This window comes from Pseudomonas quercus, assembly GCF_012033695.1.
Taxonomy (GTDB): domain Bacteria; phylum Pseudomonadota; class Gammaproteobacteria; order Pseudomonadales; family Pseudomonadaceae; genus Aquipseudomonas; species Aquipseudomonas quercus.
In genome coordinates this window covers 115,343-173,013 of the sequence record NZ_JAAVJI010000008.1, presented here as the reverse complement: position 1 = coordinate 173,013, position 57,671 = coordinate 115,343, and the positions used below count along the sequence as shown (strand labels likewise).

At 60.3% G+C, this 57,671-nt stretch carries 46 protein-coding genes and 1 riboswitch (2 of these 47 running past the window's edge); of the genes, 26 read left to right on the top strand and 20 right to left on the bottom strand.

From position 1 onward, the window contains the following. The 6 genes from HBH25_RS14600 to HBH25_RS14575 form a co-directional block, all read right to left on the bottom strand. A protein-coding gene (locus HBH25_RS14600) for a DNA polymerase II (protein WP_168084643.1) crosses the window boundary here: on the bottom strand, positions 1-1,990 show its 5' portion. 362 nt of this gene lie to the left of the window's left edge; 1,990 of the gene's 2,352 nt are visible here — the first part of the coding sequence; it begins with the start codon at positions 1,988-1,990; its stop codon lies beyond the left edge, outside the window. 58 nt (positions 1,991-2,048) lie between these two features. Continuing rightward, positions 2,049-2,300, bottom strand: coding sequence for a metallothionein (locus HBH25_RS14595; protein WP_168084642.1), 252 nt, complete (start codon positions 2,298-2,300; stop codon positions 2,049-2,051). A gap of 160 nt (positions 2,301-2,460) precedes the next feature. Next, complete coding sequence (locus tag HBH25_RS14590; RefSeq protein ID WP_168084641.1) at positions 2,461-2,670, bottom strand: hypothetical protein; 210 nt, start codon at positions 2,668-2,670, stop codon at positions 2,461-2,463. 111 nt (positions 2,671-2,781) lie between these two features. Next, on the bottom strand, positions 2,782-3,099 hold the full coding sequence (locus HBH25_RS14585) for an RcnB family protein (protein ID WP_168084640.1): 318 nt from the start codon (positions 3,097-3,099) through the stop codon (positions 2,782-2,784). Between the two features lie 111 nt (positions 3,100-3,210). After that, positions 3,211-4,338, bottom strand: coding sequence for an HlyD family secretion protein (locus HBH25_RS14580; RefSeq protein WP_168084639.1), 1,128 nt, complete (start codon positions 4,336-4,338; stop codon positions 3,211-3,213). Continuing rightward, positions 4,335-5,984, bottom strand: a complete 1,650-nt coding sequence (locus tag HBH25_RS14575) for an MFS transporter (RefSeq protein ID WP_168084638.1) — start codon at positions 5,982-5,984, stop codon at positions 4,335-4,337. The genes HBH25_RS14580 and HBH25_RS14575 overlap by 4 nt, the downstream gene beginning before the upstream one ends. Positions 5,985-6,230: 246 nt before the next feature. On the opposite strand from HBH25_RS14575, the gene HBH25_RS14570 reads away from it, so the two are divergent. The 9 genes from HBH25_RS14570 to cobM all read left to right on the top strand — a co-directional run bounded on the left by HBH25_RS14570 (position 6,231) and on the right by cobM (position 13,973). Then, positions 6,231-7,463 (top strand): 3-methyl-2-oxobutanoate dehydrogenase (2-methylpropanoyl-transferring) subunit alpha, encoded by a 1,233-nt coding sequence (locus tag HBH25_RS14570; protein ID WP_168084637.1) that lies wholly within the window; start codon positions 6,231-6,233, stop codon positions 7,461-7,463. Positions 7,464-7,467: 4 nt separating this feature from the next. Then, positions 7,468-8,529 carry an alpha-ketoacid dehydrogenase subunit beta gene (locus tag HBH25_RS14565; protein ID WP_218585495.1) on the top strand — a complete coding sequence of 354 codons (1,062 nt, stop codon included), beginning with the start codon at positions 7,468-7,470 and terminating at the stop codon, positions 8,527-8,529. Further along, positions 8,529-9,758: a dihydrolipoamide acetyltransferase family protein gene (locus HBH25_RS14560; protein ID WP_168084636.1), complete on the top strand. Its 1,230-nt coding sequence runs from the start codon at positions 8,529-8,531 to the stop codon at positions 9,756-9,758. Before HBH25_RS14565 ends, HBH25_RS14560 begins: the two co-directional genes overlap by 1 nt. A gap of 9 nt (positions 9,759-9,767) precedes the next feature. Further along, complete coding sequence (gene lpdA, locus HBH25_RS14555) at positions 9,768-11,132, top strand: dihydrolipoyl dehydrogenase (RefSeq protein ID WP_168084635.1); 1,365 nt, start codon at positions 9,768-9,770, stop codon at positions 11,130-11,132. Positions 11,133-11,253: 121 nt separating this feature from the next. Further along, entirely contained in the window at positions 11,254-11,529 is a 276-nt protein-coding gene (locus tag HBH25_RS14550) for a DUF2790 domain-containing protein (RefSeq protein ID WP_168084634.1), read from the top strand. 79 nt (positions 11,530-11,608) lie between these two features. Continuing rightward, a riboswitch (cobalamin riboswitch) is annotated at positions 11,609-11,811 on the top strand. Between the two features lie 81 nt (positions 11,812-11,892). Further along, a complete protein-coding gene (locus HBH25_RS14545; RefSeq protein WP_168084633.1) occupies positions 11,893-12,081 on the top strand; it encodes a CbtB domain-containing protein in 189 nt (62 codons plus the stop codon). A gap of 10 nt (positions 12,082-12,091) precedes the next feature. Further along, positions 12,092-12,778 (top strand): CbtA family protein, encoded by a 687-nt coding sequence (locus HBH25_RS14540; RefSeq protein ID WP_168084632.1) that lies wholly within the window; start codon positions 12,092-12,094, stop codon positions 12,776-12,778. A 9-nt stretch (positions 12,779-12,787) separates the two neighbouring features. Next, positions 12,788-13,189: a cobalamin biosynthesis protein gene (locus HBH25_RS14535; protein WP_168084631.1), complete on the top strand. Its 402-nt coding sequence runs from the start codon at positions 12,788-12,790 to the stop codon at positions 13,187-13,189. Positions 13,190-13,223: 34 nt separating this feature from the next. After that, positions 13,224-13,973, top strand: a complete 750-nt coding sequence (gene cobM, locus HBH25_RS14530) for a precorrin-4 C(11)-methyltransferase (protein WP_168084630.1) — start codon at positions 13,224-13,226, stop codon at positions 13,971-13,973. Between the two features lie 43 nt (positions 13,974-14,016). On the opposite strand, the gene nfuA is transcribed toward cobM, so the two are convergent. Then, the gene (gene nfuA, locus HBH25_RS14525) at positions 14,017-14,601 is read right to left on the bottom strand and encodes a Fe-S biogenesis protein NfuA (protein ID WP_168084629.1); all 585 of its coding nucleotides are present in this window, start codon (positions 14,599-14,601) and stop codon (positions 14,017-14,019) included. 57 nt (positions 14,602-14,658) lie between these two features. Further along, complete coding sequence (locus HBH25_RS14520) at positions 14,659-15,693, bottom strand: acyltransferase family protein (protein ID WP_168084628.1); 1,035 nt, start codon at positions 15,691-15,693, stop codon at positions 14,659-14,661. A 228-nt stretch (positions 15,694-15,921) separates the two neighbouring features. Between HBH25_RS14520 and metH the strand changes: the two genes are divergently transcribed. The 3 genes from metH (at position 15,922) to HBH25_RS14505 (ending at position 22,204) form a co-directional block, all read left to right on the top strand. After that, positions 15,922-19,605, top strand: coding sequence for a methionine synthase (gene metH / locus HBH25_RS14515; protein ID WP_168084627.1), 3,684 nt, complete (start codon positions 15,922-15,924; stop codon positions 19,603-19,605). 462 nt (positions 19,606-20,067) lie between these two features. Continuing rightward, positions 20,068-21,726 carry a nitrite/sulfite reductase gene (locus tag HBH25_RS14510; RefSeq protein WP_168084626.1) on the top strand — a complete coding sequence of 553 codons (1,659 nt, stop codon included), beginning with the start codon at positions 20,068-20,070 and terminating at the stop codon, positions 21,724-21,726. Next, positions 21,710-22,204, top strand: coding sequence for a DUF934 domain-containing protein (locus HBH25_RS14505; protein ID WP_168084625.1), 495 nt, complete (start codon positions 21,710-21,712; stop codon positions 22,202-22,204). The genes HBH25_RS14510 and HBH25_RS14505 overlap by 17 nt, the downstream gene beginning before the upstream one ends. A 28-nt stretch (positions 22,205-22,232) precedes the next feature. On the opposite strand, the gene HBH25_RS14500 is transcribed toward HBH25_RS14505, so the two are convergent. From HBH25_RS14500 to HBH25_RS14465, 8 genes are all read right to left on the bottom strand, one after another. Next, positions 22,233-27,317, bottom strand: a complete 5,085-nt coding sequence (locus tag HBH25_RS14500; protein WP_168084624.1) for a dermonecrotic toxin domain-containing protein — start codon at positions 27,315-27,317, stop codon at positions 22,233-22,235. Between the two features lie 64 nt (positions 27,318-27,381). Continuing rightward, positions 27,382-28,422: a protease SohB gene (gene sohB, locus HBH25_RS14495; protein WP_168084686.1), complete on the bottom strand. Its 1,041-nt coding sequence runs from the start codon at positions 28,420-28,422 to the stop codon at positions 27,382-27,384. A gap of 370 nt (positions 28,423-28,792) precedes the next feature. Next, complete coding sequence (locus tag HBH25_RS14490; protein ID WP_168084623.1) at positions 28,793-29,317, bottom strand: KilA-N domain-containing protein; 525 nt, start codon at positions 29,315-29,317, stop codon at positions 28,793-28,795. A gap of 523 nt (positions 29,318-29,840) precedes the next feature. Next, entirely contained in the window at positions 29,841-31,112 is a 1,272-nt protein-coding gene (locus tag HBH25_RS14485; protein ID WP_168084622.1) for an Ig-like domain-containing protein, read from the bottom strand. Positions 31,113-31,151: 39 nt separating this feature from the next. Further along, the gene (locus tag HBH25_RS14480; RefSeq protein ID WP_168084621.1) at positions 31,152-31,544 is read right to left on the bottom strand and encodes a hypothetical protein; all 393 of its coding nucleotides are present in this window, start codon (positions 31,542-31,544) and stop codon (positions 31,152-31,154) included. Positions 31,545-31,798: 254 nt separating this feature from the next. Continuing rightward, positions 31,799-32,089: a hypothetical protein gene (locus tag HBH25_RS14475; RefSeq protein WP_168084620.1), complete on the bottom strand. Its 291-nt coding sequence runs from the start codon at positions 32,087-32,089 to the stop codon at positions 31,799-31,801. Positions 32,090-32,856: 767 nt separating this feature from the next. Next, entirely contained in the window at positions 32,857-33,519 is a 663-nt protein-coding gene (locus HBH25_RS23360; protein ID WP_168084619.1) for a DUF4145 domain-containing protein, read from the bottom strand. A gap of 41 nt (positions 33,520-33,560) precedes the next feature. Continuing rightward, positions 33,561-34,844, bottom strand: a complete 1,284-nt coding sequence (locus HBH25_RS14465; protein ID WP_168084618.1) for a tyrosine-type recombinase/integrase — start codon at positions 34,842-34,844, stop codon at positions 33,561-33,563. A gap of 514 nt (positions 34,845-35,358) precedes the next feature. Here HBH25_RS14465 and HBH25_RS14460 point away from each other — a divergent pair. Further along, on the top strand, positions 35,359-35,673 hold the full coding sequence (locus HBH25_RS14460) for an SCP2 sterol-binding domain-containing protein (RefSeq protein ID WP_168084617.1): 315 nt from the start codon (positions 35,359-35,361) through the stop codon (positions 35,671-35,673). A gap of 53 nt (positions 35,674-35,726) precedes the next feature. On the opposite strand, the gene HBH25_RS14455 is transcribed toward HBH25_RS14460, so the two are convergent. Continuing rightward, complete coding sequence (locus HBH25_RS14455; protein ID WP_168084616.1) at positions 35,727-40,688, bottom strand: dermonecrotic toxin domain-containing protein; 4,962 nt, start codon at positions 40,686-40,688, stop codon at positions 35,727-35,729. Between the two features lie 99 nt (positions 40,689-40,787). Continuing rightward, on the bottom strand, positions 40,788-41,081 hold the full coding sequence (locus HBH25_RS14450) for a DUF1652 domain-containing protein (protein ID WP_168084615.1): 294 nt from the start codon (positions 41,079-41,081) through the stop codon (positions 40,788-40,790). A gap of 315 nt (positions 41,082-41,396) precedes the next feature. On the opposite strand from HBH25_RS14450, the gene HBH25_RS14445 reads away from it, so the two are divergent. The 4 genes from HBH25_RS14445 to HBH25_RS14430 all read left to right on the top strand — a co-directional run bounded on the left by HBH25_RS14445 (position 41,397) and on the right by HBH25_RS14430 (position 45,463). Further along, positions 41,397-42,299, top strand: coding sequence for an SDR family oxidoreductase (locus tag HBH25_RS14445; RefSeq protein WP_168084614.1), 903 nt, complete (start codon positions 41,397-41,399; stop codon positions 42,297-42,299). 120 nt (positions 42,300-42,419) lie between these two features. Beyond that, positions 42,420-42,845 (top strand): DUF1810 domain-containing protein, encoded by a 426-nt coding sequence (locus HBH25_RS14440; RefSeq protein WP_168084613.1) that lies wholly within the window; start codon positions 42,420-42,422, stop codon positions 42,843-42,845. 58 nt (positions 42,846-42,903) lie between these two features. Beyond that, positions 42,904-45,123 carry an ergothioneine biosynthesis protein EgtB gene (gene egtB, locus HBH25_RS14435; RefSeq protein ID WP_168084612.1) on the top strand — a complete coding sequence of 740 codons (2,220 nt, stop codon included), beginning with the start codon at positions 42,904-42,906 and terminating at the stop codon, positions 45,121-45,123. Between the two features lie 118 nt (positions 45,124-45,241). Next, positions 45,242-45,463: a DUF6555 family protein gene (locus HBH25_RS14430; protein ID WP_168084611.1), complete on the top strand. Its 222-nt coding sequence runs from the start codon at positions 45,242-45,244 to the stop codon at positions 45,461-45,463. Positions 45,464-45,508: 45 nt separating this feature from the next. Here the strand turns inward: HBH25_RS14430 and HBH25_RS14425 are convergent, their stop codons facing one another. Beyond that, a complete protein-coding gene (locus tag HBH25_RS14425; RefSeq protein WP_168084610.1) occupies positions 45,509-46,012 on the bottom strand; it encodes a hypothetical protein in 504 nt (167 codons plus the stop codon). 389 nt (positions 46,013-46,401) lie between these two features. On the opposite strand from HBH25_RS14425, the gene HBH25_RS14420 reads away from it, so the two are divergent. The 9 genes from HBH25_RS14420 (at position 46,402) to HBH25_RS14380 (ending at position 55,587) form a co-directional block, all read left to right on the top strand. Beyond that, complete coding sequence (locus HBH25_RS14420) at positions 46,402-48,108, top strand: amidase (RefSeq protein WP_168084609.1); 1,707 nt, start codon at positions 46,402-46,404, stop codon at positions 48,106-48,108. Positions 48,109-48,121: 13 nt separating this feature from the next. Continuing rightward, positions 48,122-48,742 carry a LysE family translocator gene (locus HBH25_RS14415; protein WP_168084608.1) on the top strand — a complete coding sequence of 207 codons (621 nt, stop codon included), beginning with the start codon at positions 48,122-48,124 and terminating at the stop codon, positions 48,740-48,742. Positions 48,743-49,071: 329 nt separating this feature from the next. Beyond that, entirely contained in the window at positions 49,072-50,061 is a 990-nt protein-coding gene (locus HBH25_RS14410) for a LacI family DNA-binding transcriptional regulator (protein ID WP_168084685.1), read from the top strand. Between the two features lie 91 nt (positions 50,062-50,152). Then, positions 50,153-50,935, top strand: a complete 783-nt coding sequence (locus HBH25_RS14405; RefSeq protein WP_168084684.1) for a sugar phosphate isomerase/epimerase family protein — start codon at positions 50,153-50,155, stop codon at positions 50,933-50,935. Then, positions 50,928-51,878: a sugar kinase gene (locus HBH25_RS14400; RefSeq protein WP_168084607.1), complete on the top strand. Its 951-nt coding sequence runs from the start codon at positions 50,928-50,930 to the stop codon at positions 51,876-51,878. Before HBH25_RS14405 ends, HBH25_RS14400 begins: the two co-directional genes overlap by 8 nt. Before the next feature lie 33 nt (positions 51,879-51,911). Beyond that, positions 51,912-53,201, top strand: a complete 1,290-nt coding sequence (locus HBH25_RS14395; RefSeq protein WP_168084606.1) for an MFS transporter — start codon at positions 51,912-51,914, stop codon at positions 53,199-53,201. 13 nt (positions 53,202-53,214) lie between these two features. Continuing rightward, positions 53,215-54,183, top strand: a complete 969-nt coding sequence (locus HBH25_RS14390) for an NAD(P)-dependent oxidoreductase (RefSeq protein ID WP_168084605.1) — start codon at positions 53,215-53,217, stop codon at positions 54,181-54,183. Positions 54,184-54,264: 81 nt separating this feature from the next. Then, complete coding sequence (locus HBH25_RS14385) at positions 54,265-55,110, top strand: CopD family protein (protein WP_168084604.1); 846 nt, start codon at positions 54,265-54,267, stop codon at positions 55,108-55,110. 21 nt (positions 55,111-55,131) lie between these two features. Then, a complete protein-coding gene (locus tag HBH25_RS14380) occupies positions 55,132-55,587 on the top strand; it encodes a metallophosphoesterase family protein (RefSeq protein ID WP_168084603.1) in 456 nt (151 codons plus the stop codon). Here the strand turns inward: HBH25_RS14380 and HBH25_RS14375 are convergent. Beyond that, a protein-coding gene (locus tag HBH25_RS14375; RefSeq protein ID WP_168084602.1) for an ATP-binding protein crosses the window boundary here: on the bottom strand, positions 55,511-57,671 show its 3' portion. The gene runs 1,499 nt beyond the window's last position; the window shows 2,161 of its 3,660 coding nt (coding positions 1,500-3,660); the start codon falls outside the window, past its right edge; its stop codon occupies positions 55,511-55,513. The genes HBH25_RS14380 and HBH25_RS14375 overlap by 77 nt on opposite strands.

The following is a 57,671-nucleotide window of genomic DNA, read 5'->3' as shown; positions in this document are numbered from 1 at the left end:
CCTTCCAAGGCTGGCCGGTAAATATCCGGCGGTACAGCGCCTGCTGGAACTCCCTGGCCAATGGCGACCAATCGGTGCGTACGGTTTCCAAACCTTTGAACACCATGCGTTCAGCCCCGTCTGGTTCCTGAACCAGGCCCGCATAACGCTTCTTGCTGCCCTCTTCCGTCCCGCGGGTGGTGGGCATGAGGAACCGTTTGAAGTGTGTCTCGAACTGCAGTTCCAATGCACTGCTCAACCCCAGCGTTGAGAACAGGTGCTCACGCCACCAGGCATTAATCTGCTGTACCAGGGCGTTGCCGATGACCTGCGCCTGGGCATCGGTATGCTCGCCCCCCAGCCACACAAAGGTGGAGTCCGTATCGCCGTAGATCACGGTATAGCCCTGTGCTTCGATCAAGGCACGTGTCTGGCGCATGATCTCATGGCCACGGAGGGTGATGGAGGACGTAAGACGGGGGTCGAAGAACCGGCAACCCGAGGCACCCAGCACGCCGTAGAACGCGTTCATGATGATTTTCAAGGCCTGCGCCAAGGGGGCGTTGCCCTCGCGCTTGGCCTGCTCCCGCCCTTCAGCCACCTGCGCCACAATGGCTGGCAGGGCATGGACGGTGCGGGAAAACACGGCGCCCCGGTAACCTTCCACAGCCTGCTCTGGGGAGGCCAAGCCCTCTATCAAACCTACCGGGTCAATAAGAAACGTGCGGATGATAGAGGGGTACAAACTTTTGTAATCCAACACTAGGACGGAATGATACAGCCCCGGCAGAGAATCCATTACAAAGCCGCCTGGGCTCGCAGCGGGTAGGCGCTCGCCGCGGTTAGGGGCCACGCGCCCCAACCGGTGCATGGCGGGCAAATACAGGTGGTCGAAGGCCGCAATGGACCCACCCATACGGTCAGCGGGAAGGCCAGTCACTCGCGCTCGCTCTATCAGGAAGTCCATCAGGTGCGTGTGGGCAAAGATCCGGGTCACCAGTTCGCAGTCACGCAGGTTGTACCGCGCCAAGGCAGGCTTGTCCTGAGCAAACATACGCTCGATGCTTTCCAGCCGCTGATATACGTTGTCGATTGCTTTGCCCTCACCCAGCAGGGTTTGCGCTACGTTCTCCAGGCTGAATGACGAAAACGTCCAGTGGGCCGCCCGCAATCCCTCGATCCCGTCGATGATCAGGCGCCCTGCAGCAGAGGCAAAATAGTGACCCTGGTCAGCGTGCTCACGCCAGCCCATCGGTACACCGCCCCGCCCTAGCCGCAATGGAACGCCATAGCGCTGGCTGTGCTGGTGCAGCACCCGAAGGTCGAACTGAATAACATTCCAGCCGATGATTGCGTCCGGGTCATGCTGCACGAACCAGCGGTTAAGGGCTTCCAGGAGTTCGGTTGCGTTGGAATAGTAATCCAGCTGGAAGTCCACGTGCGGTGGGGTAGCCGGCATCGCCCCCAGCATCATGACGACACGTTGGCCACACCCTTCCAGCCCTATGCAGAACAGGTTTCCGTGGCGGTCGGTTTCAATATCCAGGGAGGCTAGTTTCAACAATGGGCGGTAGGCTGGAATAGGCCTGACATCTCCACGCCACCCGTGATCGGCCGAGCCTTGGGCGGTAAACGCGACCGGGGCGGTAATGAACCGCTCCATCAGGTAGCGCTCGGGCGGGCGGATATCGGCCTCGTAAAGGTCGACCCCACCACGGCGCAAGCGCACGGCCAGCTCCTGCAGTTGACCGAACTGCTTGCAGTACAGGCCTACTACAGCGCGGTTGCGAAAGTCTTTGAGCTTGAGCGGCTTGAAGCCGACGCCGGCGGCCTGATCTATCAGTCGCTCGGCAAGTGCCTGCTGGGTAGCAGGGAGGAAGGCCACGTGGGGTTGGAGGGGTAGACGCAGCCGCAGGGGGCCGGTGTCCGTGGCGAGCCAAAGGTGGACCTCTGTACCCTCAGGCGTATCGGCCCAGTGGCGCGTTAGCACAAAGCCATGGCGTGGAGGCACCCTTGATCCTCGACAAGCAAAGGCCCCAGTGTACCGGGGCCAAGGGATTATCTACAGGTCACGGCGAAATAGGGTCACTGGCGGGAAAGGTTTCGTCCACAGCGTGGTCGACCTTGTCATGGCCCTGGCCAGCATCTCGGGTTTTCACGCCCGTGCTGCCGCAGCCACACCCCTGCATGGCGCAGGCCTCGCCGTTGAGGTGGTCCACCGAACAGGCTACACAGCAGAACCAGCGGCCCTTCACCTCTACGCCTTCGGTGTGGCCATCCGCGCAATCACAGCCAGAACAGTTGCAGGTCTTGTCTGCCATAGTTACCTCCAGGCTTGAGCCCAATAACACAGGGCGCCGTGTTGCGCCCTTTCTGATTAGGGCCTGGAGGTGGCCGTTAAGTTTCCAGAAGTTAGGCGCCCCTGTGCGGGGGCCTTGAAAGCACGGGCAAGCCCGGCGCCGACGGGAACGTAGAAATCCATCAATACCGCTGATATTGCGAGCCGAATTCCTTGCGGTTGTCAGCGACCAGCACAGCGTTGGAAGTGTTGGCCTTTACTCTGCGAGTGATGGCTGTCAACGCTTCAGCTTTGTGAATCACTGTGGGCAAAGAAGAAGGCTTAGGCAGGGCGAAGGCACTACCGGCGCTTAAGGCAGTAAGTGCAAAAGTGAAAGCCAATGCGTGTTTCATGGTATTTCTCCTTCAAAGGGGTTGGTAGCGGGTATGGAGCTACCTTAGCCACCTACCGCCCTTGAGGGAAAATCAACGCAGGCATAGTGAACATCAGCGCGAATGATGCGCTTATTTCTTCTTGTGGATTTCCTTGATCACCGAGTTTTCACGGTTGACCATCACGTAGGTACCTTTGATATCCACCCACTGGGAATTGTCTTCTGGCGCCCTCAGGCCCTTGCTTTTCCAGTCCTTGACGGCAGTTTCTTCACGGGTGTACATGTCCGGCGCTTTGTCACCCTCGATGTAGCATTTTCCGTGGCCCAGGAAGTCGGTCCAGACCGCATCTGGCTTGCAATCGGCCGGCTTCTCGTCAGTGGCGTGTGCCGCCAAGGGGCCCAGGCACAACAGGCTCGCCAGTACTACCGCAGATCGTGTATTGCGCATCTCTCACCTCATCTCTGGCGGGCGGCTGCCCGCTTCGCGACGGTTTGCCGTTAGGCACCGCTTACATACTATGAAAGCTGGCTCGCCTGGAAAGTTTCGTTTCCGCACTACTTAGGGCGCGGTATCAACGCTCACCACCACCGACATTCCCGGCCGTATCCGACGAGCGTCAGGCTGGTCAGGGTCTACCACAATGCGCACGGGAATACGCTGGGCGATCTTGACGAAGTTGCCTGTGGCATTGTCCGCCTGGAGCAGGCTGAACTCAGAACCTGTCGCCGGCGCAATCTCTTGCACATGGCCTGTAAGCCGGGCGTGGTTAAGAGCGTCTACGGTGAAGGACGCAGCCTGCCCCACTCGCACGTGCGCCATCTGAGTTTCCTTGAAGTTGGCGATCACCCAGACGGTGTCGGGCACCAGCGCCATCAGCTGTGCCCCGGAATTGACCCAGGCGCCCAGGCGCACGCCTATCTGACCCAATTGCCCATCCCGGGGGGCGACTACTCGCGTGTTGGCCAGGTCGATACGTGCCAATGCCACAGCGGCGACTGCGTTGCTCACCGCAGCTTGCAGCGAATCCTTGTTCACCTCCACGGTGCGCAGGTCTTCTTCGGCGATGCGGACCGCCGCGTTCGCCTGGGCCAGGCTGGCCCGTGCCTGTGCGGCCGCAGCGCGGCTCACATCCAGCTCGCTTCGTGAAATGGACCCGTCAGTGACGAGTGCCAGGCTGCGTTTGAGGTCCGCGCCGGCCTTATCAGCCTGAGCTTTAGCGCTGCCGATGGCCGCCTTGCGCTGGTCGATGGTGGCCTGTGCGCTGCGCGTCTGCTGGCGGTTGTTGGCCAAGGCTGCTTGTTGGGAGGCCAGGCTGGCTTCGGCCTGGGCCAGGCGTTGGGTATAGATGCGGTCGTCCAGGCGTACCAGCAGGTCCCCGGCCTTGACCTGCTGAAAGTCCTGCACCGGCACCTCAAACACATAGCCGCTGAGCTGAGGGCTAATTACCGTGACCTGGCCACGAACCAGTGCGTTTTCCGTGCTTTCGATCGCGCTGGCAAAGGGCGGCAACTGCCAGGCATAGAGCACGATCAGCACGCCCAGCAGCGCCAGCGTGCCGAACGCGAGTGCAGACAGCACACGCGTGCGCCGGGGCCGGGACTCGGCGACGTTGTCAGGGGGCGGCGCCTGCCCTTCCGGGGTGGCTGCGATGGCAGTGGTGGTAGCGGTTTGAGGCGTGTCAGTCATTGGGGTTTGCCGGCAGGTTGAACATCGGCCGCCTGTTGGGCGCGGGCATTGCTGGCAAGCCACAACACGCGAACGGACATCCAGATGAGCGTAAGGATAGCGATGATGGCGATCAGCATGAACACGTCGTTATAGGCCATCACGTTCGCCTCCCGTGTGGCGGCATTGGCCAGGGCGCGAAGGCCTTGAGCGTTGCGTGCGCTTGGGTCGGCCAGGGCCTGGGCGTAGGACGCGGCCCCGCTGCTGACCCGGGCAGCCACACGGGGGTCGGTGGCTTGTAGCTGCTCAACGATGAGGCTGGAGTGGAATTTTTCTCGGATCACTTGCCAGGTGCCCAGTAGGGCTGAACCCAGCAGGCCACCCAGGTTCTGGGCAATCCCGAAGAGCACGGAAAAGCTGACCAGGTTGCGTGGGTTGGCTATCACGTTGCGGGTGCCAATCACCATGGTGGGCCCTAGAAAATAGGTACTGCCGAAGGCCAGCAGAAACTGGCTGACGTACAGCTGGGGTGGCCGGGTCAGGTTATTGGAGAAACTGTCCATGAGTGCGCCCACCGCCATCAGGCCTACTGAGAACAGCAGCGGCCGGAACAGGTGGTCTGGGTTGATCATCAAGGCACTAATCAGCAGCCCTGATACGCTGCCGATCAACATCACCACGTACAGGCTGAACAATTGCTCGCTGCCCATGTTCAGGTACTGCATGAACCCCACTGCGCCGGTGGACTGTTCCGAGCTGACCATGCGTATGAGCACCACAGCCAACCCTAACCGCAGGATAGGCCCACTGCCCAGCCACCTTGTCATCAGCAACGGGTTGCGGCGGTTGTGCTCGATGCACAGCCCCGCCAGGATCAGTACGATGGAACAGGCCAACGCAATCCCGATCCAGCGGGCTTCGAACCACCAGTCGATACGCCCCAGTGACAGCACCGCCACCAGCAGGCCCACGCCGGGGGCCAGTAGTGCGAAGGTGAGAAAGTCCAGCGGCTCGAAGGTACGGAAGCGGTCGCCGGGGGGCAATTTGAGCCAGAATACGGCCGCCAGCGCTGTGATCGCCAGGCCCAGTTCGAACAGGTAAAGCCCGCGCCATTCGGCGATCTGCAGCAGGTCTTCGGAGACCAGCCGGGCCAGGGGTAATGCCAACTGAGCGGTGCCCAAGCCCAGCACCAGCGCCTTGAGGCGCCATTTGGCGGGCAATGCCTGGATCATGTAGTAAAGGCCCAACGAACTCAGGGCGGCGCCCACCATGCCATGGGCGGCGCGCACGGCGATGGCCGAGCCCAGGTCGTTCACGAACAGGTGGGCCAAGGTCACCAGCACGTACAGCCCCAGGAACACTTCCGTAAAGGCGCGAAGGCCGAACTGCTGCCGGAACTTGACCAGCAGCAGGTTCATGGTGACGTTGGTCATCACATAGGCCGCTGGCAACCAGGCGATTTCTGCACTGGTCACGCCCAGCGCGCCTTGCAGGTACACCAGGTTGGCTGTTACCAAGGCATTGCCTAGCCCGCCGGTAATGCCCACCAGCAGGCCCACCAGCGCATAGGCGATGCGGCGTGGCGTAGGGTGCAGCGGCGTAGAAGGTGAGCCGGGCATTGAGGGCCGCTCGTGGGGCTGCCATTCCCGGGGCGCATAGCGTTCCATACCTAGACCAATGATGAGCTGTGGCTTAGTAGCATTGAGGGTTGAAAAGTTCGACCTGCGAACGGATCGGCTGATTGTACTGCCATGGCATCTATTCCTTCCCAAGCGGGATCGCCAGGGCAATTTGCCCTGTGACAGCCCTGCTAGCTTTTTCAAAAGAGAATAACTCTCCGGCCGGGGCCGCCTAGAATTATTTACAGCCAGCTTCAGCAACTCCCCAATAAACACAAGATCGAGGGTTGTGACGTGAACGCCAGTGAACCCCTACGCCTGCATGTGCCCGAACCGTCGGGCCGGCCCGGTTGCCAGACCGACTTCAGCTTTCTGCAGTTACAGCCGGCAGGCAGCGCCCGCAAGCCGCCCCCGGACATCGACGCCCGAGACACGGCCGACCTCGCCGTCGGCCTGATACGGGTGCTGGACGAGTCTGGCCAGGCCGTAGGGCCCTGGGCGGAGCCCATCGCGGTGGAAACCTTGCATGCTGGGCTTCGCACCATGGTCAAGACGCGCGTATTCGACAGCCGCATGGTCACGGCCCAGCGGCAGAAAAAGATGTCCTTCTACGTGCAGAGCCTGGGTGAAGAAGCCATCGGCACGGCCCACGCCATGGCCCTTCGTGACGACGACATGTGCTTCCCTACGTACCGCCAGCAAAGCATTTTGCTGGCACGCCGTGTGCCGTTGTTCGAAATGATCTGCCAGTTGTTTTCAAACGAATGCGACCCGCTCAAAGGGCGCCAACTGCCTGTGATGTACTCCAACAAGGCCGCCGGGTTCTTCAGCATTTCCGGCAACCTGGCTACCCAGTTTGTGCAGGGGGTAGGCTGGGCCATGGCGTCGGCCATACGAGGCGACACGCGTATCGCCTCGGCGTGGATCGGTGATGGCTCCACAGCCGAATCTGATTTCCATACGGCACTCACCTTCGCCCATGTGTATCGCGCCCCGGTAATCCTGAACGTGGTCAACAACCAATGGGCCATCTCCAGCTTTCAGCACATTGCGGGCGGTGAAGCCACCACCTTTGCCGGGCGTGGCGTGGGCAGCGGCATCGCCTCGTTACGCGTGGACGGCAACGACTTCCTGGCCGTGCATGCCGCCTCACGCTGGGCCGCCGAGCGCGCGCGCTGCAACCTGGGGCCTACCTTGATCGAGTGGGTGACGTACCGTGCAGGGCCCCATTCCACGTCCGATGACCCTTCGAAATACCGCCCGGCGGACGACTGGGCGCATTTCCCACTGGGGGACCCTATCGCCCGCCTCAAGCAGCACCTGATCGTGCTGGGCGAATGGTCGGACGCCCGCCATGCCGAGCTGGTGGCCGAGCTGGAGCAAGAGGTCATCACCGCCACCCGCGAGGCCGAGGCCCATGGCACCCTGGGCGGCAGTGCCTATGCCAGTGCGGCGACGATTTTTGAAGACGTGTACCACGACATGCCTGCGCACCTGCAGCGCCAGCGCCAGCAGATGGGGATTTGACCTGATGACCAGTACCCAAGTGATCGACCACCCCCGCGTGACTCAGGACACTCGCCCCATGACCATGGTGCAGGCTATCCGTAGCGCACTGGATGTAATGCTGGAACGGGACCCCACCGTCGTGACCTTCGGGGAAGACGTGGGCTACTTCGGCGGCGTGTTCCGCTGTACCGAAGGCTTGCAGGCCAAGTATGGCAAAAGCCGGGTGTTCGATACGCCCATTTCCGAAAGTGGCATTGTGGGCGTGGCCGTGGGCATGGGTGCGTATGGGCTGCGACCGGTGGCCGAAATCCAGTTCGCTGACTATGTCTACCCCGCCTATGACCAGCTCACCTCCGAGGCCGCGCGGCTGCGCTTCCGCTCGGCTGGCGACTTCACTGCGCCCATCACCGTGCGCATGCCCTGTGGCGGAGGCATCTACGGTGGCCAGACCCACAGCCAGAGCCCCGAAGCGATCTTCACCCAGGTGTGTGGGCTACGCACGGTGATGCCGTCCAACCCCTACGACGCCAAGGGGCTGCTGATCTCGGCGATCGAGTGCGATGACCCGGTGATCTTCCTGGAACCCAAGCGGCTATACAACGGGCCTTTCGACGGCCATCACGACCGCCCCGTGACAGCGTGGTCTGCCCACGACGCCAGCGCGGTGCCTGAAGGCTATTACCGCGTGCCACTGGACAGCGCCGCGGTGGTACGTGAGGGCGCCGCCGTGACCGTGATCACCTACGGCACCACGGTTCACGTGGCCTTGGCCGCCGCCAGCGAGACCGGTATCGATGCGGAGGTCATCGACCTGCGCAGCCTATGGCCGCTGGACCTGGACACCCTCGTGGCTTCAGTGAAAAAAACCCGCCGTTGCGTAATCGTGCACGAGGCCACCCAAACCTGCGGCTTGGGCGCCGAGCTGCTGGCGCTGGTTCAGGAGCACTGCTTCTATTGGCTTGAAGCCCCCATCGAGCGGGTGGCCGGGTGGGACACGCCCTACCCTCACGCCCAGGAATGGGCGTACTTCCCTGGGCCTGACCGCGTGGGTGCGGCCCTCAAACGCGTCATGGAGGTGCGCTGATGGGCCAGCATGTGATCAAGATGCCGGACATCGGCGAAGGCATCGCCCAGGTAGAGCTGGTGGAATGGTTCGTGAACGTGGGCGACACGGTAACCGAAGACCAGGTGCTGGCCGACGTCATGACCGACAAAGCCACGGTGGAAATACCCAGCCCGGTCAGCGGCCGCGTGCTCGCCTTGGGCGCGACGCCTGGGCAGACCATGGCCGTGGGCAGCGAGCTGATTCGGCTGGAGGTAGAAGGCAGCGGTAACGTCAAAGAAACCGAACATACCGAGGCATCCCAGGCGCCTGTGACCGCACCTGTTGCTGCATCTGTTGAAAAAGCCGTGGCGAGTGCGCCCGAACCTGTGGCAACCCTGTCCCCAGCCTGTGAATCCGTAGAACGCCCCTTGGCGTCTCCCGCCGTCCGCAAGCGTGCCTGGGACAACGGCATCGACCTGTCGAAGGTGACTGGCAGTGGCCCTGCAGGCCGTATCGTCCATGCGGACCTGGACTCGCTTAGCCAACCTGTTCGCCCCCCTGCCAGTGAGGAACAGGTGCAGCGGGTGCCGGTGATCGGCCTTCGGCGCAAGATTGCCGAGCGCATGCAGGAGGCCACCCGCCGTGCAGCGCATTTCAGCTACGTGGAGGAAATCGACGTCACGGCCTTGGAGCAACTGCGCCAGCAACTCAACACCCGTTGGGGCCAGGCACGAGGGCGCCTGACGCTGCTGCCGCTGCTGGTGCGCGCCTTGGTCGTGGCCTTGCGCGACTTCCCCCAGCTCAACGCACGCTACAACGATGAACAACAGGTGATCGAACGCCACAGCGCGGTGCACGTGGGCATCGCCACCCAAGGCGAGCATGGCTTGCTGGTGCCTGTACTACGCAGTGCCCACCAGCGCGACCTGTGGGGCAATGCTCAGGAAATCACTCGCATCGCAGAGGCCGCACGCCATGGCAAGGCCGAGCGGGACCTCCTGTCCGGTTCCACCATCACCCTGACCAGCCTGGGCGCCCTGGGCGGCATTGTGTCGACGCCCGTGCTCAACCTGCCGGAGGTCGCCATTGTGGGCGTTAACCGCATGGTGGAGAGGCCTGTGGTGGTAGAGGGCCAAGTGGTTGTGCGCAAGATGATGAACCTGTCCAGTTCCTTCGATCATCGGGTCGTCGACGGCATGGACGCAGCACGCTTCATCCAGGCCGTGCGGCACCTGCTCGAACAGCCTGCCACCCTTTTCATTGATTAAAGGCCACCCATGAACACGTTAGACACCACACTGCTTGTTCTAGGCGGCGGCCCTGGCGGCTATGTCGCCGCTATCCGCGCAGGCCAGCTGGGCATACCCACGGTACTGGTGGAAGGTGACACCTTGGGCGGAACCTGCCTTAACGTCGGCTGTATCCCTTCCAAAGCGCTGATTCATGTGGCCGAGCATTTCCACCAGGTGCAGGCCCCCAACCCCTTTGGCGTTACAGCAGGCGCCCCGACGCTGGACCTCACTCAGGCCATCGACTGGAAAAATACCGTGGTAGACCGCTTGACCACAGGCGTGGCAGGCCTGCTCAGGAAGCACAAGGTCAAGGTTATTCACGGCCACGGGCAGATCGTAGATGGCAAGACCGTGGAGGTCGGCGACACCCGCATCCACTGCCAGCACCTGGTGTTGGCCACAGGCTCCTGCAGCGTAGCCCTACCCAGCCTTCCTTTGGGTGGAGCGGTCGTGGACTCCACCGGCGCCCTGGCCCCCACTACCCTGCCCCGTCACCTGGCGGTTGTGGGCGGGGGCTATATCGGGCTGGAGCTGGGCATCGCCTACCGCAAGCTTGGGGTAAAGGTGACCGTCATTGAAGCGCAGCCGCGGCTGCTCCCCACGTACGACGCCGAGCTCACACAACCTGTGATTGATCGGATGCTGCAGCTGGGCATCACATTGTTGCCGGGCCATGCCGTGGAGGGCTATGACCCGGCTACCCAGCAGCTTACCTTGCGTGACCCTGCCGGTAGTACCCACACACTGGACACGGACCGGGTGTTAGTAGCCGCCGGGCGGGTACCCCGCACCACGGGTTACGGGCTGGAGCGGCTGAACCTGACCATGGCAGGCCGCGCAGTGCGTATTGACGACACGTGCCGCACCAGCATGACCAACGTATGGGCGGTTGGCGACCTGACTGGGGAGCCGCTGCTCGCCCACCGGGCCATGGCGCAGGGTGAGATGGTCGCCGAAGTCATCGCGGGCCATACCCGGGCCTTTACGCCAGCCGCCATTGCCGCCGTGTGCTACACCGACCCCGAGATTGTGGTAGCGGGGCAAACCCCTGAACAAGCCGGTGCCGGCGCGTTGGTCGCTATGTTCCCCTTCGCTGCCAATGGCCGTGCCATGACGCTGGGTGCCACAGCGGGGTTCGTAAGGGTAGTGGCGCGTAGCAGTGACCACCTGATTCTCGGGTGGCAGGCAGTGGGCCCCGGCGTGTCTGAGCTGGCAGCGGCGTTCAGCCAATCCCTGGAGCTGGGTGCACGGTTGGAGGACATCGCCGGTACGGTGCATGCCCACCCTACTTTGGGTGAGGCGGTACAGGAGGCGGCGATGCGGGCGCTGGGTCAGGCGCTGCATATTTAGCGCCCATTAACGCAACTATCAAAAAAGGTGATTCCTTTCAGCACAGTGTTCGATTTCTCGAACAGGGGGCTTGGCGCTTTAATGGCTTCAACGAAAACCATTGCCTACGAGGAATCGAGCCATGAAAACCGCCTTTGCCATTGCCGCCTTAAGTATTGCCTTCACTACGGGTGCCTATGCTCAGGACGGCGCTGAACGCAGCGTTGTCGACAAACTGCCCGTAGAGGCCTACCACTACGGGATGCACATGGACATTCAGAAGGTCATTTCCAAGACAGACGTGAGCAATAAGTCCGGCGTTGTACCGGTGACCATGGTGTACCAGGACAGCAAAGGCCAATTGCACAAGCTCCAGTACCTGCAACAAGGCGGTTATGACGACCGCGCCAATGGCTGAACCCCGCATACCCTCTTGAGCCCTGGCCTTGCCGGGGCTTCTTTTTTTCTGGTTTGACGGCTTTGGCTCGGCATGCTTTCCTTACGCCTTTCGTTCGGGTGCCCTTCACAGGGTGAAACGGGAAACCGGTGCGCCGCCAGGCCAGTCCGGTGCTGCCCCCGCAACGGTAAGCGAGCGCGCTTCATATCCACTGTGCCAGGCATGGGAAGGAGAAGCGGACCGGGAACACCTTAGTGCTGCCCCCTCGCAAGCCCGGAGACCGGCCCGATCGACATCATTGACACACCTGCGGTGGGCGGGCTGTCCGGCCCTGCCTTGCGCAGGGTTTCGGCGCCTGCCCGTCCTTTACCTGAGGGAAGCGCCATGTCCGCCCATGCTACAAGCCATCTCGTTGCTCAACCTGCTGCTACCCTTGCCCAGCGTATTGCTGCAGCGTGCCTGGCCACCGTGCTAGGCGCCGGCCTGGTGTATTTTGCCGGGTTCTCCCACCTGCCTGCTGTGCACAATGCTGCACACGATACGCGCCATAGCGCTGCATTCCCTTGCCACTAAGGTGCTTGCCATGATCACACGTATCCTGCGCACCGCCGGCTTTGCGGGGTTGTTCGCAGCGCTGTTGCTGACGGTGATGCAAAGCCTGTGGCTTACACCGCTGATTCATACCGCCGAAACCTACGAGCACGCAGCCCCTGCCGCCCATGAGCATGGAGGTGCCAACACCGCCGAGCACGTGCATGAAGAAGCCGCCTGGGAGCCTGAAGACGGCTGGCAGCGCGTGCTGTCCACCACCGGCGGCAACCTGGTGGTTGCCGTGGGCTTCGGGCTGATGCTGGCCGGGCTGTATACGCTGCGTGCGCCGGGCCGCACGGCTGAAGGGCTGCTCTGGGGGCTTGCCGGGTATGCCGTGTTTACCTTGGCGCCTACTCTGGGCCTTCCACCGGAACTGCCGGGCACTGCGGCGGCCGACCTTGCTTCACGCCAGGTCTGGTGGATTGGCACGGCAGCGTCGACTGCCGTGGCGCTGGCCTTGATGGTGTTTGCCCGGGGGTGGCCTTTGAAGCTAGCCGGGGCCGTTCTGCTGGTGATCCCTCACCTGGTCGGCGCCCCTCAACCGGCCATTCATGAAAGCCTCGCCCCTGAGGCGCTGGAAGCCCAATTCCGCTGGGCGGCGCAGTTGACCAACGTAGCCTTCTGGCTGGCGCTGGGCAGTGCAACGGCCTGGTTGTTCCGCCGCTCGGCGCGAGCCTGACTACTGGCCATGGCGGATTCGTGGCTGGTCGCCGGGCTGGGCTGTCGCAAAGGCTGCTCTGTTGAGGTGTTGCAAGGGCTGCTTGAACAGGCCCTGGCCCAAGTGGGCGCCACCCTGCGCGACGTGCAGGGTATTGCCTCACTGGACAGAAAATGCAGCGAACCTGGGCTGATAGCACTCGCCGCAGCACAGGGCCTGCCGTTATCCGGTTACTCGGCCAGTGCCCTGGCGCCCTACGAGCCGTTGCTAACCCACCGCTCATGGGTGAGCCTGCAACACACCGGTTGCCTTGGCTTGGCAGAGAGCGCTGCACTGGCCCATTGCGAAGCGCTCAGCCAACGCACACCCAGGTTGTGCCTGCCCAGGCTCTGCGCCAGCCATGCAACAGTCGCCCTGGCCGTTGCAACATGAAATTCACTAAACCTTCATAGGCAGCCTACCTGCAATGACCGTCTATTTCATCGGCGCCGGCCCTGGCGATCCCGACCTGATTACTGTTAAAGGCTTGCGCCTGCTGCGTCAGTGCCCTGTGATCATTTATGCAGGCTCGCTGGTGCCGGCCGCATTGCTGGAGGGTCATCGCGCAGAGCGCGTGATCAACAGTGCGGCGCTGGACCTGGGGGCTATCATCGGGGAAATCGCTCAAGCCCACGCCCAGGGGCAAGATGTCGCCCGCGTGCATTCTGGTGACCCTAGCCTCTATGGCGCCATGGGTGAGCAGATTCGGCACCTGAGGGCCTTGGGCATACCGTTTGAAATTGTGCCTGGTGTGACGGCTGTCGCCGCTTGTGCCGCCTTATTGGAGGCGGAGCTCACCCTGCCAGGTGTGTCACAGACCGTGATCCTGACACGCTACGGCACGCGCTCCCCAATGCCGAAAGGCGAAGCCTTGGCGGATCTGGCCCGTCACCGGGCGACCATGGCCATTCATTTGGGGGTCAGCCACTTGCCGGCCATTGTGAACACCTTGGTGCCCAGCTATGGAGTCGATTGCCCGGTGGCGGTGATACACAAGGCTACATGGCCCGAGCAAGACTGGGTCACGGGCACCCTTGGCACGATCCAAGCCCAGGCCGCAGGCAAAGGGTTCCAGCGCTCGGCGCTGATCATCGTGGGCTGGGTATTAGGCAATGAGGTGTTCGAAGATTCCGCGTTGTACCGTGCCGGGCGTGCGCACCTGTATCGCGCCGAATAAGGCGGGGAAAAGGGGCTACGCGGCCTGCGTAGCCCCAGGCACATCAGTAGTAAGCATTCTCGCGCTGGGAATGGTCAGTCACGTCCCGAACGCCTTTGAGCTGAGGAATACGCTCTAGCAACGTACGCTCGATGCCTTCCTTCAAGGTAACGTCGGCCTGGCCACAGCCCTGGCAACCGCCCCCGAACTGAAGCACGGCCACACCGTCCTCAACCACTTCGATCAGGCTGACCTGGCCACCGTGGCTAGCCAACCCTGGGTTGATCTCGGTTTGCAGGTAGTAATTGATACGCTCGTCGATGGGGCTGTCTTCGTTGACCATCGGCACCTTGGCGTTGGGTGCCTTGATGGTCAGTTGCCCGCCCATGCGGTCCGTGGCGTAATCCACCAATGCATCCGCCAGGAAAGGCTCGCTGATGGCATCGATCCAGGCGGTGAAGCTGGCCAGCCCGATCGGCGTGTCGTCAGGCTTTTCTTCCCCTGGCTTGCAGTAGGCAATACAGGTTTCGGCGTATTGAGTACCCGGCTGGGTGATAAACACACGGATGCCGATACCTGGTGTGTTCTGCTTGTTCAGCAGGTCGCCCAGGTAGTCCTGGGCGGCGTCGGTAATGGTGATGGTGCTCATGTAGGTTCCTCACAGGCTGGCAGGCAGTTTACGGCAAACCTGCCGTTGGAGAAAGTCCTAGTAATTTTGTCGGGTTAAAGGCACGGCTGGTGCAGTGGGCGCGCCCATGACCCAAGCCTTCATACGCACGTACAAGCGTTTTTCCAGCCATTGATAGCTCAACCAGGACACCGCCAAGATGGTGGGCACGCAGAACAGCCCAAACACCATATAAGGGTTCGCGCCCAGCCGCTCGGTCATGAACCAGCCCGCGTATAGCACCAGCAGGTGAACCAGGTACACCGAGTACGAACAGTCCCCTAGGGATTTAAGCACACGGTTGTGGGAAAACCGGGGTTCCAGGGCCAGGCAGCCCAGGACAATGCCTGCACTGGGCAAGCCCCAGTTCAACAAACGGTTCGTAGGTTCCAGCTGGTAGATGACCGCCATGCTGGCCAGGATGAGTGTCAATGGAAGGGCTACGCCGCTGCGCACCCAGCCCCGGCGCCAGGCGACGCCGATGGCGATCCCCAACAGGAACTCATACATGATGTTGTTGGCGTAGAACCGCCCTGTCAGGCCTATGCGGCTCAGCACTTCGCTGCCTGCCAGCAGCACTACACCCACTATGGGCAAACGCCAGGCCTTGGGTGCGAAGAACGCCAGCGAGAATACCGCGTAGAAGAACATCTCGTAGTTAAGCGTCCAGCCCACGTTCAAGGTGGGGTACAGCCCGTACCCGCCAGGGTTTTCCGAAGGGATAAACAATAGCGAGAAGATGAAGGTGGGCCAGTTCACCACCGCATGGGGCATCTCATGACCCACGGTGTACAGCAGCAGGCCCATGGCCGCGGTGTAGAACCAATAGGCGGGGATAATGCGAATCGCCCGGTTGATTAGAAATTCGCGAGGCTGCATGGGTTTGTCATAGGTAGACAGGTAGATCACAAGCCCGCTGATCACGAAGAAGATGTCTACGCCTACCGACCCTTTGGACGAGAAAAAATGGCCTATGGGACCTTTGGATTCAAAATTGAAAAACACTTGCATGAAATGGTGGCAGACCACCATCCACGCAGCGATGGCGCGCAGCGCCTGAACAGAAATCAACATCCACATACCCTTTGTAACGAAAACACTTTCCACGCCCTGAAGGCGCGACCTCATACATGGGACTGGCGCGCTTGCAGAAAGGTCGGAAGTTTCATATTTCCTTCAGGCAGGAACCTTATGGCCATCAAAACAACATGAATCAGATTCATGATAGCGCGCTCCCTGATGCAATGTGGCTCAGGTTTGCTATCATCTCGCTTTTACCGTCCGTACCAGAGCCTTCTTCCCATGACTGACCGCGCCGCTCGCTTGACTGCACTGCATGACGCCCTCGCCTCACGCATCCTGATCCTCGACGGCGGCATGGGCACCATGATCCAGAGCTACAGGCTTGAGGAAGACGATTACCGTGGCGAACGGTTTGCTGACTGGCCTACCGACGTCAAAGGCAATAACGACCTGCTGCTGCTCACACGCCCAGATGTGATTGCTGAAATCGAAGCGGCTTACCTGGATGCTGGCGCAGACATCCTTGAAACCAACACGTTTAACGCCACGCAGGTGTCCCAGGCCGATTACGGCATGGAAGCCCTGGCGTATGAGCTGAATGTGGAGGGAGCGCGGGTGGCAAGGCGGGTAGCAGATGCTAAAACGCTGCAAACGCCAGACCGGCCGCGTTTCGTCGCTGGCGTACTCGGGCCTACCAGCCGTACCTGTTCACTGTCGCCGGACGTGAATAATCCCGGCTACCGCAACGTGACCTTCGACGAGCTGGTGACCAACTACACCGAGGCGACCCGTGGCCTGATCGAGGGTGGTGCAGACCTGATCCTGATCGAAACCGTGTTCGATACCTTGAACGCCAAGGCGGCGATCTTTGCGGTGCTTGGCGTGTTCGATGCCCTTGGCTTTGAACTGCCCATCATGATTTCCGGCACTATCACCGACGCCTCGGGCCGCACTTTGTCTGGGCAAACCACCGAGGCGTTCTGGAACTCCGTACGCCATGCCAACCCCATTTCCATCGGCCTCAACTGTGCGCTGGGGGCCAAGGAGTTGCGCCCTTACGTGGAAGAGTTGTCCACCAAAGCGCAAACCTATGTGTCGGCCCACCCTAACGCCGGCTTGCCCAACGCCTTCGGCGAGTACGACGAATCGCCCGAGCAAATGGCCGAAACCGTGGAAGAGTTCGCGCGTAGCGGTTTCCTTAATATTGTAGGCGGCTGCTGCGGCACCACACCTGCTCACATAGCCGCTATCGCTCAGGCTGTGGCCCGTCATGCACCCCGCCCCATTCCTGAAATACCGCGAGCGTGCCGGCTGTCAGGGCTGGAGCCGTTCACCATCGACCGCCAGTCTCTGTTCGTGAACGTGGGGGAGCGGACCAACATCACCGGCTCTGCCCGCTTCGCTCGGCTGATTCGGGAAGAGCACTACACCGAAGCTTTGGAAGTGGCCTTGCAGCAAGTGGAGGCCGGTGCGCAGGTGATTGACATCAACATGGATGAAGGGATGCTCGACTCCCAGAAAGCCATGGTCACGTTCCTGAACCTGATTGCAGGCGAGCCTGATATTTCCCGGGTGCCGATCATGATCGACTCCTCCAAATGGGAGGTGATCGAAGCGGGCCTCAAGTGCATCCAGGGCAAGGGAATCGTCAACTCCATCAGCATGAAAGAAGGCGTCGACGCCTTTATTCATCATGCGCGCCTGTGCAAACGGTATGGGGCAGCCGTGGTGGTGATGGCTTTCGATGAGCAAGGCCAGGCCGATACCGAAAAGCGTAAAATCGACATCTGCGCCCGCTCCTACGACATTCTTGTCAACCAAGTGGGCTTCCCACCCGAAGACATCATCTTCGACCCAAACATCTTCGCCGTGGCCACGGGTATCGAAGAACACAACAACTACGCCGTTGACTTCATCAACGCCTGTGGCTGGATACGCGACAACCTCCCTTATGCACTGACCTCCGGCGGTGTGTCCAACGTGTCGTTCTCGTTCCGGGGCAACAACCCCGTGCGCGAGGCCATTCACTCGGTGTTCCTGCTTCACGCCATTCGTAATGGCCTGACCATGGGCATCGTCAACGCCGGGCAGCTGGAGATCTATGACCAGATCCCAGCGGCGCTGCGCGACCGCGTGGAAGACGTGGTATTGAACCGTAACGGCGAGGCCACTGAGGCCCTGTTGGCTATTGCCGACCAGTACCGCGGCGATGGCAGCGTGAAAGAGGCCGAGACCGAAGAGTGGCGCGGCTGGGACGTGAACAAGCGGCTTGAGCACGCTTTGGTCAAAGGCATCACCACGCACATCGTGGAAGACACCGAGCAGTCCCGGCAAGGCTTCAGCCGGCCTATCGAAGTGATCGAAGGCCCCTTGATGAGCGGGATGAACATCGTGGGCGACCTGTTTGGTGCGGGCAAAATGTTCCTGCCCCAAGTGGTGAAATCCGCCCGGGTGATGAAGCAGGCCGTGGCCCACCTTATTCCTTTCATCGAAGCCGAGAAAGGCGACAAGCCTGAAGCCAAGGGCAAGATCCTGATGGCCACGGTAAAGGGCGACGTACACGATATCGGCAAGAATATCGTGGGCGTGGTACTGGGCTGCAACGGCTATGACATCGTGGACCTGGGCGTAATGGTGCCAGCTGAGAAAATCCTGCAGGTGGCACGGGAAGAAAAGTGCGACATCATCGGGTTGTCCGGCCTGATCACGCCGTCCCTGGACGAGATGGTACACGTGGCCCGCGAGATGCAGCGCCAAGGCTTCCACCTACCCTTGATGATCGGTGGCGCCACCACGTCCAAGGCCCACACGGCGGTGAAAATCGAGCCACGCTACAGCAACGACGCGGTCATTTATGTTACCGATGCGTCCCGTGCCGTAGGTGTGGCGACCCAGTTGCTGTCCAAGGAACTCAAGCCAGGGTTTGTGGAGCGTACCCGCCAGGACTATATCGAGGTTCGCGAACGCACGGCGGCCCGTGGCAGCCGCACCGAGCGCTTGAGCTATGCCCAGGCGGTAGCGGCCAAGCCCCAGTGGGGCTACCAGCCGGTCACCCCAACTTTTACCGGAGCCCGGGTGCTGGAAGACATCGACCTGAACGTGCTGGCCGAGTTTATCGACTGGACCCCGTTCTTCATTTCCTGGGACTTGGCAGGCAAATACCCCCGCATTCTTAAGGACGAGGTGGTGGGTGAAGCGGCCACCGCCTTGTTCGAAGACGCCCAAGTGATGCTGCGCAAGCTGATCGACGAAAAGCTGATCAAGGCCCGTGCCGTGTTTGGTTTCTGGCCCGCTAACCAAGTGAACGATGATGACATCGAACTCTATGGTGCAGACGGCCATACCCTGGCCCTGCTGCACCACCTGCGCCAGCAGACCATCAAGCCTGACGGCAAACCGAACTTTAGCCTGGCCGATTTCGTGGCACCCAAGGCCAGCGGCATCACCGATTACATCGGTGGGTTCATCACCACCGCGGGCATTGGCGCCGAGGAAGTGGCCAAGGCCTACCAGGATGCCGGCGACGACTACAATTCGATCATGGTCAAGGCACTGGCTGACCGGCTGGCCGAAGCCTGCGCCGAATGGCTGCACCAGCAGGTGCGTAAAGAGCATTGGGGATACGCCAGTGACGAAACCCTGGACAACGACGCCCTGATTCGCGAGCAATACCGAGGCATCCGCCCTGCCCCCGGCTACCCGGCGTGCCCGGACCATACGGAAAAAGGCACCTTGTTCCAGCTCTTGGATACCAATGGCCAAAGCGGCGTGACCCTGACGGAGCATTACGCCATGTTCCCGACAGCGGCCGTGAGCGGTTGGTATTTTGCGCATCCGCAGGCCCAGTACTTTGCAGTGGGCAAGATCGATCGCGACCAAGTGGTCAGCTACTCGGCCCGCAAGGGGCAATCCCAGGACGTGAGTGAACGCTGGTTGTCCCCTAATCTGGGGTATGAGGCCTGATAAGCCTCAGGCTCGCCCGCTGCGCAGGCTCCTACACCTCTTCTACCTGCCGAGAGGTGTGCGGGAGCCTGCGCGGTGCGTAAGCAGCGGCAGAATGGGGCTTAATGTGCTGTCGCCCAGAACACAGCGGCGGCCACGACGATCACTGCCATAAAGGCAGTGGCCCAGGCATCGATGTGCCGGTTGATCTTTTTCGGCTTCACGGAAAGATGGCGCATGGTGCTACCTCTTATTGTTATGAAGGTGTGCCTGACCCCTTCAGGGGTAGCTCTCAGTCAAGCGCACAGGTACTCAAACCGCCACGCGTTCTGTCGGAACAACCGTGGCCACGTGCATATCGGTATTAGCTATTTCCTTATAAAAAAACTTCGCTTTAGTGAATATGGCAAAGCGCGTATCTTGCCACCACTCTGAAAGGAGTGCGCTACCGTGAGCGCAGACCCGCCTGAAGACAGGACACTTATGTACGTTTATGACGAGTACGATCAACGGATCATCGAGGACCGCGTCAAGCAGTTCCATGACCAGACCCGGCGCTACCTCGCAGGCGAGCTGAGCGAAGAGGAATTCCGCCCCCTGCGCCTGCAGAACGGCCTGTACATCCAGCGTTTCGCGCCCATGTTGCGCGTGGCCGTTCCCTATGGGCAACTCACGTCCCGCCAGGCGCGGATGCTGGCCAAGATCGCTCGCGACTACGACAAAGGCTACGCCCACATCAGCACGCGGCAGAACGTGCAGTTCAACTGGCCCGCCGTCGAGGACATCCCGGACATCCTTGCCGAGCTGGCCACTGTGCAGATGCATGCCATCCAGACCAGCGGCAACTGCCTGCGCAATGTCACCACCGATCAGTTCGCGGGTGTGGCGGCCGATGAAGTGGTCGACCCTCGCCCCTGGTGCGAGATCGTGCGTCAGTGGACCACGTTCCACCCAGAGTTCGCGTACCTGCCACGCAAGTTCAAGATCGCGGTCAATGGCGCCAGCACCGACCGGGCTGCCATTGAAGTGCATGACATTGGCCTGGAGCCCGTCAGAAACGCGGCCGGCGAGCTTGGCTTCCGCGTACTGGTAGGGGGCGGCCTTGGCCGTACTCCAATCGTGGGGGCCTTCATCAATGAGTTCCTGCCCTGGCAGGACCTGATCAGCTACCTGGATGCCATTCTGCGTGTTTACAACCGCTATGGTCGCCGTGACAACAAATACAAGGCGCGTATCAAGATCCTGGTAAAGGCCCTCACCCCTGAAGTCTTCGCGGAGAAAGTGGAAGCGGAAATGGCTCATTTACGCGGCGGCGAGACCACCCTCACCGAAGCTGAAGTCACGCGCGTGACCCGCCACTTCGTAGACCCCGCTTACAAAGCACTTGAAGACATTCCTGAGGCCCTTGCTCAGCTCGACGACGCTCACCCTGGCTTCGCTCGGTGGCGTCAGCGCAATGTGTTTGCACACAAGCGCCCAGGTTATGTGTCGGTCACCCTCTCGCTGAAACCCACGGGTGTCGCCCCAGGTGACCTGACCGACAAGCAGCTCGACGCCATCGCCGACATGGCAGAGCGTTACAGCTTCGGCCAGCTGCGTACATCCCATGAGCAGAACGTGATCCTGGCGGACGTCGAGCAATCCCAGTTGCACGCCTTATGGCTCGAAGCACGCGAGTCTGGTTTCGCTACGCCCAATATCGGGTTGCTGACTGACATCATCTGCTGCCCCGGCGGCGACTTCTGTTCCCTGGCCAATGCCAAGTCCATACCCATTGCCGAGTCGATCCAGCGCCGCTTCGATGACCTGGATTACCTGTTCGACATTGGTGAACTCGACCTCAATATTTCAGGCTGCATGAATGCCTGTGGCCACCATCACGTGGGCCACATCGGCATCCTTGGCGTGGATAAAAAGGGCGAGGAGTTCTACCAGGTCTCCCTTGGCGGCAGCGCAAGTCGAGATGCGAGCATCGGCAAAATCCTGGGCCCTTCCTTCGCTCAGGAGGCCATGGCTGACGTCATTGGCAAATTGATTGACGTGTACGTGGAGAAACGCACTGAAGAAGAGCGTTTCATCGATACCTATCAGCGTATCGGCATCGAACCTTTCAAGGAGCGCGTCTATGCAGCGAATCATTAAGAACGATCAGGTGGTCGACGAAACCTGGCATGTGCTGCCTAAAGACGTCACGCTGGACGCATTGAGCAACTGCGACGACTACATTGTGCCGCTCAGCCTGTGGCGCGAGCACGCCCATGCGCTCAAGGCCCGTGACGGCGGCCTGGGTGTATGGCTGGACGCCGATGAGGAGGCGGAGGAAATTGGCGAGGCAGTAAGCCACTTCCAGGTCATCGCCCTGAATTTCCCAGCGTTCACGGATGGTCGGAACTACTCTAACGCCCGGCTGTTGCGTGACCGTTATGGTTTCAAGGGCGAGTTGCGGGCCATTGGCGATGTGCTGCGCGACCAGTTGTTCTACCTGCATCGCTGCGGTTTCGACGCGTTCGCCATAAGGGCCGACAAGGACCCCTACGAGGCGTTGGAAAGCCTGCGCGATTTCTCGGTGACCTACCAGGCCGCCAGCGACGAGCCTCGCCCCCTGTTCCGCCGCCGCTGAGGCGGCGCAACAGGTTCGATACTTCACGTTACAGTGGCGTACCTTGGTTCATGCCGAGCAGTGTTTGGGTAAGGCGCAGCGCTTGTTCATCCAGCGCTTGCCCCCGCTGCCGGCTCGTCCAGTCATAGGCGAGGCGCAATTGCTGGTCTGTCAGCGTAGGCTGGGGGCTTCGCTCCCACGCCACCTCTGGCAGCGCCTGACGCAAGCCGTCCAACTCCGGTGGCCAAGGCGGTGGGACCTCATCCGTTCCAAGGCTGAACAGGTAATTGGAAGCCTCCTGCCAGCGTTCGCGGATCTGCTCGAAAGCCTGGGCATGAGCATTTTCCAGATAGATACGGAAGCTGGGGCGCTCCGCCACCCAGCGCGAGAAGGCAGCATCGGTATCAGCATCAAGCACTGCTACCCCTACACGTTGAATCGTTTCACCCCTGAGGTAGGCGTCATAGCGCATTCCTCGTACCTCGGGCAGCTCAAGCACACCTTCGAGCGCTCTAAACAGCTTGAGGCGAACTTCCACTTCATCCAGCCCGTCATCAAGCCGCGCATCCTCAATATCATCGAGTGGGTCAAGCGCAGGAAGATCGGCGCGTGCTTCAGCGATGGCTGCCCTACGGGCCACGCGCGCGCGGACGATGCGGCGGGCGAAGTCATCGATCAGTGCACGGCGCCACAAGCCACGGTGGAACGTCAGGGATTCGCGCAATGGGCCATCCCCAGGTGTGGCCGAGGTGGCTACGATCCGCCAGGCTTGCACTTCCAGCTCCATTTCATCCAAGGTAAGCGACACACCGTCGCCGCAGGTGTTATGGGTGTCCTGTGCCAGCTCGAACAGGCGCTGGCGCAGGGTTTCCAAACCAGGCCCTGCCTGTTCGCCTGGCTGTAGCCATGTTGCGACCAGCGCGTGAGCACGGGCCCTGACTGCCGCCGGGTCGGTACGGTAGTCTGCCGTATCGACGACACGGCTGAGGAGCCGATAAAAGTTGGCCGCCTCAACACTGGACCGCTCGTTGCGAATGAGCGCACTCAAGGCCTCTGGGCAGTCGATGAGCCACTCGTCCTGGTCTGGGCCCTCATCGGAGTCCTCCGAACCCAGGTCGGAAAAATAGTGCAGGTCCGACCGTTCGAGTATGGCTCTGCTCTGTTCAGAGAGTGGGTTGCCGTCCAGCGTCAGCCGGCTGCCGTGATAGGGAGATTCCTCGTCTGCACGGCTCTCTCTGATGCGTTGTATGAATCGAGTACCTGAGAAATCCGGCAAATCGATGATTACATTGCGCAGCAGGCTCACGTCTATCAACCTGGGTGGGTCCAGGTCCATCAGGTCAGTCAAACCGGGTGGAAAGCCTTCAAGCAAAGCGTTGCTTAAGTCCAGCAATGCAAGCTGCGTCAAGCCTGCTACGTTAGGCGCTAACCTCAAAGGGTTACCGCTCAAGCTGAGTTCCTGAAGCTGCGTCAGTTGGTTGAAGCCGTTCACCGTCTCCGGGGTAAGTTGAATTTCGTTATCGTCCAGCTCAAGGGTGCGCAACTCGGGGAGCTGGCGGAGCCGTTCAAAGTCTTCCACGCCAAGGGTCAGACTGGTACGCACTAGCTCCAGATGACGCAACGTATTGGCCGCCGGCTGTACAGCATTGAATACCTCCAGGAACGTACGCTCCCCTGTGTCATCCAGGTTTAGCAATTCCAGCCGAGCGAATCGAGAAACGCCCGACGGCACCCGTGCCAATGGATTCGCGCTCAGGTCAAGCCACCTCACATTCGGGAACCGCTGTAGAAAGGCTTCATCGACATCGGTCAAATCCATGTCGACCATAGACAGGCGACCAACATGGTTGAAATCCACAGTCAGGCTTGGCAATTCAGCCACTGTCCAGTTGTGCAGGCTCACACTGTAACCTGGCCCGCCCGGTCGATAGTTCACGCTGCGGCGCTGCCAAGCCGCAATCAGCTCATTGCGGATGGCCTCACGGTTGGCCTGCTCATCGGGCCGCTCTTCGGTAGGCACTTCGCTGGCACGGTGTACCCACGTATCTAACTCCGACTGGAGCCGGCTGAAGTCCTGGTGCAGCCTTGCGAGCGCGCGGGTGGCAGACTCTCCCTCGCCTAGCCCTGTTCGAATGTACTGCAGCTCAGCCTCGCTGACCTCTGGGAACAGCCCACGCAGTGCAACCATCATAGGGTGAGGGCCAGGCAGGGTGTTCAGCCATCGCGGCCTGCCGCTTAGTGTGTAACCCACGGCACCATTTGGCTGGCGAGTAGGCGCCCTGAAAAAACGCTGGTTATCTGCGGCCATGCCGAGCAGCACACGCAGTGCGCTGCGGTCGCTCAGTGCCAGGCCAAGCAGCTGGGTTCGCAGGCCTGCGCTATCGCCAACGCGCTGCATGAACGATGGCCTGATGTGATCCGGGACGGTAGCGTACAGCGCGCTTTCCAACGACGTAAGCTCGCTGAGCTGCTGCCCTTGTTCGTCGAATGCCTGATAGCGAGTGCCGCTGCGCACCACTGACCAGCGCGGCCCGGTAGCGGGGCCAGTGTGTTCAAGTACAACGCCGTTCAGGTGAGATTCACGTAATTGCAAACGCATGCTAGCCGCCCATGGGCCTAGCTCGGCCCACAGCCCGAACACGAGACGGTCACGGTCGGGCCCTGGCCTGCCTTGGGCCAGCGCATCGCAGGCCGTCGCAACCCGTTGTTGGCGCAGCGCTTCCACTGCAGCTCCCGCTACCGCAGGCGGGATGCGGCCCGCTCGCAGGGCCTCGCGATGGGCTTGTGGAAGGTCGCAGGACAGGCTGTCGATGGCTTCATTCGTCAGGCCCGGAAAGTGCCGTTGAAGGGTCAGCGCAAGGGTGTCAGTGCGTGCTTCGCTGGCCATGATGCGCCTAACCAACTGCTCGCGCTGGCCTTCCAGGTAGTGCGCCCAATGATCGGCCAGTGCTTGGTAGGCAGGCTCCGGCGGTATCAAGGACATGTCCATGCCTACCAGCGCAGAATACGCATCGGCCCCCAGTTGCTGAATGACCCGTTGCGGCCACGTTCCTTCTCTGAGTGCGGCATTATCGAGCTGTACAGGATTGCCTTGGGGCTCGCTTTGCGTCGCGGGCCTGGGGTTCGTGGGTGTAGCGTCGCTGACAATAGCCAACGTGCGGCCCGCCGGCCATCCCGGCACCTGCGCCAGCGTGGCAATTACTTCAGGCGCTGCACCTTCTAGGCGTCGAGTGGTGCGCAAGGCTTGTAGGTTGGCCGCCAACTGGCGCTCGACCCGTCGCCGTGCAAGAAGATGTGCCAATGGCGAAGGTGCAGCTGCGCCATCAAGGTGTGCCTGGCGCAGTTGAGCGTCGCTGATACCGCAAAGCCGCTGGGCTTCGATTAACTGCTCCTCTGGCAAGGCCTCATACCGATGATCGAAACGACGAATCAAATCGGCAGCGCTCCAGGTCACTGGGCTATCATGCGCGGCACGCCAGCCGCCTCTGCCATTGCCAAGCAAGAGTGGCGCGTAGCCTGTGGTGTCACCTAAGGGGCGCCGCAAGCGACGCGTGCGGCCGTGACCCTCGACCTCATGGAATTCTCCTTGTAGTCGAACCCACGCTCGGCCTTGGTGGCGGTACACACCATCCACTCCCGGGCTGACGTCGCTTGGAGGCACACCGCTCGCCCGGAAGTCATCCAGATCAGGCTGCCAGAGCCTTACTTCCCCATTGGCATCTGTGACGGGCACCAGGCGCTCGGCAAAGCTGACAGCGGCAGGCGTAGGGCGAGGCCGATGACCTAGACCGAAAAAGCCGACGTTTTCTACCGCGCCGAACAGATGGTCTAGGGCAGCTTGGCTGTCGCCCGCCTTCCAGGCCTTGACACCTTCGTACACGTTGTAGAGCCCCTGCCCCAGCACGATGGCATCTACAATCACATTTACGCCCGGCACGGTAGAGCCCACCATCAAGGCCAATGTAAGCCCGAGTTGTTCGCCCATGTCTACCCAGTGTGCGTACCGCTCCACGGTGTCGCGCCGGTCCACCCATGCGGTGGGCACTGCCAGCTCGCCCGCATTAGCCAGGGTTTGCTGCGCCCATATCCGGTAGCCCTCAACGAAGGGGTCTCCCATAAGTGGCACAGGTGTCCAGGTGAAGTGAGAAGACCTCCAGCCTACCGGTGCGGTCACCTCCTGAATTTTTTTCATGAATTCGAGGCGACGTGCCAGGGGCGCGAACTGGTTGAAGAACTTCTGAAAAGCAGGTTGCCTTAAACGCTCGCCTAATGTGCTGACGAAGGTTTTCACATCAGCGTACTGAGTAACGGCACCTGCCGGGTCACCGGGAATATAAGCCACTACCGACTGTGTATCTTCAGTCGGTGTCTGCGCTGCGAATACCAGCACACCCGTGAGTGGGAAGTCGAACAGCTCAAGGCGGCTGGCTTGGGCAGGAAGAGTCCCACTGCCTGGCGCCAGTCCCCACCACGAGAGCAATTGCTCGCCCTCCTTGCCCAAGTGGCCACTGAGGGAGGCGCTGCAGGCCTCGCTGATGAAACCTTTACGCAGGCTTTGGAACGCCAACCAGGACAACGCAGGCACGTCTTCCAGCCGGTCGGTACGCGATGGCACCGCGTCGGGTATCCAGGTACTCAAGGCATGCTGATAGCCACCGCCAATATCCAGTGCCCGGCACCGGTTGGCAAACGCCCAGGGTGTTATCGGCAGTGGCCGGGCAACGTCAGGCTTACCATCGGGTCGCGTCCCGGCATAAACACCTGAGCCAGGACCATAGCGTGCGGGCGAGGTATCCCGCACGTGAAAATTCAAGAGTGCCGCCTCCAGCAGGCTGCTCTGTGACGGCGGGCGCTTGCCGTCTGGATCGACCCAGTACAGCACAGCGGCCTGTGGATCGACGGTTGCCAGGTCCATGGCGCTCAACTCGCCACGCAAGCGCTCAAGTGCGTAAGCCTGGAGTGGCATAAAGGCGTTGCTGGCTTGCTTGAACGCGTGACGGGCAGCCTCGGCTTCTTTAGCGAGCAGGTGCAACCTCGCACGGCCATCGGGTGGGGCATTGCGAAGCCAGGCAGGTATGGGCGCCGCGACGAAAGCGGCGTGCGCCAGAGTAGGGTTTGAAGTGGTATCGGTCATCAAGGGCCTCCTTTCGGGAGGCCGATGCTAGGCCGCTAGGTATAGCCTGGGCGGTACATACTGCTTACCAGAAACGCGCGCCGCCGACCTTGCTCCACAGGCGGGTGAGCGCATGCTCCACAGACCCACTGGCTGCAAGCCCTACACGCTCGGTGAGGGTTTTGCGCTCGGCGTAGTGCAGGTGGAACAACTCAGCAGAGCGTGCTCGTTCTGCCAGGTATTCGTCACTGGTTTTGATCTCGTCGACCAGCTTGCGCTCCAGCGCAGCAACCCCCAGCCACACTTCGCCAGTGGCCACTTCATCAATGGCCAACTGCGGGCGGTAGTGCACTACAAAGTTTTTGAACAGCCGATGAGTGACGTCCAGGTCTTGCTGAAATTTCTCGCGACCCTTCTCGGTGTTCTCACCCAGCACCGTAAGCGTGCGTTTGTATTCACCGGCCGTGTGCATCTCGACGTCGATGTCATGCTTGCGCAGCAACCGGTGAACGTTAGGCACCTGCGCCACAACCCCGATGGAGCCCAACACCGCGAAGGGCGCGCTGATGATCTTTTCACCAATGCACGCCATCATGTAGCCCCCGCTTGCAGCCACCTTGTCCACGCACACGGTCAAGGGCACCCCTGCCTGACGGATGCGGGCCAACTGCGAACTGGCCAGCCCGTAACTATGTACCATGCCACCGCCGCTTTCCAGGCGCAGCACCACCTCATCCTTAGGGGTAGCAAGCGTCAGCAGCGCAGTGATCTCATGACGGAGGCTTTCAGTCGCCGAGGCCTTGATGTCGCCATCGAAGTCCAGCACGAATACACGGCCCTTGGTGTTAGCGCCCTTGGCCTTTGCTTTAGCCTTGCGCTCGGCTTTCTCCTCACGTGACTGCTGCTTACGCAGGCGCTTGAGGCCGTCTTTGTCCACCAACGCGCTTTCCAGGCGTTCACGTAGCCCTTTGTACAGGTCGTTCAAACGTGTCACCTGAAGCTGGCCGGCTTCTTTGCGACGGCCTTTGCCGCGCGCCGAGGAAACAGCAGCCATCACTACTAAAAAGGCAATGACCAGCGTGGCGGTGCGGGCAAGAAAACCCAGGTATTCGGAGAGAAACTCCACAATCATGCTCAATCAGGGAATGAGCCAATAGAATAGGGGACCACAACCAGTGATGTCTAACGCTTCGTGACACGTTGTGACAACAGGCAGGCCAAGAGCCAGCATGAATTCAATCTTCTGGCCGGGCTCCCTCCAGGGGTCCTTATCGCCCGCTCGCGAGGGGTCCCTATGGCGCCTGCGCGGGACCGCACGGGGGAAAACCTTGAGGCGACCTTCTATGAGATGGGGTCTCGGAAATTTCTACCAGATTTTGGCCAGAGTAAAGCCAGGACCTTTAAGCATCCTCGTGAGCCATAGGGCCACCTGAAGCGCCACAGAGGCCCAGTAGAGCGCCTGTAGCGTGTCCATGATGGGTGTCCTATAGGTGGTGTTAACGGGTCTTGAGGCCCAGTTCAGCGGCTCTTTGAGGTGTCAGGTTGCCATTCGATACAGCAGCACGTAGGCCCTTCTGGGTGTTCCTATGGGGAATCCTCAAGGCTTTCCAGTCACACTTGTCATTGAAGGTCATGCGCTTGAGGATGTCTGCGCTATGGTCATGACCCAATGAGGCCATCTTGTCAGCAACCAGTGACGCCACTTCGGGCATCTCAAGGATGGCCTCGAAGGCGTCATAGATCATGTCCTCGAACCCTTCAGAGACCCATGCGGCGTAACGTAGGGATGCCTGTTTGGTCGCCCATGTACCGGTGCCGTTCGAGCTTTCCATTTTCTGGGAAGCTATGAATCTCTGAGCTTCTTTACGAGATGCCCATTTGCCTGGACCTTTCGCCTTGGGTAGCTTCAAGGTCCTCCAGATATCTGTAAGGTCCCATTGGCCCGCATCGTTTGCCTTGAAGGCATGACCTTCGATGATGATGACGTGTGCAGCGTGTTTGTGTCCGATGTCGACGTTCATTGGTCTTTCCCCTCTGTAACGTCCTCCAGCAAACCTATCCGGCAAGCAAAGAGGTATGCTGTCACAAAGGGTATATGGCAAAGCCGACTGTAAAGAAACGTCAAGCTAAGCTTCTTGCTGATAACCATTTCGGGCCATTCATCCGACCCAATCTCATTAAGCATGCAGTGGACTTCCATCCGTATTTCAGTAGGGCTAACGCTGGCGAGCGTGGCTAAATCATAAAATGATAGGCCGGGTAGTCCATTAACCGAGCATCGGGAGGCGCTTATAGCGTCTGAGAGTTCCTTTAGGGTGTTCGCGTGAGGGATAAACATAATTGTCGCTACTCCTTTTGATTGCTCCCTGAGTTCGCTCCCACAGGCCAGCACACAGACCCACGACAAGGGTTCTGGCAGGTGGCACAAGGAGCAATCAGAAGAACTGTGTCTGATGTGTGCCCAGCGACGGGCGATGAGTGAAGCGTGAGGGCCCCTGCCAGTCCTTCTATAGGACCGGCCTTACGGGGCTCGTGAGATAGTCGTTACGCAGCGGTAACGTTGACCGTAAAGGAAGCTGAGAAGCCACCATCAACAGTGGTGCAGGTGATAGTGGCCTTGCCTACCTTTATGCCTTTGACCGACCCAGCAGCGGACACAGTTGCAACAGAGGCATCCGAGGTGGCCCACGTTACGTTCTGGTTGGTGGCATTGGTGGGCGTGATGGTCACGGTGTTCGAGTAAGACGCACCTACGGCAAGGTCCTTAGAGGCTGTCTTAAGGGAAACCCCCGTGACGGCCACGGTAGGAGGCGCACCAAAGTAAATGCGGGTAATCATGGGGAACGCTACCGTCTCGGTCTGCAAGCCATCGGCTGTGAGCTTCACCTTTACCTTGCCGTTGGCCACAACATCCACAGTGGCCATAATCTCCAAGTCCCAGCCTTGACGGGCGCCATTACGGGTCACCACGACTCTCCAGATATCCCCATTGCCCCGCTCACGGTAGCTCAACGAGGTGAAGGACTTAGGCAGCATGAAGATGCCTTGATCTGTCCCAGCGTAGGGCTGGATACCAGTCCCAAGCAATGACTCAGCATCAGGACCATAACCGGCACGCGTAGCAGCAAGCTCCAGAGTGGATAACATTGAGGCCGGGAGGAGGATCAGGAAGTTCCTCAAGGAGGTCCCTACGGTTTGGTTCACGTAGGTAGTGAGCAAGTCAATCAGACCATCTGCCACATCGGCAGGCTTGCCCGTAGGCATGGTCTCATACTTGACCTCGGTGGACTTCGCCTTGGTAAGCATGGCAGCAATCTTCCCGGCTGCCGCGTACTCGATATCTTCCAGCATCTTCTCGCCTGTTTGATGCATGGACCCTACAGTGAAGCCAGCCATCAGGTTGTGGTCGAGAATCGTGGTTCGATAACTAATCATCAATGCGCTGTCAGTGGGTTCCGTGAAAATGATTGAGCCAGCCAGGACATCCCCTTTAACTACGGTCTGGTTATCCCAGTTCTTGCGAGGATCGAAGGTCACCGAACGGTCGGCCATTGTGATGACCTGTTGGCCGGTAGCCTCAGAGCCTGCTGGGCGGAACTCGCAAGGGGTCTTCTCGATGGCCGCTTGGCGCCATTCTGGACCATTCAGATAGTCGTCGAGGGCCTCGCTAAGCGCTTGTACATAGGCGCTCACATCCGTAGCAGCTTGTGTTTCAGAACGCACACCGCTGGTGTTGAACTGAATGGAGCCGTTATGGCTATCGGTGATGGCAGTTCGGTAGGTGCTGGGTTTAACGTATTGGTTAGGAAGTTTCATATGGGTCTCCTGAGTTTGAATTCTGATGAATGACGACTGTTAGTAGCTGGAACGGCGGGCGGCTCGAATCTGCTCACCATAGGCTCTAATAGCGGCGGCACTGGCTTCACGGTCTGCCTTCGCTTGGGCAAGTTCACGCTCCGTGGGCTCATAGCAGCGCTCGGCGTGCCATTGGGCTTCAGCTTGCGCTCGTGCCCGCTCCTGAGCTTTCTCCTGTTGGTCTTGACGGAATCGTTTAGTTGCCTCAGGGCATGCACTGGTACTCAAGCCAGCCTCTGTGAAAGCCTTGATGATTTCAATCTGGCGACCGTAAAGCGTGCCGCACTGGGAAACCAACATGGGCAACAGGATTGCCTCAGCATATTCACGGGTGACAACTTGTCCGCAGACAGTCGCTTCAGTTTTCGTAACTCGGGTGATATTGATAAGCATGTTAGGGTTTCTCCTATGGGGACCCTTTGAGTCGAGCTTGGCGCCATAGAGGCACACGACCAGACGGCCAAGGAGAGGAAGCCTCGTGGGCATCTTCCAAGCTCGATCAAAAGGTTCTGGGTTTGATGTTTTTTGTGGATAGCATTCAATTAGTCATGGCTGGGCTAACTGGTGCCGGGCATTGCTCTAACCTTGGCGCAAGGCTGATGTAGCGGAGACTCAGGAGATTGCCCCTGTGTCCATAGTGAGGGGTTTTACGACATAGCCTTCGGGCCATCGACCCTGGAGGACAGCCTGAAGGCTCCAATGACCTCATCAAGCGTCAATCCGTATTCGTTGATGAAAGTAGACACCACGTAGAAATGCTGAGGTCTTAGGGCTTTACGAAGGTGCTCAAGGGGCCCCCGGTGAAAGGCTGCTTCCCTAATAGCAAAGCCAAGTGCCTGGGTCATATCCCGTTCAAGCAGGAGCTTTGCCTTAACAAAGTAGAAGTTCCAGCCTTGGTCAATGGAGTGATCTGAAAAGTGGAATCTTTCGTCTCTCATCTGGCACCCCTTAAGCTGATCTTGGAGCCGGGCTCCATGGGCACCTTCAAGCGGGCACTTGCCAGGGCTTGGGGACACATTCCCTGATCCAGTAACGAGGCTAACCTCTGGGCGGCCTTAGGGGAAGTCCTGAAAGCTATGGCCTGGAGTAGTTGTTCACGGTCGAAGGTAACGGTGCCTGCTTCATAGGACCGGAATGGTAAGTTCGTATCGCCCATGACCCTAAGCATTTCTATGAATTGAATACGGGCTTGATGGGGAAAGGTTGTAGACAACAGGTTAAGATGTTCGTCGGTAAGCCTTGAGCTTGACAGACAAACGATTAAGGTGGTCATAGTGGTTCTCCTTATGATGGGATGGTATTGGTCGTAGACCCATCCTAACTGAAGATTCTTAAAGTTGATCTTTAGATAAGATAATAGATATTTTATAAGATAATAATTACAAGAGTTATCTAAAGATAATCTTTAAGATAAAGGCCCCCTTACAACTTGAGCGATACACGGTGGCCCCAATCCCGTGCATGGTCTCAACAGGAGTGATCCCCCATCGCGACATTATCAAGCTGTGCTCCTACCTTCTGGAGCCGGATGGTTTCAATCCGCTTACCCGAGGGCTTCGGACGTTGGCTTACCCGCAAGGCGCCCTTCGGGGCATCTTATGGTTGGACTCTTGGCGTCTCGGTGGTCTCTGGTCGGGCCCGCTGAGGAGCCCGGAAGATATGACACGAGGGACCTTATGAGCCCCTGTGTCCATAGTGAGGGTTTTTAATCTGGAAGATCTGCTTTGTTGTCACGCTTGGCTATTCCTTCAAGAATCCCCTCAGGAAGTCCTTTATAAAGGGCGTCGAGCGCCTTTGGCCGTGCGATTCGATCTTCCACAACTGCATTAAAAAGAGTGAAAAGCGTTTGACAAATTTCCGCAACGTCCTCAGAGGCAATTTTCCCAGGATGAACTGCATTATTGCCTATTACGCGTACAACATCCAAGGCCTGTTGGATCTGTATAGGTAATCCCTTGGCCACAAGACTTCCTATATCATCATTAATATTCTTTCCTTTCTCCCCCAACTCAATGCACAGTTTCTGAATACATAACCGCAAAAGAGCTGCGCTACCTCTTGGAGAGCGTACCGCAATCTCGCGAGCCTCCATGTAATCCGACTTTATGTCTTCAGGCGCTTCAGGGTGAGGCATAGGAGCGAGCGTGGCGTTGGGTATAATCATATACGCCCTTTCTTCTGCGTCATCTGGAAGGTGCCAGTATGAATCCATTCCGCAATGAGAGCAGCGAGAAACTCTTATTGGGAGCGATTGATAGCTATTACCGAAGTAGCAAGAAGGCGCAGCCCAGTCAAACTTTGCATACGCTTCGCAGCGAGGACAGTTGAAAGCTGTTTTATTAAATGCGGGCGCGACATATTTAGACATACTCTATCCTCTGGTTTAATAACGATACGCTTGAATCGCCTTTACCTAACGAGCCTTAAAGCCTCCACCATCAACCCCATTGATGCGGTCGCATTGCCGCCATACAGGTCAAACGCTATGGCACCTGACGAGTGCCCCAAGATCGCCTGAGCTACCCCAAGGGACACCCCAGAGCCCTTCAGGTCTGAAGCCAGTGAGTGCCTCAGCGAGTGGAACGACAACCCAGTACCCGTATCAGTCCCCAAGACATCTCGGATAACCTGATTCAGCATCTGGTCGAATCCACTTTTGGATGGCTTGAAGACCTTACCTTCGACACCTGAGAGCGCCTCAAGGATTGCCTCGGGAAGACCCACCAGCGGCACTACACGGCGACTGAACTTGTTCTTAAGGGTCTTGCCGTCCTCATCGTTGATGGACATCATCCATTGGCCATCCTGCTTATAGATATCCTTGCCGTGCAACTGATGGATTTCGCCTATGCGAGCCCCTGAGGCAATCCCAAGGAGCATAGCGGCTTGCTTCCAATCGCCTTCAGGCAATCCCAAAGCCCAAGCCTTGAGGCTATCCAGATGGTCCTTAAGGAAGGCTGTACGCTTGCTCTCAGCGCCCTTCTTGATGGTCAGACCTTTGCTGTAGTCGTGTTTCAGTAGCCCTGTTGTGACGCCCCAGCTAATGACCATGGAAGCGTGAGTCATAAGCTTGTTCACAGTGCCCGGCACGCGGGTCTCCGTGAGAGAGTCCCTAAGGCTGAGCATATTGGCCCGCGTATGGGTGGATAGATCAAGGTCCCCAAGGATCGCCGCTATGGTCCGTGTGCAGGCCTCGTGGTTCTTCTTGGTAGTAGGCGCAAGGTCCCCTCCCCGTTCTGCCTTGAAGGCTTCGTAAAGAGTGCTGAAGGTCACAGAGGTGGCTTGAGTAGCCTGGAGGATTTCGTTAGGGGCAGTCTTACAGATAGGGACAGGCAAGGATAGCTTGGAGCTATGTCTGCTGCCTATCTGATCTAATTCTTCAATGATACCCAAAAGGGGCTTAAGGTTGCCCTGGAGCCGTTCTTCACCAGCCCCCATGATCCTTGTCCCCATCATCACAGCACGGGCACCTGCATAGCTCAAAGGCTCCGTAGCAGCAATCTCAGCGAGGTCCTCACGGATATCTGAATAGACCTGCCCTATGCCCATATCAATCTGTGACCAGATGGAGCGGGTGTTGAGGATGTCCTCAGCGATTTCCTTAAGGCGCCCTTGAAGCTCCTGCCATGTGGCATTGGGCTGGTCGAGGTGAAAGGCTCGCAAGGTAGAGAGGAGTCGTGTTGCGTGTGTCATTGCCACTGCCCTATTGGTCGTCTTCAAGGCGACGGTGCAGGATCGCTTGGACCCTACAGGACGCACCCTGAGGCTATATCGGCCATCTCTACGATAAATCCAAGGCTCAGCGAGCGCAGTTTCTAACAGTTCGTGACAGGCTTTTGAGGAGGTTACTGGAGCATCCATGGCGAAACCCTTGTGTTACTTGGGGTTGGCCCTAAATGGCTGAGTCGGAGAGAAACTCCACAGTAGCTCCTGCAGCAGATTGAAAACGTGTCCAAGCATACCGGCGAGTGTGACGGGGCGGTAGCTGTGGTTCAGTGTCGGGCGAACAACGGCATGCAAAACCTGCACTAAAAATGAAACACTCTTTTGAAACGATCGTATGAATTTCGTTGACAGCGTTTCCGAGGGCTTCTAACCTGCCCTCACGCTGCCTATCCCTGAGCATCAACCGGGTGTGAAGTGCAAGCACATCAGTGCTGCCCCTTGGCGTGAAGACCTATCTCTACCTGACCGAACAGGACTGCTCATGAGCGACGCAAACAAAGCCATCGAAACCATGAAATCGAAATTCAACCCGTCTGCCGCAGCGGGGCTGGACTTGGTGTTTGGCTTTCGCATTGACGAAGACAAACACTTTAACCTGGTGGTAAAGGACGGTGCCTGTGATATCCAGCAGGGTGAGAACCCGGACGCCAGCGTCACGCTGGTGATGGACAGCGAAACCCTTGAAGGCATCGTGAGCGGTGATACCGACGGCATGCAGGCATTCATGCAGGGTAAGCTGCGTGCCGAAGGCGACATGATGCTCGCCATGAAACTGAGCGAGTTGTTCCCCGTATAATGCGTACCCCACCCGAGCGCCCCTATGTATTGCCTGGGCGCCCGGGCATAGGGTCAGCCGATCAGGTCACGGGTAAGCTGTAGCAGCAGCTGCCGGGCCGCCATATTGGATTGATCTCGGAGTCGATTGCACAAAACCTGAGCCTGGTGCTCATTCAGCACAGGTGCTGACACCGGCCCCGCCGGGTTTTGCCATGCAACATCCGGAGCCATTGCTGAAAGCGTGTCCAGTGCGCCCGGCGAGAGCGGCTGATCCGGCAGCTCGCCTGCGGCCAGGGCCAAGACGTGTTCCAGGGCCTGATAATAGGGTTCTCTCACGCTATCGAGCCTGTCGGCGTAGCGCCTTTCAAGGGCCTCCCTCCATGTATTCTGATGGTCAACCAACCAGTCACTGAACCCATCCAATGTGTCCAGTGCCCGCACTCGTTCAGCGATTCGCCCGGCCGTGCCTTCGCTGATTATTGCATCGTACAGGCGCTCACTAACTGGCGGCAGGTCGAGCGTGGTCTGCAAGCGCTGGCGAAGCACAAGGCGCACCTCTACCTCATCCACCCCCATGGCCAATTGATGGTTCGGCAGGTCATCGCTCAGGTCAGTTGCCGGGTCCGTGGCAACCTCTCCCGCCAGCCTTGCAGAACGTGCTCGCACCAGGCGCTGTGCCTGTGCGTCTAGCAGGGCCTGCCTGAAACTACGGCGTGCCACTATGGCGGCCTCTCGCAAGGGGGCACCTTCCCCGGTTGACATGGAGCCGGCGATGGCTCGCCATACCGCAACTTCGGCTTCGAACTGATCCAACGTAAGCACAATACCGTCGCCGCAGGTAGCCGAGGCTTCGGTAGCCATGTCGTATAACCTGTCCCGCAGCTCGGTCAGCCCTGGAAGAGCATGCTCAGTAGGCGAAAGCATCAGGCTGGCCAGGTCCCAGGCACGGCCGAGCACCTCACCACGCTGATCTTCTCGGGTCGCGCGGACATAGGGCGCGGTGTGAACGATACGGCTCAGCACATCAAAGAACGGCCGGGCGGCAGGTGTCTCTCGGGCAGCGTGAACCTGCGCTTGCAGGGTAGGCGCAGCACCTGATAACCAGCGATCTTCGAAATCGCTGTCGTTCATACCGTGTTGTATTTCCATTACCGTCAACGGATTATAGTCAATACCCGCCTCGTCGAGCTGAGCCACTGAAGCTTCATCCAGCGGGTTGGCGTCAAGGATGAATTCAAGCCCGGGGGCTGTGACGATCGGGCTTTGAGACGTGCGCCTGAAGAACTCTGTATGTGTGAGGCTAGGGAGATGAGCGATGCGGTTGCCTGCTAGGTTGACGTAGGTAAGGCGAAGATTGGAGGCGCCCATTAACTGCTCCAACCCTGGTGGCAAGGCCTCCAGCTGGGCGTCGGCCAGCGAAAGCCAGCTAAGGTGAATAAGGTTGCTGATCCGTGGTGGAAGGAACAAAGGGTTGCCATCAAGGGACAAGGTCTGAAGGTTTACCAAGCCATTGAACGCACCCTGGCTCGCAGGCGTTAGCGTGAGTGTATTGTCATCAAGTTCCAGATCGGTTAGCCACGTAAATGCACCAATAGCTTCCAGTACGCGCCGGCCGGGTAGTGAAGGGTTATGCGACAAGGCCAGGCTTTGCAGCGAACCGATGCAGGGGCGAAGCCAGTCCATGACCTGGCCGGCACAGTGGGGGCCAATATTACGCAGTTCTACCTGGCGCAAGCGGCTCAGCCAGGCCGGCCCTTGGGGCAATTCCAGCAGCGTATTGTCGCTGAGGTCCAATACATGGGCATTGGGGAAAAGCTGTAGGAATTGGGCATCTACACGCTCCAGGGCCATGTCGGCCAAGTGCACCTCCAGCACTTGGCCAAAGGTGCATTGCAAAGGCGGCAGTGGGCCCTCTAAGCGAAGATGAGACAGGTTAAATATGTGGCGCACCGTGCCATCCATGAACCGTGCATCAGGCGACTCGTAGCTGCGCTGCCAAGTGCGCAGGATGAGGGAAGCCGCTACATCACGTGCTTCTCGCACCCGCATGTCATGGTTTGGACCCGCCGGTGACTGCTCCCGCCAATCCATCAGAGCCACGTGCAGATCGTTCAATTCACGTTGCCGACGACCTAGCTCTTGAAGGGCCGCTGGCCCCTCGCCGATTTCGGCCCTTATCGCCTGGAGGGACCGTGGGCTCAAGTCGGGGTAGAGTTGGCGTAATAAAGTAGTCAATACATCGGTCGTCGAGGTGACCGTACTGGCACCGGGGCCGCGACCACTGAGGGAATACCCCACCCTGCCATCGTGCACGCGCAGGGGGGGCCGGAAAAAGCGACGCGTATCCGCTATCATGCCCAACGTCTTGCGTACTTCACCGCGCTGGCCCATCGCTAGTGCCGCTAACCGCTCGCGCCTCCCTGGCTCTGCCCAGTGCGCTAAGCTTAGCTGGCCTTCACCTGGCGCTAATACCGTAGGCAATGTGCTGATCAGCCGCTGGGCATCTGCTGTAGGATAACCGTCGTGAACGGCCTCGCAGCACAGGCTGATACGTAGCTCGCGTTGGGCTTGGGCCGCCTCCTCTGCGATCGCTAGCGGCACCCGGCCGGCCTCCAGCATTTCACGTTGGCGGCTGTCGCAGGCAGCCGCCAGCTCGGCAGCGACTTGCTCTGGTAGTGACTTAAACTGCCTGACCAAGGTGGCAACAGCAGGGTCGCCGATCGAGCCTTGGCTCATCCGGTGAATCAGCTGCCATTGCGCATGCTCCAGCTGGGCTACCCACTGTTCAGAGAGGCGCTGCATAAAGGCCTCTGTTGATTCGCCGAGCCTGATAAGCGTAGACAGCTGATTGGCGTGCATCTGAGCGATAACGTCGGCAGGCCACGTGCCGTCGGACAGCCCCTGCGCACTCAACCGCACCGTCAGCGCTGCATCAGGATGAAGACTGAGCACCTCCCCGTCCCCATTTACCACCTCTAGCCCTAGATCGGCAGGCCAGCCCGGCACATCGGCCAATGGACGAACCAGATCTGGGTGGAGCCAGGGGAGCCGGCGGTTTTCCTTTAGGCCTGCTATGGCGCGGGACAGTGCAAGGCCAATGGTTCTGCGGCGCAGGTGGTATCGTAGCCTCCCAGGCAGAGGCTCATTGCGCCAGGCACGGGCTTGAAGCGCAGCGTCGTCGTAACCGGCCAGGTCGTGGGCCAGCGCTACTTGGGTGTCATCCAGGCCGTGAGCTTCAGTGCCACCTCGACGAACCAGCTCAACGCCGCGCCATTGGCCTGGGTTTTCATATTCGCCACGCCACCCTCCGTGGCCATTGCTCAGCAACCTGGGCGCCACGCCAGGATAATCGGCCGGTAACACCGGCTGGGCCTGCCAGGCCGTGGCCCCAGGCTCCACTTCAATGTAATGATCGTTTAGCTTTATCCAGCGGCGCTGGCCGTCGCTGAGCATGCCTGCGGCGTCTAGTTCACCGGCCGCAGGGGGTGTTTCCCTGCTACCTAGCAGGTGCAGGTCCGGCACCCATAAGCGGCAGTCGCCAGCGGCGTCCACAATCATCCTTAAACGGTCTGTCAATGTTTGAGCAGGCGCATCCGCCACCGGATGAGGCGATGCCAGCAGGTAGCCGGTATTTTCCAGTGAGCTGAACAGCAACGCGCGCGCCTGGCGCTCGTCCCCTTTTGCCCAGGCGCGGGATGCCTCGAATACGGTGCGCATGGCCTGTACCATGGAATACACACCGATAACCTGGCCTACCCCAGGAATGAAGGACGCTACGAACAGCCCCAGCTGCTCACCGATGGCAACCCATTGTGCGTGACGCGCCTGTATGGCCAGCCGGTCCAGGCGCTCGACAGGCGTGGCCAGTACGGCCGCATCTGATAGCCGCTGTGCACGCCAGCGGGTATAGCGCTCGGCAAATGTGCCGTTAAGTTGCGTCAGGGCAAGCCAAACCTTAGGCGGCTCGAACGGGGGCTGTTGCTGGATAAGCCGAACAGCGAGCGTCCAAGCTTCGATAGGGTTCACGACCGCGCGGAACCACTGGTCGAAATCGTCCGACGGGACCCCTTCTATAGCCCGCACGAAGGCAGCTTCGTTGCCCAGCCCGACATAGCCTGAAAGGAACCGCAAGTACGCCGGATGATGAACCCGACGCTCCACTTCCTTGGCCATGGCATCGAAGCTCTCAAATTGAGTCAAAGGGCTGTGGGGGTCGTTGGGGATGTACAAGACACAAGGCCGGCCCGTGGGCCCGTTCTCGTCAGCGATCACCACTAGTACACGGTCCAGCTCGAACCCCGAGACTTTCAGTGCTTTAGCCTGAGCGGGCATTGCCACAGCCGGCGCTTGGGTTGGGGCTTCGATGAGGGCGCCTGCGCTATAGAGCATCCCCTGCCCTAGGGTGTCCAACGTTCCCCGAAGCATCGCAATACAGGCTTCAGCAGCCAGCGCATCACGGTCTGCCTCAACGAACGCCCCTGCCACGTTATCAATCGACAGCGGTTCAGCCACAGTCGCCGGCAGATAGCGGCCCAGTTCAGCCGAAAACTGAGCTCCGGGGTCCAGCGCTCTGCAGGCCTGAGCAAAGGCCCAGGGCGTGAAGGCCAGGGGCCGCTGCAGGTCAGCAGCAGGCTCTTTGCCCGGTGCACGATGATAGAGGCCAGAGCCCGCGCCATACGCTGCCGGCTCGGTATCATCGGCGGTAAAACTACGCAATGCTGCCTGTAGCAGGGTGCAGGTGAGCGGAGGTTCTTCCTCGCTGGGGCTCACCCAATACAGCACGGCGTGGTCAGGGTTTAGCCCAGGTTCGCCAAGCGTGGCAAATAACGGCGTCATCAAATGCCGAACGAACGCGTCGTAGTGCGGCGCTGCCTCGACTTGGGCTTGGAGGTTTTCCCGCGAAACGTGTGCGCGTTCGCACAGCGCGTGAACTTCGGCTACCTGCGTGGCGGACGCGCCAGCCAGCCAGCCTGGCAAGCGGGGTGCGATAAGGCCTTGAAGATCAGGCAGTGACAGTGGGGTATCAAGGGACATGGACCGCTCCTTTGCAAGGGAGCGGCAAGGCTAGGGAACGCATCGAGTGAGGAAGCGTTACATAAAGCTTGGCCTGTGCACTGGCCGTGGTATTGCGGGTTACATCACGGACCGCTGCCTGTGCAGGCCTGAGTGAGCAGGCAGTGTGGCAGGGATGGCCGGGGATGCTAGCCGCGTGCGCAGTTCGGCTATCAGGTCGCTGATTTCTCGACTGCTGGCAAAACGGTCCGCAGAGACGTCCTCTTCCACCAGGCATACCCGCCCAGTATGTAAATCTTCAATTCGAATAGTGAAATGATCATCTGCGCCATGCTCACACGTGCAACCGAGCGGGAGAAAGGCACGTTCTACAATACCTCTTATTTCCAACTCGCTGAGGCCAATGGTTTTCATAGTGAAACTCCTGGGTCGACAGCCGGGACCGCGAATGCGATGAGGCAGACAGTGCATCAATTCCCAGGCTTGCCTTGAAGGTATAGCCCGCGTCAGGGGCGTTAGCAACTACACCGGCCTACGATCTGTGGAGGAATGACCGCGGTTCGGTCGATAAAAAATTCGTTGACGCTATTTACTCAGCGCAAACCATTCAGCTTAGTGTTTTCTCAGGAAATCGCGGCATGCCCGCTCGTCGCACTACCGCCAATATGGTTGCAACCGAATGTGTCCGCGCTCTTCGAACAGGTATTCCCACTCAGAGAAGCCGACGTTATGCCTTCATCTACTGATCAGTACCAAATGCAGAACCCCCTTACCCAATACCCACAGCCGCCTTTCAAGCCCCAGCCACAGCCAGCGCCAGGCCTAGGCGAGCGCATGCACCCCCAGCCTGACCATGGAGAGGCCACCTATCGAGGCACCGGTCGCCTCCAGGGGCGCAAGGCCCTGGTCACCGGAGGTGATTCAGGCATCGGCCGCGCCGCCGCTCTTGCCTACGCCCGCGAAGGTGCCAGTGTGGCTATCAACTACCTACCGGAGGAAGAGCCCGACGCGCAGGAACTGGTGGCGCTCATCGAGCGGGAAGGCGGCACCATTGTGACCCTTCCAGGTGACCTGAAGGACGAAGCCTTCTGCAAGCAACTGGTGGCAGATGCCCATGCGGCGTTGGGTGGGCTGGACATTGTAGCGAACGTTGCCGGCAAACAGACGGCCCAGTTCCATATCAGCGCTGTGGACACTGAGCAATTCGATGCCACCCTCAAGACCAACCTTTACGCCCTGTTCTGGGTATGCAAGGCCGCTGTACCGCTACTGCCAGCAGGTGCGACCATCATCAACACCGCGTCCATCCAGTCCTACCAGCCCTCTGCCACATTGCTAGACTATGCCACCACCAAAGCCGGCATCGTAGCGTTCACCAAGGCGCTGGCCAAACAAGTCATCGACCAAGGCATTCGTGTCAACGCAGTCGCTCCTGGGCCAGTGTGGACCCCCTTGCAGCCAAGTGGCGGCCAGCCCCAGGACAACATTCCTGACTTCGGGTCGGAAACGCCTATGAAACGGCCAGGCCAGCCGGCTGAATGCGCCCCCCTGTATGTATTCCTGGCCACGCAGGAATCCAGCTACATCACAGGTGAAGTGTTTGGCGTGACGGGCGGTAACCCGTTGCCCTGACCGGCGCCTAGGGGTCACGCGCCTGTAATCGGACCGGCGGCGCGGGACCCTCGCTTGGGCAAGGAACTACTGGCCGTGTTCATGGCCAGTAAAAGAACCCTTTGCCAAGCGAGCCCGGTAATGCAAATGCCTTTCGACCTGCAACGTTTCACCCAGGCGCAGGCTACGGTCTACGCTCAAGCGCTTGAAGAGCTTCAAGCCGGGTGCAAGCAGGGCCACTGGATGTGGTTCATTTTTCCACAGCTCCGGGGCCTTGGGCGTAGTGACATGGCCCACCAGTACGGTATCAGCGGAGCGGCAGAAGCAGTAGCCTACCTGGCACACCCCCTGTTGGGGCCTAGACTCAAAGCGTGCTGCGCCGCCTTGCAAGCCCATACCAGGCAAACTGCGGTAGCCATTCTGGGGGACATCGATGCCCTGAAGTTGCGCTCCTGCCTAACCCTATTCGCCCGTGCCTCTCAGGGCGATCCTGCGTTCGTCGAGCTACTTGCCGATTATTTCGACAGTGTCGAAGACCCCAAGACCCTGGAACTGCTAGCAGCTTGAGTGCTGCACTATCACCCACGCTTCCTATCGTCACCCTCGACGGAGCCGTCGGACACCTATGAATACCCTTGCCAACGCCTTAGCACCTACCACCTCGCGATCAGTTGCCGATCTACAGGCTCGCTACCAGCAGGTCCGCCTGCACAGCGAACACTTGGCGGTTCCCCTCAGCGCTGAAGACATGGGCGCTCAGTCCATGCCCGATGCCAGCCCTACCAAATGGCACCTGGGCCACACAGCCTGGTTCTTCGAAACCTTTCTGCTCGTGCCAGGCCTGCCCGGTTATGCGTGCTTCGATCCTGCATTCAGCTACCTCTTCAACTCGTACTACGAAGCAGTGGGCCCCCGCCAACCTCGCCCACTGCGGGGCATGTTGACCCGCCCGGCGGTGGAGCAGGTGCTGGCGTATCGCAAGCACGTGGACCTTCATATGGACCGCCTGCTCCGAGGGCCGTTGTCTGAAGAGCAGCACGCTTTGGTGGTGCTGGGGCTTCAACATGAGCAACAGCACCAAGAGCTGATCCTGATGGACATCTTGCACCTGTTCAGCCTGTCCCCTCTGGCGCCTGCCTACGATAGTCAGTGGCCACGGGAGGCGGTAGGCCGACCTGGGCGTTACCGCGCGCATGCTGGCGGGCTGGTCAACATTGGCCATGAGGGCGAGGGGTTTGCGTTCGACAACGAAGGGCCGCGGCACAAGCAGTGGCTGGAGCCCTTCGAAATCAGCGACCGCTTGGTCACCAACGGGCAATGGCTGGCGTTCATGGCAGACGACGGCTATCAACGCGCGGCGCTCTGGCTTTCCGAGGGCTGGGCTACCGTGCGTGCGCAAGGCTGGGAGGCCCCGTTCTACTGGCGCCGCCAAGCTGACCAGCGCGCTGACATCGCCGCCGGCTGGCAGGTGATGAGCTTGCGCGGGCTGCAGCCCTTGGACCCGAACGCGCCCGTGTGCAACCTCAGCTATTTCGAAGCGGCTGCGTTCGCTGAATGGGCCGGCGCACGTCTGCCCAGCGAGGCCGAGTGGGAGGTGGCAGCCCAAGCGGGCTTGCTCGAGCAAGTCGACACCGTGGCCTGGCAGTGGACCCGCTCCCCTTACACCGCTTACCCAGGGTTCCGCGCGGCAAATGGCGCCGTGGGCGAATACAACGGCAAGTTCATGGTGAACCAGCAGGTGTTGCGCGGCGGTGCCAGCATTACGTCTGCCGGCCACACCCGGCTCACGTACCGCAATTTCTTCCCCGCCAGCGCGCGCTGGGCGTTCAGCAGCCTGCGCTTGGCAAGGGACGTGGAAAGCACCCCGGGCGGCGGCAGCGGCCGCGATACCCTTGCCGAGGCAGCCAGCTCAGTTCCCACTGCGGACGTGAATACCTCGTTTGCTGCCGATGTTCTCGCAGGGCTGCGTGCGTACCCTCGTGCGCTTTCGCCGAAATATTTTTACGACGAGGTCGGTTCGCGGCTCTTCGAAGCCATCTGCCAGACACCGGAGTACTACCCCACTCGGGCAGAAATGGCGCTGCTAAGGCAGTGCGCAGGCGAGTTGGCGGTGCTGATGCCTGAGGGAACTGCCTTGGTGGAGTTCGGCAGCGGGGCCAGCGACAAGGTAAGGCTGCTGCTGGATGCCGCGCCTCATGTTCAGGCTTATGTCCCTATCGACATCTGTGCAGACGCGTTGCAACGCGCTGGTGAGGCGTTGGGCAATGCCTATCCACATGTGCAAATGATTCCACTGGTCGACGATTTCACCCAAGCCATGCACCTCCCTTCAGCCGTGGCCCGCGCGCCAAAGGTGGGCTTTTTCCCTGGTTCGACTCTGGGCAATTTCACTGCCGAGGAGGCTGTAACCTTCCTTCGCAATGCACGGCGACTGCTCGGGCGGGGTGCTCGCTTCATCGTAGGCGTGGACTTGGTCAAAGACACCGCGGTACTGCGGGCAGCCTATGACGACGCTGCCCAAGCCACCGCAGGCTTCAACAAGAACCTGCTGACGCGGATGAACCGGGAGCTGGACGGCACGTTTGACCTAGACCGTTTTACCCATGAAGCACGTTGGAATCCTGATGCCAAACGTATCGAAATGCACTTGGTCAGTACGGCTCACCAGCAGGTAACCGTTGCAGGCGAAGCCTTTACCTTCCTGCCAGGCGAGTCTATTCATACCGAAAATTGCCACAAATTCACGCCCACGTCCTTGACCGGCCTTGCAGCACAGGCGGGGTGGAAGGTGAGCCATCAATGGATCAGCGCGTCGCCGGAGGTGGCGCTGTTCTGCCTGGCATAAGGCGCTGGGGCTGGCGAACCCTGAACGCCGGTCCCGTTTGATGCCAACCGTCCAACAATCCAACTGAATTATTTGCCTGGCTGGCGTTCTGTTGGTCTTAGCGAAGGAGAAAACGACCATGAATGCAAAGCTCTTTGTGATTGATTACATCCAACACGGAACCGCAAAGTCTTTCATCATCCGCGCCAACGCCATGGACAACGCCGAGGCCTGGCATTGGGCCAGCTGTGATGCGGGCGTAGGCCGCATTGGCCGTTTTGGCCGTGAGAAAGTGCGCAAAACCAGTAAGCCGGTGGCTGAGAAGTTCGGTATTGCTCAAGTAGCCTGGCGTCAGGCTTGAGAGCGGTAGCCCGATTGCGCAAGCCTTTAGGAACCTAGCGGCTGCTCAAGCTAGATACGGGTGGTAGTCCGGCACCTTACCCGTCTCCAAAGCGATCAGTAGCTGCTGGGGTTGCAACACCCAGGCCCGCCGGTCAAACGCCTGCTGTAATTCGCGCCAGCGCGCCTTAGAGCCGCAACAGCAGAACTCCAGACAAGGCACTAGAGCAGGCAATACGTGCATCCCTTTCTCCGCGGCCAGAAGTTCGAGGTGATAACGCTCCGTATTGCTGAACCCCTGGAAATAAATACGCGGGCTCGTGCCTCCATGGCACCGGCCAAGCGGGTCTGGCGCTGGGGGCGCCTCGTGGTGCTTGAGCCCCTCCTCCCCTGATACGAACGCTACGATCCTGGCTTTGCTGAAACTGGCGAACACCCCTGTGATTTCCCTCCCTTGCACGGCCATGGCATTTTCCTGCCAGTACAGCAGGGTGTGCTGGCTGACCTCATTCCGGTAGCTGCGGTAGGTGAAGGTAATAGGCGGCGCCTGACGGCGATTCTGATAGCGCATGTCCATGCTTTAGGGCTTTGAATAGGGGCCAGGTTTCAAGGTATAGAAAAGGCACCTTATTTCGCAAAGCCCAAGCAGCTTAAATGTATGTAGGAAATTTTACCGCGCCCGGTGAAACCAGCCATTTCGCTTCTTTGTACCAGGCTGTGTGTGAAACGTGTTGACGCGAAAGTCAGGCCGGGCCGCGCAGCCAAGGCGAAAACAGCCCCAGCCTACGTGGTCCCTCCTCGGCGGTCCCATTTGATTTGGTAGCGTTCTTGTACGTTGCAGCCAGGTGAAGTCCCGGCCAGAATAAAGCCCTTTATCTTCCAGTTGCAGGCGTTGGCACTACCGGCACAAGCCGTTGCTGCCTCGCGTTGCCTGCACACCCTCATACCACTGGGGCCAGCATGTTCGACGTTACTGAAGTTTCCATCGCTCAACTGCGCGCGGCCCTCGACGCCGGGCACACCACGGCTGTCGAGCTGGTGCATGCCTATCGCGCGCGCATAGCGGCCTACGATGGCCCGGATACACCTACCGCCTTGAATGCGGTCGTGGTGCACAACCCTGAGGCACTGGCTGAAGCGCAGGCCTCCGATGCCCGCCGCGCCGCGGGCGCAACCCTTGGCCCCCTGGACGGCATTCCCTACACCGCCAAGGACAGTTACTTGGTCAAGGGGCTGACAGCTGCGTCAGGCAGCCCTGCATTTGCCAACCTGGTCGCTTACCGCGATGCATTCACTATCGAGCGGTTGAGAGCTGCAGGTGCCATCTGCCTGGGCAAGACCAACATGCCGCCCATGGCCAACGGCGGCATGCAGCGTGGGGTCTATGGGCGTGCGGAAAGCCCCTACAACGGGCAGTACCTCACCGCACCGTTTGCCTCCGGGTCCTCCAATGGCGCGGGTACCGCCACTGCTGCCAGCTTTGCAGCCTTCGGGCTGGCCGAGGAAACCTGGTCCAGCGGTCGAGGGCCGGCGTCCAACAACGGCCTGTGTGCCTACACGCCTTCGCGGGGTGTGATTTCGGTAAGGGGCAACTGGCCCTTGACGCCCACCATGGACGTGGTTGTGCCTTTCGCCCGCACCATGGGCGACCTGCTCGATGTACTGGACGTGATCGTGGCTGAAGACCCTGACACCCGCGGCGACCTGTGGCGCCTGCAACCCTGGGTGCTGATCCCAGCCGTACAGGACGTACGCCCCTCCTCCTACCCTGCCCTTGCCACCGGCCCCCAGGCGCTTGAGGGTAAGCGCTTGGGCGTGCCGCGCCTGTACATTAATGCGGACCCCGCAGCGGGAACCAGCGCAAACCCAGGTATCGGCGGGCCAACCGGCCAACGAATCCAGACGCGCGCTTCAGTGATAGCACTGTGGGAACAGGCTCGCCAAGCGCTCGAAGCGGCTGGGGCACAAGTCGTTGAGGTCGATTTTCCTTTGGTATCCAACTGCGAAGGTGACCGGCCGGGTGCGCCGACCGTGTACAACCGCGGCTTGGTGTCCAAAGACTTTCTGCACCATGAGCTGTGGGACCTTACCGCCTGGGCCTTCGACGATTTTCTACAGGCCAATGGGGACCCAGCGCTCAACCGTCTCAAGGACGTCGACGGCCCACTGATCTTCCCTCACGACCCTGGCACGCTGCCCAACCGCGAAGGCGAGCTGGCAGCCGGCATGGAGGAGTACGTGCGCATGGCCGAGCGCGGGATCACCCCCTGGGACCAGATTGCCTCCGTACCGGATGGCTTGCGTGGCCTTGAAACCACGCGCCGGATAGACCTGGAGGACTGGATGACACAGCAGGGCCTGGATGCCGTGATTTTCCCTACGGTCGCTGACGTGGCCCCAGCCGATGCGGACGTCAACCCCGCGTCAGCAGACATCGCCTGGAGCAACGGGGTATGGGTGGCCAATGGAAACCTCGCCATTCGCCACCTGGGTGTACCCACGGTCACTGTGCCCATGGGCGTGATGGATGACATCCATATGCCGGTGGGGCTCACGTTCGCCGGGCGTGCCTATGATGATTCGGCCTTGCTGACGCTCGCGGCGGCATTCGAGGCTACTGGCCAGCGCCGCCAGGTGCCCGGCCGTACACCGCCACTTGCCTCTTGAAGCCGGAGCGCCGATGACAGCTATGGAAAGCCTTGTTGCCTTCACACTCGCCGCCTCGCTGCTCACGGTCACACCTGGCCTGGACACCGCATTGATACTGCGCACTGCCGCTGTCGAGGGGCCCCGCCAGGCACTGCGAGCGGCACTGGGGATCAATGTGGGGTGCCTGCTCTGGGGCACAGCGGTAGCGTTTGGCTTGGGTGCCGTGCTGCAGGTATCTGAATGGGCCTACAACCTGGTCCGATACTGCGGCGCGGCCTACTTATGCTGGCTTGGGATCACTCTGCTTCTGCGGCCCCGCACCACGCTGGGCTCGCTACCGGCGCACGTCCAGCCCCGCACCAATTGGTTCATACGCGGGGTGGTCGGCAACCTGCTCAACCCCAAGGTCGGCTTCTTCTATGTTTCGTTTCTGCCACAGTTCATTCCCCAAGGTGCGGCTTTGGTGAGCTGGACCTTTGGCCTGGTGGCAATCCACGTTGCGCTGGGCGTGGCGTGGTCCGGGGTACTGATAGCCCTTACCCGGCCCTTGGGTACGCTGCTGCAGCGCCCAGCTGTCATTCGCTGGATGGACCGGGCCATGGGCGGGTTATTCCTGTGCTTTGCCGCAAAACTGGCGCTGGGCCGACGTTGATTGGCGGGTGCCGCTACGTAAAAGCATTCTTCCGAACCCATACCCAAACGGTGTTTTCCCACACGCTGGATCATTTAGTTCTCAGGGTAGTGCCGCGTCATTCCCTCGCTAATCATTGCGGATAGTGCCGCGTCCAAAGCCTCTGCGCCTGTGCGGCTAACGCTGTAGGAAAGCTGGAACCTTTTCAGCCCCTACTGGGCCACTGGCAGTGACCAGTGGCAGCTTGACGAAAAGGCTGTAATGGGGTTTCCTGAAACCGGTTTCAGCTGTCAGATAATCATAAGGAAGACAGGCCCGTGAACAGTCCCTTCCTGGCGCCCCGCGCCACCATGGACGATGTTGCCCGCCACGCCGGGGTCTCAAAGGCCAGCGTGTCCCGCTTCATAGGTGAGGACCGCCACCTGCTGTCTGCAGGTATCGCCCAACGCATCGAGGCCGCCATCGCGTCGCTGGGCTACCGCCCCAACCAGATGGCCCGAGGGCTCAAGCGCGGGCGCACCCGCCTGATCGGGCTGCTCATGGCGGACATCCGCAACCCTTATTCAATCGCCGTGATGCACGGCATAGAAACCGCCTGTCGGCAGCATGGTTATAGCCTGGTGGTGTGCAATACCGACCGTGATCCGGAACAGGAAGACCGCCAGTTGCAGGCGTTGCTGGCCTATAACATCGAAGGCCTGATCGTGAATACGCTGGGCCGGCACCCTGAGCAACTGCGCGCGCTGCAGGGTAAGGTCCCTGTCGTGCTGCTGGACCGCAAGGTCGAGGCCCTAGGCATGGACCTTGTGGGCCTGGACAACGCCGCGGCGGTAAGCCTGGCTCTGGAACACCTTGTGGGCCGCGGCTACCGAGACCTGGCGCTGATAACCGAACCCCCGGAGGGCGCCAGTTCCCGAGGCGAGCGGTGTGCTGCGTTCGAGGCGTATATCGGCCGGGTGCCCGGTATTCGCGGTCAGGTCATTGGCACCGGCCCTGGGCTGCCCGCCGCACTGGCAACCTTTCTGGCCTCAGAAACCCATGGCCCACGGGCCTTGTTCTGCGCCAATGGCGTAGCTGCCCTTGCCGCCACCCATGCACTGCGGACCTCGGGCTGCCAGTTGTTCACGGACGTGGGCCTGATTGCCTTGGACGACCTGGATTGGTACCCCTTGGTGGGCAGCGGCATCACAGCCCTGGCTCAACCCACGGACGCCATAGGCCGGGCAGCGTTCGATTGCCTGTTACAGCGATTGCGGGGCGACCTGAGCCCTAGCCGCCAGATCGATTTGCCTGGCGAACTGGTGGTTCGCGGTTCAACCCCGGCTCGCGAATTGACCTAACAGCCGTTAACCCGTTCGCCGCTCTACCGCTACACCGGGCGCCACACGCCACACCACGTCTTAAAATGAAACCGGTTTCAACAGGAGAACAATAATGAAGCAACCCGTTGCTATCAGCCTGTCCAGTTTTGGCGCGGACACCGTCCGCCACTGTGGGCAGGCGTCGTATTTCGAACAGGTGGCGCAGGCCGGTGCTACTCACATTGAGCTGCGCGAGGAATTACTGGAACCCTCACCGGACTTGAGTGCCTATGCCGCGTTGGCCACCCGGCATCAGCTCAAACTGGTGTACTCCTCCACGCTTGAGCTCTGGCAGGCCGGTGCCCCTACCCCTAATTCAGCATTGCCTGATGTTCTAGGCCAAGCCCATGCTGCCGGTGCGATCTGGCTCAAGGTGTCGCTGGGGCACTTCACCCCGCAAGCCGACTTCACGGCATTGGCCACGCTGTTGGCTGAATCCCCGGTACACCTGTTGGTAGAAAACGACCAGACCGTCCAAGGCGGCCGTATCGAGCCACTGGTGGAATTCTTCGCAGGTGCGCAGGCCCGCTCCGTGCCCGTGGGTATGACGTTCGACATCGGCAACTGGCTGTGGCAAGGGCAATCTGTACTAGCGGCCGCTGACCAATTGGGGCACCGCGTGGAATACCTGCACTGCAAGGCTGTTCGGCTCAACGCCGCCGGCAAGCTGATTGCGCTGCCACCACAGGCCTGTGATCTGGATGCCTGGTTTGATCTGCTGGGTCGTTTTCCCAAGGGAATTACCCGAGCAATCGAATACCCGCTGCAGGGTGAGGACCTGGCCGCAGAGGTCACCCGTCGCGTGGCGGAACTGGCCATGCTGCACACTGCGGAGGCCCGCGCTCATGCCTGATTACGACATGCTCGGCTTTGGTGAAACCATGGCCATGTTCGTGGCCGAAGAATACGGCGACCTTGCCAAGGTGGGGCGTTTTCACAAACGCATCGCCGGCGCTGACAACAATGTGGCCATCGGGCTGGCACGCCTGGGCCTGAATGTAGCCTGGCTCAGCCGGGTGGGGGCCGATTCGCTGGGCCGGTTCGTACAGGACAGCCTGATACAGGAAGGGTTGGATTGTCGGTTCGTACGTACCGACTCACAACGGCCCACCGGCTTCCAGTTGAAATCCAGCGAGGAGGACGGGCGAGACCCCACAGTGGAGTATTTCCGTCGCAATTCCGCCGCCAGCGCATTGAGCGTCAGTGACGTGGACCCTTCCCTGCTCACCGCTCGCCACTTGCATGCCACGGGTATTCCCCCGGCGCTATCGGCCAGCGCCAAAGAGGTATCGAGCTACCTGATCGCCCAAATGCGCGCCGCCGGGCACAGTGTGTCCTTCGACCCCAACCTGCGCCCGTCGCTGTGGCCCGATTCGCACACTATGGTTGCTACCGTCAATGAACTCGCTTGCCAGGCCCATTGGGTACTGCCAGGGCTGGCCGAGGGCCGCCTCCTCACGGGACAGGAAGCACCAGCCGATATTGCGGCCTGGTACCTGGACCACGGCGTGGAAGCGGTCGCCATCAAGTTGGGGCCCGAGGGCGCCTACTTCCGTACTGCCCAGCAAGAAGGGGTGGTGGCTGGCTTTACGGTGGACCGGGTAGTGGACACCGTGGGTGCCGGTGATGGTTTTGCCGTGGGCGTCATCAGTGCGCTGCTCGAAGGCCAGGGTTTTGCCCAGGCCGTACGCCGAGGCAATTGGGTAGGCAGCCTGGCAGTACAAAGCCAGGGCGACATGGAGGGCTTGCCGCTCAAGGCACAGCTCGATGCCGCCCGGCCCATACTCGAGTTGTAGACACCGAACGACAATAACAAGCGGAGTGTGATCATGAGTACGTTGAAACTGGCCAGCCGTCGCTGGTGGTACCTGATGCCGGTGGTGTTCATTACTTACAGCCTGGCCTACCTGGACCGCGCCAACTACGGCTTTGCCGCAGCTTCCGGCATGGCCGAAGACCTCAGCATCACCCCAGGCATGTCGTCGTTGCTAGGGGCCTTGTTTTTCCTGGGCTACTTCTTTTTCCAAGTGCCTGGTGCGATCTATGCGGAAAAGCGCAGCGTCAAGAAGCTGATTTTCGTCAGCCTGATCTTATGGGGTGGGCTGGCGAGCCTCACTGGCATGGTCACAGACGCCTACTGGCTGGTGGCAATCCGCTTCCTCCTAGGGGTGGTCGAAGCTGTCGTGATGCCTGCCATGCTGGTGTACCTCTGCCATTGGTTCACCCGGGCCGAACGCTCACGTGCCAATACGTTTCTGATCCTGGGCAACCCGGTGACCATGCTGTGGATGTCCGTGGTGTCGGGCTACCTGGTGCAACACTATTCCTGGCGCTGGATGTTCATCATCGAAGGGCTGCCGGCGGTGATCTGGGCCTTTGTGTGGTGGAAACTGGCCGACGAGCGCCCGGCCCAGGCGAGCTGGTTGAAAAACGAGGACAGAGCAGCACTGGAAAGTGCCTTGGCGGCCGAGCAACAAGGCCTCAAACCCATGAAAAACTACGCTCAGGCGTTTCGCTCGCCCAAGGTGATCCTGCTGTCGGCACAGTATTTCTGCTGGAGCATCGGGGTGTACGGTTTCGTGATCTGGCTGCCGTCCATTCTGAAAAAAGGCCAGTCCATGGACATGGTTGAGGCAGGTTGGTTGTCCGCCCTGCCCTACTTGGCCGCCGTGGTCGGGATGATTCTGTGTTCATGGGGCTCGGACCGGCTGCAAGTGCGCAAGCACTTCGTATGGCCACCTCTGCTGTTGGCCGCCTTGGCATTCTACGGGTCGTACGCTTTGGGCAACACGCACTTCTGGTGGTCCTACGCCCTGCTTACGCTGGCAGGGGCCTGCATGTACGCACCCTATGGCCCTTTTTTCGCCATCGTGCCGGAAATTCTACCGGGCAATGTAGCGGGTGGCGCCATGGCCCTGATCAACAGCATGGGCGCACTGGGGTCTTTCGCGGGGTCCTGGATAGTGGGCTACCTCAATGGCAGTACCGGAAGCCCGTCAGCCTCCTACCTGTTCATGAGCGGGGCACTGGCCATCTCGGCGGTGCTTACCCTGTGCCTGCGCACACGCGCCTCCCCCGTGATTGCCGCCCCGGCACCTGCACACACCGCTCACGTTTAAACAAGGTACTGCTATGAAAAAGCACGTTGTGGTCTACAAGGCCCTGTCTGAACCTTTGAAATCGCGCCTGGAAGCGGCTGCCCGAGTCACCTACGTCGATGATGTAAAAGGGGCAGGCCTGGAGGCATTGCGCCAGGCGCTGCCAACGGCCCATGGCCTGTTGGGCGCCAGCCTGCGCATCGACGCAGGCCTGCTGGACCTGGCGCCCCAGCTGGAAGTGATTTCCAGCGTATCGGTAGGCGTCGACAATTACGATATACCGGCGCTTACCCAGCGTGGCATCCAGCTGACCCATACACCGAACGTGCTGACCAACACCACGGCGGATACCGGGTTCGCGCTATTGATGGCGGCGGCCCGTCGCGTAGTGGAGCTGGCGCAATGGGTGAAGGCGGGTGAATGGACAGCCAGCCTGGGGCCCGCGCACTTTGGCACCGACATTCACGGCAAGACCCTGGGCATAGTAGGCATGGGCCGTATCGGGCAGGCGCTGGCCCAGCGGGGCCACTTCGGGTTCGACATGCCTGTGGTGTATCACAGCCATCGGCCTCGCGCTGACGTGGACGATCGGTTTGGCGCCCGCCACTGCTCGCTGGATGAGCTGCTGGGGGTGGCTGACTTCGTATGCCTCACCCTGCCCCTGACCGACGCCACCCGCGGCCTGATCGGCAAACGGGAACTGGCAACGATGAAGCCCAGCGCCATTTTGATCAATATCGCCCGAGGCCCGGTTGTGGACGAGCAGGCGCTGATCGCTGCACTGCAAGCGGGTGAGATACGAGGTGCCGGGCTGGACGTGTTCATGCGCGAACCTTTGGAACCCGACTCGCCCTTGCTACGCTTGCCTAATGTGGTGGCTACGCCGCACATCGGATCGGCCACCCACGAAACCCGAGAGGCCATGGCGGCTTGCGCCGTGGACAACCTGTTGGCAGTGTTGGCTGGCAACCCACCGCTGGATCCGGCAAACCAAGTGCCCTGACAGCCTGCGCCTGCAGGTGTTTGGCCCTTCAGGCCCTGGCTGGTAGAGTAGCCCGCCCTACCGGCTGGACCTGCCCCTGCCATGACTGCTCTGGTTGTACTTCGTTTTTTCCACTATTTTGCTGTGCTCACACTGTTCGGCATTGCCCTGTTCCGCCCCTTGCTGCTGAAGGGCGCACCTGAATTGCCAGCACTGCGCCGGCGCATGGACCCTGTGCTGTGCCTGGTGGCGCTGGTGGCCTTTCTTACCAGCGTCGGCTGGTTACTGGCCACCAGCGCAAGCTTTACAGGGGGCTGGCACACCGGCATTCAAGGCACGACCTTGCGCACCCTGTTGCTGAGTACAAGCTTTGGCCATGTATGGGCCGTTCACGTGGTGATCTGCCTGCTGCAACTGGTGTGGTGGCGGCTGCCCGGCCAGCGTTCGCCCAGGGTAGCCCTTGGCCTGGCCACGTTGGCGATTGCTACCCTTGCCCCAGTGGGCCATACGACCATGGTGGGTGGCCTGGCAGGGACCTTGCTCTCACTCAATCAATTACTGCACCTGGCTGCGACAGGTGGCTGGCTGGGCGGTTTGGCGTTGCTGTGTTGGGTGGCGGTCAAGCCGGCGGGCTTGAAACCGGCCCAGCTTGCCTTGGCATTCGGCCGCTATGGCGTGTTCCTGGTAGGCGTGCTGGCCCTTACCGGGCTGGTGAGCCTGTGGGCCATCACCGGCACACTGCTCCCAGGCATGAACCTTTACTCGACGACGCTGCTTGTAAAGCTGGCCGCAGTTGCCTGTATGCTGGGCCTGGCCTTGCGGCACCGCCAGCATGCCTTAACGGCAGCACCCTCGAACCTGCGGCTGACATTGGTACTCGAATGGGGCTGTGGGGCCGTCGCCCTGCTGGCGGTAGCACTGCTTGGCACTCTGCCGCCTACCGTTTGATACCTGTACAGGAGCAGCGATGTGCTGATTGGCTTGATTGCAGACACCCATGGCCTGCTACGCGCTGAAGCCCAAGTGGCATTGGCCGGTTGCGACCACCTGATCCACGCAGGCGATATCGGCAAACCGGAGATTCTTGATCAGTTGAGGCTTATTGCCCCGTTGACCGTGGTGCGCGGCAACAACGACCGTGGCCTACCGTGGGCCGAGCCATTGGCAGACTACGAACAGTTCACATTGAACGACACAGTCATTTTCCTTACCCACGAGATGGCGGATGTGCCCGACCCGCTACCGGCAGGCACTACCCTCGTAATCACCGGGCACTCGCACAAGCCGCTGATTGAACAACGTGGTGACGTGATGTACATCAACCCCGGCAGTGCTGGCCCCCGACGCTTCAAGCTGCCGGTTTCGGTCGCGCTGCTGACGCTCGGGCCTCAAGGGCCACAGGTACATCTTCAACGGCTTGATTAAAGGTCATGGCGCGAAGGTGGCGTTGCAGCCGCTCGATTTCCGTGAGCAACCTGGCCACCGTACCTTCCCCTCGCTCCATGGCCTCGCAGCATTCCACCAAGGGCCTGGCACCGACGATCCTTGCACCGCCCTTTACCCGATGCACCACGTCGTCCACCTCAGGGGAAGCCGTTGGCAACCCTTTCAACCGCTGGTAATCCTGTGCGAGCGCTTGCAACAGGCTGTCACGCAACCGCCGTGCGGAGGCCGAGCATCCCCCGGCCAGTACCCGCAACGCATCCGGGCCATCGTGCACCAGGGGTGGTTGCGCCTGCACACTGGCCGGCAACGCAGGCGCCAACGCCGCCGCCAGTGCCTCCAGCCCCAGAGGTTTACCCAAGCACTCATCAATGCCGGCATCACGGGTACGTGCACGCTGGTCGCCGCTGGTGTCTGCTGTACACGCCAGCAACCGACACCGGGGCAAGCCCTTGCGTTGCTCTTCCAGGCGTATGGCCCGCGCCAGGTCGTAACCGTCCAGGCCCGGCATTGCGCAGTCGCAGATCACCACATCGAAGCCGCCGCGGCTGCACCACTCACGCAGGCCATGGGCACCGTCCACCGCAACTGTAACGCGGTGGCCCAGGTAGTAGAGCTGTTGCGCAAGAAGCAGGCGATTAGGCTCGTGGTCATCCACCACCAGCACGCTCATGGGGGTCTGGGCAACGTTCTGGGCTGGGGCAGGCGTATCCGGGTTGACCGCGTCACACACCGGCAGGCGCAGGCAGGCTTCTACCCGGCTGCCTTTGCCTTCCTGGCTGAACAACTCTAGGCCGCCACCCATGATCCGGCACAGGTGCTGGCTGATGGACAGGCCCAGGCCTGCACCGGAGCGGCCTGACATTTGATGGTTACCCGCCTGCTGATACGGCTTGCACAGGTGGCGTAGGTCTGCTTGGGGAATACCGATGCCGGTGTCTTCCACCACCAGGCGCACCAGCCGCTCGTTGCCCACCGTTTCAGCGCTCAGGCTGACCGTAACGCTACCCTTGCGCGTAAATTTGATGGCATTGCTGAGCAGGTTACCCAGCACCTGCTGGAAACGAAGCGGATCGAGCAATGCGCTCCAACCGTCACAGGGCTTTATATCCAACCGCAGTGCGAGGGCCTTCTCGCGCGCCTTGGCATCGTATAACTGCACCACCTGCCGTGCCAATGCATCCACCTCCACAGGGCGTGGGTTGAGCGTCAGGTGGCCTGACTCCATCCGGCTGATGTCAAGAATATCGTTGAGCAGTTCCAGAAGCCCACTGGCCGACTCCGAGGCCACCTTGATGGCCAGGGTATCCAGTTCGCCGGTCTGAGCTTTTCGCAGCGCCAGTTCCAGCATGCCTAGCACGGCATTCATCGGTGTGCGGATTTCATGGCTAGCGGTGGCCAGGAAGCGAGACTTGGCCCGGTTGGCCGCATCCGCCTCTTCCTTGGCACTTTCCAGGGCATCGTACAGCCGCTGGCGCTCGGTGATGTCGATCCACCCACCGATCAGCCCCATGATTTCGCCATTGCTGGCTCGGTACGGCAGCATCCAATGAAATACCGTCAGTTGCTGACCATTGCGAAGGCGCAGTTGGCGATCCTCGACAATGGGCTGCCCGTCGGCGATCACCTGACGGTACAAGGCTTCATATTCACGTGCCTGGTCGTCAACCAAGGGAATACGGGTCACCGCCTGGCCGATAACGTCTGCACGCTCCACCCCGAGGGCGGCCAGGTAGCTGGCGTTGCAATCGCGCAGGCGGCCTTGCTGGTCACGCACATATACGGGGTGTGGCGTACCGTCGATCATGACCTGGGTAAACTCCAGTTGATCGGTCAAGGCCTGCTCGGCCATTCTTCGGCGCCGGATCTGGCGCCGAAGCAGACGAATCCAGACCACGGCCATCAACAGCATGGCCCCGGCCAGCGTGAAGGCAGGCACCAGCCAGCGTGCCTGGCTGGGCCACTCCGGCTCAATGTGGATCTCGCTGCGCCAGCGCCTTGCCATGTTGGCCAATACCGTAGGCTCGAAACCCAGCAATGCCTGGTCCAGAATGTCCAGCAGTGGC

Coding starts and splice junctions, on each gene's coding strand:
- cobM (WP_168084630.1), top strand. CDS start 13,224: ATGACCGTCTATTTCATCGGCGCCGGCCCTGGCGATCCCGACCTGATT.
- HBH25_RS14500 (WP_168084624.1), bottom strand. CDS start 27,317: ATGACCGATACCACTTCAAACCCTACTCTGGCGCACGCCGCTTTCGTC.
- HBH25_RS14445 (WP_168084614.1), top strand. CDS start 41,397: ATGCCTTCATCTACTGATCAGTACCAAATGCAGAACCCCCTTACCCAA.
- HBH25_RS14540 (WP_168084632.1), top strand. CDS start 12,092: ATGATCACACGTATCCTGCGCACCGCCGGCTTTGCGGGGTTGTTCGCA.
- HBH25_RS14535 (WP_168084631.1), top strand. CDS start 12,788: ATGGCGGATTCGTGGCTGGTCGCCGGGCTGGGCTGTCGCAAAGGCTGC.
- metH (WP_168084627.1), top strand. CDS start 15,922: ATGACTGACCGCGCCGCTCGCTTGACTGCACTGCATGACGCCCTCGCC.
- HBH25_RS14455 (WP_168084616.1), bottom strand. CDS start 40,688: ATGTCCCTTGATACCCCACTGTCACTGCCTGATCTTCAAGGCCTTATC.
- HBH25_RS14415 (WP_168084608.1), top strand. CDS start 48,122: ATGACAGCTATGGAAAGCCTTGTTGCCTTCACACTCGCCGCCTCGCTG.
- HBH25_RS14575 (WP_168084638.1), bottom strand. CDS start 5,984: ATGGAACGCTATGCGCCCCGGGAATGGCAGCCCCACGAGCGGCCCTCA.
- HBH25_RS14550 (WP_168084634.1), top strand. CDS start 11,254: ATGAAAACCGCCTTTGCCATTGCCGCCTTAAGTATTGCCTTCACTACG.
- HBH25_RS14510 (WP_168084626.1), top strand. CDS start 20,068: ATGTACGTTTATGACGAGTACGATCAACGGATCATCGAGGACCGCGTC.
- HBH25_RS14560 (WP_168084636.1), top strand. CDS start 8,529: ATGGGCCAGCATGTGATCAAGATGCCGGACATCGGCGAAGGCATCGCC.
- HBH25_RS14585 (WP_168084640.1), bottom strand. CDS start 3,099: ATGCGCAATACACGATCTGCGGTAGTACTGGCGAGCCTGTTGTGCCTG.
- nfuA (WP_168084629.1), bottom strand. CDS start 14,601: ATGAGCACCATCACCATTACCGACGCCGCCCAGGACTACCTGGGCGAC.
- HBH25_RS14410 (WP_168084685.1), top strand. CDS start 49,072: ATGGACGATGTTGCCCGCCACGCCGGGGTCTCAAAGGCCAGCGTGTCC.
- HBH25_RS14425 (WP_168084610.1), bottom strand. CDS start 46,012: ATGCGCTATCAGAATCGCCGTCAGGCGCCGCCTATTACCTTCACCTAC.
- HBH25_RS14460 (WP_168084617.1), top strand. CDS start 35,359: ATGAGCGACGCAAACAAAGCCATCGAAACCATGAAATCGAAATTCAAC.
- HBH25_RS14595 (WP_168084642.1), bottom strand. CDS start 2,300: ATGGCAGACAAGACCTGCAACTGTTCTGGCTGTGATTGCGCGGATGGC.
- HBH25_RS14430 (WP_168084611.1), top strand. CDS start 45,242: ATGAATGCAAAGCTCTTTGTGATTGATTACATCCAACACGGAACCGCA.
- lpdA (WP_168084635.1), top strand. CDS start 9,768: ATGAACACGTTAGACACCACACTGCTTGTTCTAGGCGGCGGCCCTGGC.
- HBH25_RS14440 (WP_168084613.1), top strand. CDS start 42,420: ATGCAAATGCCTTTCGACCTGCAACGTTTCACCCAGGCGCAGGCTACG.
- HBH25_RS14490 (WP_168084623.1), bottom strand. CDS start 29,317: ATGAACGTCGACATCGGACACAAACACGCTGCACACGTCATCATCATC.
- HBH25_RS23360 (WP_168084619.1), bottom strand. CDS start 33,519: ATGTCTAAATATGTCGCGCCCGCATTTAATAAAACAGCTTTCAACTGT.
- HBH25_RS14385 (WP_168084604.1), top strand. CDS start 54,265: ATGACTGCTCTGGTTGTACTTCGTTTTTTCCACTATTTTGCTGTGCTC.
- HBH25_RS14450 (WP_168084615.1), bottom strand. CDS start 41,081: ATGAAAACCATTGGCCTCAGCGAGTTGGAAATAAGAGGTATTGTAGAA.
- HBH25_RS14475 (WP_168084620.1), bottom strand. CDS start 32,089: ATGAGAGACGAAAGATTCCACTTTTCAGATCACTCCATTGACCAAGGC.
- HBH25_RS14580 (WP_168084639.1), bottom strand. CDS start 4,338: ATGACTGACACGCCTCAAACCGCTACCACCACTGCCATCGCAGCCACC.
- HBH25_RS14565 (WP_218585495.1), top strand. CDS start 7,468: ATGACCAGTACCCAAGTGATCGACCACCCCCGCGTGACTCAGGACACT.
- egtB (WP_168084612.1), top strand. CDS start 42,904: ATGAATACCCTTGCCAACGCCTTAGCACCTACCACCTCGCGATCAGTT.
- HBH25_RS14505 (WP_168084625.1), top strand. CDS start 21,710: ATGCAGCGAATCATTAAGAACGATCAGGTGGTCGACGAAACCTGGCAT.
- HBH25_RS14545 (WP_168084633.1), top strand. CDS start 11,893: ATGTCCGCCCATGCTACAAGCCATCTCGTTGCTCAACCTGCTGCTACC.
- HBH25_RS14485 (WP_168084622.1), bottom strand. CDS start 31,112: ATGAAACTTCCTAACCAATACGTTAAACCCAGCACCTACCGAACTGCC.
- HBH25_RS14400 (WP_168084607.1), top strand. CDS start 50,928: ATGCCTGATTACGACATGCTCGGCTTTGGTGAAACCATGGCCATGTTC.
- HBH25_RS14390 (WP_168084605.1), top strand. CDS start 53,215: ATGAAAAAGCACGTTGTGGTCTACAAGGCCCTGTCTGAACCTTTGAAA.
- HBH25_RS14520 (WP_168084628.1), bottom strand. CDS start 15,693: ATGTTGATTTCTGTTCAGGCGCTGCGCGCCATCGCTGCGTGGATGGTG.
- HBH25_RS14590 (WP_168084641.1), bottom strand. CDS start 2,670: ATGAAACACGCATTGGCTTTCACTTTTGCACTTACTGCCTTAAGCGCC.
- HBH25_RS14420 (WP_168084609.1), top strand. CDS start 46,402: ATGTTCGACGTTACTGAAGTTTCCATCGCTCAACTGCGCGCGGCCCTC.
- HBH25_RS14480 (WP_168084621.1), bottom strand. CDS start 31,544: ATGCTTATCAATATCACCCGAGTTACGAAAACTGAAGCGACTGTCTGC.
- HBH25_RS14465 (WP_168084618.1), bottom strand. CDS start 34,844: ATGACACACGCAACACGACTCCTCTCTACCTTGCGAGCCTTTCACCTC.
- HBH25_RS14395 (WP_168084606.1), top strand. CDS start 51,912: ATGAGTACGTTGAAACTGGCCAGCCGTCGCTGGTGGTACCTGATGCCG.